At 41.0% G+C, this 42,319-nt stretch carries 33 protein-coding genes (1 of these 33 running past the window's edge); 18 read left to right on the top strand and 15 right to left on the bottom strand.

What is annotated here, in order from left to right:
* Positions 1 to 164: 164 nt before the first annotated feature.
* Positions 165 to 533 (bottom strand): DUF983 domain-containing protein, encoded by a 369-nt coding sequence (locus tag ACK4HU_RS14845; protein WP_409808036.1) that lies wholly within the window; start codon positions 531 to 533, stop codon positions 165 to 167.
* Between the two features lie 123 nt (positions 534 to 656).
* On the opposite strand from ACK4HU_RS14845, the gene ACK4HU_RS14840 reads away from it, so the two are divergent.
* Positions 657 to 1,058 (top strand): hypothetical protein, encoded by a 402-nt coding sequence (locus ACK4HU_RS14840; RefSeq protein ID WP_409808034.1) that lies wholly within the window; start codon positions 657 to 659, stop codon positions 1,056 to 1,058.
* Positions 1,059 to 1,102: 44 nt separating this feature from the next.
* Complete coding sequence (locus ACK4HU_RS14835; protein WP_409808032.1) at positions 1,103 to 1,987, top strand: HAEPLYID family protein; 885 nt, start codon at positions 1,103 to 1,105, stop codon at positions 1,985 to 1,987.
* Positions 1,988 to 2,029: 42 nt separating this feature from the next.
* On the opposite strand, the gene ACK4HU_RS14830 is transcribed toward ACK4HU_RS14835, so the two are convergent.
* Complete coding sequence (locus ACK4HU_RS14830) at positions 2,030 to 2,233, bottom strand: hypothetical protein (protein ID WP_409808030.1); 204 nt, start codon at positions 2,231 to 2,233, stop codon at positions 2,030 to 2,032.
* Positions 2,234 to 2,235: 2 nt separating this feature from the next.
* Complete coding sequence (locus ACK4HU_RS14825; RefSeq protein WP_409808028.1) at positions 2,236 to 2,763, bottom strand: DUF4920 domain-containing protein; 528 nt, start codon at positions 2,761 to 2,763, stop codon at positions 2,236 to 2,238.
* Positions 2,764 to 2,987: 224 nt separating this feature from the next.
* On the opposite strand from ACK4HU_RS14825, the gene serA reads away from it, so the two are divergent.
* The gene (serA, locus tag ACK4HU_RS14820) at positions 2,988 to 4,880 is read left to right on the top strand and encodes a phosphoglycerate dehydrogenase (RefSeq protein WP_409808026.1); all 1,893 of its coding nucleotides are present in this window, start codon (positions 2,988 to 2,990) and stop codon (positions 4,878 to 4,880) included.
* Between the two features lie 316 nt (positions 4,881 to 5,196).
* Here the strand turns inward: serA and ACK4HU_RS14815 are convergent, their stop codons facing one another.
* On the bottom strand, positions 5,197 to 5,859 hold the full coding sequence (locus ACK4HU_RS14815; RefSeq protein ID WP_409808024.1) for a metal-dependent transcriptional regulator: 663 nt from the start codon (positions 5,857 to 5,859) through the stop codon (positions 5,197 to 5,199).
* A 199-nt stretch (positions 5,860 to 6,058) separates the two neighbouring features.
* Between ACK4HU_RS14815 and ACK4HU_RS14810 the strand changes: the two genes are divergently transcribed.
* A complete protein-coding gene (locus ACK4HU_RS14810) occupies positions 6,059 to 8,335 on the top strand; it encodes a TonB-dependent receptor (protein WP_409808023.1) in 2,277 nt (758 codons plus the stop codon).
* A 323-nt stretch (positions 8,336 to 8,658) separates the two neighbouring features.
* Here ACK4HU_RS14810 and ACK4HU_RS14805 read toward each other — a convergent pair whose 3' ends face one another.
* The 3 genes from ACK4HU_RS14805 to sdaAB are packed head-to-tail and all read right to left on the bottom strand — an operon-like array spanning position 8,659 to position 12,048.
* Complete coding sequence (locus ACK4HU_RS14805; protein WP_409808021.1) at positions 8,659 to 9,975, bottom strand: efflux RND transporter periplasmic adaptor subunit; 1,317 nt, start codon at positions 9,973 to 9,975, stop codon at positions 8,659 to 8,661.
* Positions 9,976 to 9,978: 3 nt separating this feature from the next.
* Positions 9,979 to 11,334 carry a TolC family protein gene (locus ACK4HU_RS14800; protein WP_409808019.1) on the bottom strand — a complete coding sequence of 452 codons (1,356 nt, stop codon included), beginning with the start codon at positions 11,332 to 11,334 and terminating at the stop codon, positions 9,979 to 9,981.
* Positions 11,335 to 11,370: 36 nt separating this feature from the next.
* Positions 11,371 to 12,048 (bottom strand): L-serine ammonia-lyase, iron-sulfur-dependent subunit beta, encoded by a 678-nt coding sequence (sdaAB, locus tag ACK4HU_RS14795; RefSeq protein ID WP_409808017.1) that lies wholly within the window; start codon positions 12,046 to 12,048, stop codon positions 11,371 to 11,373.
* Between the two features lie 165 nt (positions 12,049 to 12,213).
* Between sdaAB and ACK4HU_RS14790 the strand changes: the two genes are divergently transcribed.
* The 6 genes from ACK4HU_RS14790 (at position 12,214) to ACK4HU_RS14765 (ending at position 21,738) form a co-directional block, all read left to right on the top strand.
* Complete coding sequence (locus ACK4HU_RS14790) at positions 12,214 to 13,017, top strand: aminotransferase class IV (RefSeq protein ID WP_409808016.1); 804 nt, start codon at positions 12,214 to 12,216, stop codon at positions 13,015 to 13,017.
* A 125-nt stretch (positions 13,018 to 13,142) separates the two neighbouring features.
* Positions 13,143 to 14,786, top strand: a complete 1,644-nt coding sequence (locus ACK4HU_RS14785; RefSeq protein ID WP_409808014.1) for a sodium/sugar symporter — start codon at positions 13,143 to 13,145, stop codon at positions 14,784 to 14,786.
* Between the two features lie 10 nt (positions 14,787 to 14,796).
* Positions 14,797 to 16,305: a xylulokinase gene (locus ACK4HU_RS14780; RefSeq protein WP_409808012.1), complete on the top strand. Its 1,509-nt coding sequence runs from the start codon at positions 14,797 to 14,799 to the stop codon at positions 16,303 to 16,305.
* A gap of 34 nt (positions 16,306 to 16,339) precedes the next feature.
* Complete coding sequence (gene xylA / locus ACK4HU_RS14775; RefSeq protein ID WP_409808010.1) at positions 16,340 to 17,653, top strand: xylose isomerase; 1,314 nt, start codon at positions 16,340 to 16,342, stop codon at positions 17,651 to 17,653.
* Between the two features lie 317 nt (positions 17,654 to 17,970).
* A complete protein-coding gene (locus tag ACK4HU_RS14770) occupies positions 17,971 to 19,728 on the top strand; it encodes a glycoside hydrolase family 9 protein (RefSeq protein ID WP_409808009.1) in 1,758 nt (585 codons plus the stop codon).
* Between the two features lie 195 nt (positions 19,729 to 19,923).
* A complete protein-coding gene (locus ACK4HU_RS14765; RefSeq protein WP_409808007.1) occupies positions 19,924 to 21,738 on the top strand; it encodes a sialate O-acetylesterase in 1,815 nt (604 codons plus the stop codon).
* Positions 21,739 to 21,893: 155 nt separating this feature from the next.
* Here ACK4HU_RS14765 and ACK4HU_RS14760 read toward each other — a convergent pair whose 3' ends face one another.
* The 3 genes from ACK4HU_RS14760 to ACK4HU_RS14750 form a co-directional block, all read right to left on the bottom strand.
* Complete coding sequence (locus tag ACK4HU_RS14760) at positions 21,894 to 24,239, bottom strand: TonB-dependent receptor (RefSeq protein ID WP_409808006.1); 2,346 nt, start codon at positions 24,237 to 24,239, stop codon at positions 21,894 to 21,896.
* A 79-nt stretch (positions 24,240 to 24,318) separates the two neighbouring features.
* On the bottom strand, positions 24,319 to 24,924 hold the full coding sequence (locus tag ACK4HU_RS14755) for a hypothetical protein (protein WP_409808004.1): 606 nt from the start codon (positions 24,922 to 24,924) through the stop codon (positions 24,319 to 24,321).
* Between the two features lie 267 nt (positions 24,925 to 25,191).
* Positions 25,192 to 26,451, bottom strand: a complete 1,260-nt coding sequence (locus tag ACK4HU_RS14750; protein WP_409808003.1) for a hypothetical protein — start codon at positions 26,449 to 26,451, stop codon at positions 25,192 to 25,194.
* Between the two features lie 304 nt (positions 26,452 to 26,755).
* On the opposite strand from ACK4HU_RS14750, the gene ACK4HU_RS14745 reads away from it, so the two are divergent.
* Positions 26,756 to 27,763: a YhcG family protein gene (locus ACK4HU_RS14745; RefSeq protein WP_409808002.1), complete on the top strand. Its 1,008-nt coding sequence runs from the start codon at positions 26,756 to 26,758 to the stop codon at positions 27,761 to 27,763.
* 88 nt (positions 27,764 to 27,851) lie between these two features.
* Here the strand turns inward: ACK4HU_RS14745 and ACK4HU_RS14740 are convergent, their stop codons facing one another.
* The 5 genes from ACK4HU_RS14740 to ACK4HU_RS14720 form a co-directional block, all read right to left on the bottom strand.
* The gene (locus tag ACK4HU_RS14740; protein WP_409808000.1) at positions 27,852 to 29,612 is read right to left on the bottom strand and encodes a hypothetical protein; all 1,761 of its coding nucleotides are present in this window, start codon (positions 29,610 to 29,612) and stop codon (positions 27,852 to 27,854) included.
* Positions 29,569 to 30,540 (bottom strand): FecR family protein, encoded by a 972-nt coding sequence (locus ACK4HU_RS14735; RefSeq protein ID WP_409807999.1) that lies wholly within the window; start codon positions 30,538 to 30,540, stop codon positions 29,569 to 29,571. The genes ACK4HU_RS14740 and ACK4HU_RS14735 overlap by 44 nt, the downstream gene beginning before the upstream one ends.
* The gene (locus tag ACK4HU_RS14730) at positions 30,537 to 31,118 is read right to left on the bottom strand and encodes an RNA polymerase sigma-70 factor (RefSeq protein WP_409807997.1); all 582 of its coding nucleotides are present in this window, start codon (positions 31,116 to 31,118) and stop codon (positions 30,537 to 30,539) included. Before ACK4HU_RS14730 ends, ACK4HU_RS14735 begins: the two co-directional genes overlap by 4 nt.
* 351 nt (positions 31,119 to 31,469) lie before the next feature.
* A complete protein-coding gene (locus ACK4HU_RS14725; RefSeq protein WP_409807996.1) occupies positions 31,470 to 32,537 on the bottom strand; it encodes an alpha/beta hydrolase in 1,068 nt (355 codons plus the stop codon).
* A gap of 5 nt (positions 32,538 to 32,542) precedes the next feature.
* Entirely contained in the window at positions 32,543 to 33,157 is a 615-nt protein-coding gene (locus tag ACK4HU_RS14720) for a hypothetical protein (protein WP_409807994.1), read from the bottom strand.
* Positions 33,158 to 33,286: 129 nt separating this feature from the next.
* On the opposite strand from ACK4HU_RS14720, the gene ACK4HU_RS14715 reads away from it, so the two are divergent.
* The 7 genes from ACK4HU_RS14715 to ACK4HU_RS14685 form a co-directional block, all read left to right on the top strand.
* The gene (locus ACK4HU_RS14715) at positions 33,287 to 33,859 is read left to right on the top strand and encodes a hypothetical protein (RefSeq protein ID WP_409807992.1); all 573 of its coding nucleotides are present in this window, start codon (positions 33,287 to 33,289) and stop codon (positions 33,857 to 33,859) included.
* Between the two features lie 381 nt (positions 33,860 to 34,240).
* Positions 34,241 to 34,831 (top strand): hypothetical protein, encoded by a 591-nt coding sequence (locus ACK4HU_RS14710; protein WP_409807991.1) that lies wholly within the window; start codon positions 34,241 to 34,243, stop codon positions 34,829 to 34,831.
* A gap of 184 nt (positions 34,832 to 35,015) precedes the next feature.
* Entirely contained in the window at positions 35,016 to 36,173 is a 1,158-nt protein-coding gene (locus ACK4HU_RS14705; protein ID WP_409807989.1) for an acyl-CoA dehydrogenase family protein, read from the top strand.
* A gap of 76 nt (positions 36,174 to 36,249) precedes the next feature.
* Positions 36,250 to 37,941 (top strand): AMP-binding protein, encoded by a 1,692-nt coding sequence (locus ACK4HU_RS14700; RefSeq protein WP_409807987.1) that lies wholly within the window; start codon positions 36,250 to 36,252, stop codon positions 37,939 to 37,941.
* A 359-nt stretch (positions 37,942 to 38,300) separates the two neighbouring features.
* Entirely contained in the window at positions 38,301 to 39,680 is a 1,380-nt protein-coding gene (locus ACK4HU_RS14695) for an MATE family efflux transporter (protein WP_409807985.1), read from the top strand.
* A gap of 362 nt (positions 39,681 to 40,042) precedes the next feature.
* Complete coding sequence (locus ACK4HU_RS14690; protein ID WP_409807983.1) at positions 40,043 to 42,001, top strand: hypothetical protein; 1,959 nt, start codon at positions 40,043 to 40,045, stop codon at positions 41,999 to 42,001.
* A gap of 9 nt (positions 42,002 to 42,010) precedes the next feature.
* A protein-coding gene (locus tag ACK4HU_RS14685) for a DUF2490 domain-containing protein (RefSeq protein ID WP_409807981.1) crosses the window boundary here: on the top strand, positions 42,011 to 42,319 show its 5' end (the start). The gene runs 522 nt beyond the window's last position; only the first 309 of its 831 coding nucleotides appear in the window; its start codon is at positions 42,011 to 42,013; the stop codon falls past the right edge of the window.

Below are 42,319 nucleotides of genomic sequence, written 5' to 3'. Positions count from 1 at the left end.
ACTAACGGACACCGAGCGAAGCCGAGGTGAAACTAAATAGAATTTGGCTACTGGCAGAATTGCGTATATCCATAAAATGAAAAGCTAAATCCAATTGTAAGACCGCACTCTGATCCTTTAATACAAATATCTAAATGTTATTAATAAACCGATATAACTGCGATTTAACCACGATATTTCAATTTACCCAATCCGTACAAATACAGAACTTTGGAATATCTCAACATTGCAGGAAGCAACACCATGTTCAATATGAGTACGGTAGTCAAGTACATCCATAGCTTGGGTACTTCTATTAATACATTGATGGCTGTCAAAGTAGCAATCACCAAGGCAACTGAAAATGCATAACTGATGTACATCGCCCCATAATAAAAATCGGGTTCGGGGTTAAGGTTGGCTCCACATTTTGGACAGGTTTGGTTGATTTCTGATAATTTCCGATAACTCAAAACACCTACTGAGAAAAGTTTTCCTTCCCGACATTTTGGGCATCTACAACCAGCGATTGCCAGCCCGATATTTTTTGACATGATCCTTTTTTTAGCTAATGTAATTTTTAATTACAAAGTAGTTTGTGATCAAAGTTACTTCTTCCTTTTGGAGCATTAAGAATTTTTAAAAAACTCAGTCGCATTCTTTTCGTAATTTCGGGCATGAAAAGAAAGGAAACCAAATCTTTGATCAGCAACCTCAGGAATAGTGGTTGGTCAAAATTTTGCCTTTTTTTGCTTGTCGGTAATTTCATAAACCTTTCTGCAAATTTTTACGAAGGAAATATCGTCCCCACCGATAAGATCAGCATGGACGACCCTATTGACACATTGACAGAGCTGATTTATGAATGGGTGATGGATGGAGATGGTGATATTTTTCCCGATAATGGAACTGAACAAGATGATAACTCGGTCAAGAAAATTAAACTAGCCCTCCTCGAAATCCCAGGGTTCAAATTGTCTTCTGTTTTGATTATTGAATCCACAGTAGATTTCTCAACAGATGAAAATTTAATTTCAGGTTATTTTTCTTCTGACTCTCCCCCACCCGATTATTGCTGATTTTTTAAAATTTTATTTTATAACAGCTACCAAGACATTCTAAAATGAAAAAATTACTACTCCTAGTCCTGTTTGGGCTGGGTACTTTATGTGCATTTGCACAGGATCAATCAGATACACTAAAAATTCAGCGTCAACTACTTGATAGTTTATTTATTGAAGAAGTAGAAAAACCTGAAAAAAATCAAAAACCGAAGGTGTTTCATGCCGAACCGCTATACATTGATCTGATCCGTGATTTGGGAGCGAGAAAGGGTGAAAAAGAGTGGAATGTAGGCTTTGGCATGCAGGACAAGCGCAATTACGACGAATTCGAAGCTTTAATAGAATATGAGTGGGCCCCGATTGATCGATTAGGCTTGGAAGTTGAATTGCCAGTGAGCCTTTATTCCTTCCGAAATGGAAATAAAAATGGCAATGTGCCTTCAAATAAAATCGAATCCATCAAAGTCGCAGCACAATACACTTTTCTGGTTTCTGAAAAGCGAAATACTTCCTTGGCTTTAGGATATATCCATGAATTTGAATTAGTGGAGTTTGATCGACTTGGAGAAGTCGATGCCTTCAAGGGAAATTTATTCAATCCGTTTCTTATTGCAGCCAAACGCTGGGGGAGCAATTATCACACGCTAATCTACACTGGACCAAGAATCGAAAAAGCATATGGTGGACAAGCCAATATTGGATATGAAGTGAATTACAATTTGCATTACATGGTCACGGGAACTAGGAACTTCATCGGGTTGGAACTCAATCAAGAAATACATAACGGAAAGTCATTTGCCACCCTGAGACCTCAGATGCGAGTTGGTCTTGCCGAAAACCTGATGATTGGAATTGTATCTGCAATACCAATAGGTCAACCCGATGCCGGGTTGGGATCATTTGTTCGCCTTATCTACGAACCGGGTTTCAAAACCTTCCATTAAAAATTGAGGGAAATAAAAAAGGGGCTTTCGATGCCCCTTTTTTTATCTGAATTCCTCTAAATCATAATCTTTACCCTTGCCCCATTGCAGGAGTTCGTAAATCGTATAAAATTCCAGAGTATCGAGATCTTTGATTTTGAAATTGTCCCCGGCTAGCCGATCCATTATTTCTATGGTTCGGATTTCACCTTGATTGACAAATCGGTAAATTCTTCCTACCCGAAGATTATCCAAAGCTATTGGCATCTTTAGGCTTTATCTTTAATGACAACTCCAGTAGCTTCAAAAGTGATTTCCCGCTTTGGTGCAGTGATAGCGTCCACTTCTTCTTTTGATTTCCCCTGATCTTCTGCGAAATGCTTAAGTGTCTCTACATCTGTTTCAGTCAACGTAGCAACACCTTCTAGAATAATCGGAAATCCCTGAGAATTGGTAGGGATAAAAAAGCCGTAATCTTTAAACGTCACTCGCATAGGCTCACCGTTTGCCAAATCCATTGTAAACCAGCAACCTTTTTTAGTGCATACTTCTTTGATTTCGCCGGCAACTTTTCCAGAAAATGTACCGGAAGTTTCTACCACAGAAATCATTTCAGATGTACCCACAATGCTAACCTCCTCCAGATTTGTACCATAAGAACCTGGAACTATCTCAGCCTCACCTACTGGCTCAGCTTTATCGGCAGTTTCAACTTGCACTTTTACTGATTCTGCAGGCTTTTGGCAGGAAAAAAGTGACACGATTAAAGCGGTAGACAATAAGGTTGATTTTTTCATAGTTTTTTGAAATTATTCCCAAAAATAGCCCAAATGCCCCGTTGAGAAAACCGCTTTTGTAGAAATCTGTAAAATTATTTTTAACCAAAGAATCAATTGGTTCCTCTTGAGTTTTTAGAATTTTCAAACACAACAAAAGAATAGAAACATTTTTTTCAATAAATCTTCCGATTCTTTAGCATTACTGTAATTTTGCTCAAGTTTAGAAATACGACCCTGCCCCCATGCCTCAAACCAAAAAGTTTATAATTGATTTTGACAGTACTTTTACCCAAGTCGAAGCCTTGGACATTCTCGGAGAAATCAGCCTGATCAACGATCCAGAAAAAGCAAAAAAGCTGCAATCCATAAAAGACATCACAGATAAAGGAATGGAAGGTTCCATTACTTTCCGTGAAAGTTTGGAGCTCCGATTGGAAATTCTCAAAGCAAGCAAAACACAAATAACCGGTCTGATTGCTGCTTTGAGACAAAAGGTTTCTAAATCCTTTGAGAGAAATAAGGAGTGGTTTCAGAACAATGCCGCGGATGTATACATCATTTCCAACGGTTTTAAGGATTTTATCATCCCTATTGTATCCGAGTATGGAATTTTGGAAGAAAATGTCTTCGCAAATGAATTCATCTTTGACGATTCTGGGAATATTGTGGACTTCAATCGGGAAAATCCACTTTCCAAAAACAATGGAAAGGCAGAAACGATCAAAAATGTAAATTTGGAAGGAGACATCTATGTCATCGGCGATGGCTACACCGATTATGAGATTAAAGCCTCTGGTCTTGCCAACAAGTTTTATGCTTTTACAGAGAATGTCTCCCGGCCCAAAGTGGTCAGCCAGGCTGATCACATCGCCCCTAGTTTTGACGAAATCCTTTACATCAACAAATTGAATACAAAATTTTCTTACCCAAAAAGCCGAATCAAAGTTCTCCTTCTTGAAAATGTGCATCCCATCGGAATCCATATTTTACAAGAAGAAGGCTATGAAGTCGAAGTTATTTCCAGTGCATTGAGCGAGGAAGAACTTAGCGAAAAAATCAAAACCGTCTCTATCCTAGGCATCCGATCCAAAACCAATGTGACCAAAAAGGTTTTGGAAAATGCCAATCGATTGTTAGCCGTTGGCGCATTCTGCATTGGCACTAACCAAATCGATCTGGAAACCTGTCAGGAAAAGGGGATCGCAGTCTTCAACGCGCCATTCTCCAATACTCGCTCAGTTGTCGAAATGGCAATCGCAGAGATTATTTTCCTGATGAGAGGATTTCAGGATAAATCTGTGGGAATGCATCAGGGCAAATGGGATAAATCAGCTACGGGTTCATTTGAGATCAGAGGCAAAAAACTGGGGATTGTCGGTTACGGAAATATCGGGGCTCAACTTTCTGTTTTGGCAGAAAACATGGGTATGAATGTCTTTTATTACGATGTCATTGAAAAGCTCGCTTTGGGAAATGCTACCAAAGTAGATTCTTTGGATGAATTGCTTTCGACGTGTGATATGGTATCGCTTCATGTGGATGGCCGAAAAGAAAATAATTGCATCATTGATCGGGAAAAAATAGGCAAAATGAAACCAGGAGCGATTTTGGTCAATTTAAGTCGAGGTCATGTTGTCGAAATTCCAGCTTTACGAGACGCTATACTTTCCGGTCATTTAGGAGGATGCGCTGTAGATGTGTTTCCTGAAGAACCAAAAAACAACAAGGAATCATTTGAGTCTGAACTAAAAGGCTTACCAAATACCATCTTAACTCCGCACATCGGAGGAAGTACTTTGGAAGCACAGGAAAATATTGCGCGATTTGTTCCGGGAAAAATAATGGAGTACATCAACACAGGCAACACTTACAATTCTGTAAATTTCCCGAATATCCAATTGCCATTCTTGAAGAATGCGCACCGACTGATTCACATTCACCACAATGAGCCAGGGGTCTTGGCAAAAATCAATCAGGTACTTGCCAGCTTCAACATCAACATCGTGGGTCAATACCTCAAGACAAATGAAAAGATCGGCTATGTGATCACGGATATCGATAAGGTCTATGAAGCAGAGGCGATTGAAACACTGAAGACTATTCCGGGAACTATCCGATTTAGGACGCTGTATTGATTTAAAGATTAAGCCCTTAAACACCAAAAGCCCCAAAAATTCGGGGCTTTTGGTGTTTTATATGATTATCCGCTACTTTGCCAGTAAATCAAAATGGCCTCGACTTCCCTCGGCCACCGGATTTCAGGTTATTAAAGGGAGGGGAGGTATATGCGGCGCAGCCGCATATACCTCCCCTCCCCTAAAAGCAAAACTAACGGACACCGAGCAGCTTGCCCGCCGCGGAGGGAAGTCGAGGTGAAACTTAATAAAATTTGGCTACTAGCAGAATTTCGGATATACACATTATTCAATTAATTAGTACTAGCATTGAATATTATTCCAAAACCCTCACCAACAATCGCTCCGACACTTTTTCACTCAAAGTCTCTTGGGGGTGATTTTTATAGCTCACGACTAAGCTGAGGTCATAGGCTTCCCGAGATAGCACTTTCAATTCTGTTCCCAAGGCTAATTTTCGACTGTTTAAAAACTCCAAAAACTCAGTGGATGAATTGGTCAATGCAGTGAGTTGAACTGTTTGACCTGGTTTACAGGAGGAGAGCGGAGTGTAAGAGAATTCCTTTATTCTGCCCTGGTTGTCAGGAATAGGTGAACCGTGGGGGTCAATGGTCGGGTGTCCAAGCATTTCATCCATTCGCTCAAAAAATTTCGGTGCATGGATATGTTCGATTTGCTCGGCCACTTCATGGACTTCCTCCCAACCAAAACCCATTTTTTTCACCAAAAACATCTCAGTCAAGCGATGCTTACGAATAATCAATGCAGCTTCTTTTTGACCTTTTGGAGTTAGTGCCACTGGTTTGTACTTCTCATAGATGACCCAATCACTCTTTTGGAGACTTTTGACCATGCTGTTTGCAGTGGGCATGCTAACCTTTAAACTCTGAGCCAAATCTGAAATACTGACCTCACCTTGATTATTTGAAATATTGTAAAGTGCCTTAAGGTAATTTTCTTCTGTAGTGGAAGCCATCATTGAATTTTTAAACCATTCGAAGGTAATAATTCGTATGTGATAAAAACAAATTTGTTAGAATGATCTAACATTTTATCTTTGCATATCTAACTTTAAAAATTGAAGGATGAATTCTTACTTTTTGCCTCGCCAAAAGGCATCGTCGATAATTCAAAACTTTTTGTGGGAAATTTCCCATAAATGCAATAATGTTGCATCTATGAAAAGTTCGACTCTAAACACACTCATTTTATTTTTACTCCTAAGCCAATCAGCCTTTGCACAGCAAAAAATAAAAGGAACCATTTTGGATTCTAAAGGCCCATTAGAATTCGCCAATGTATTGATCAAAGAGAAAGGTGTGGGTGCTGTAACTGACAAGTTTGGAATTTTCGAGATTGGAAACTTAGACCCTGGCCAATATACTGTTCAGGTATCCCTATTGGGGTACGGCACGCAGACAAGACGAATTTCGATACCGTATCTTAGTCAGGATTTGGTTTTTAACCTCCAGCAATTGGATGGATCACTGGATGAAGTAGTCGTCAGTGGCACGATGCAGGAAGTATCCAAATTGGATAGTCCAGTGCCGGTAGAGGTATATAAAGCTGCTTTTTTCCGATCAAATCCCACTCCATCACTTTTTGAATCTCTTCAAAATGTTAATGGAGTCCGGCCTCAGATCAACTGTAATGTCTGCAACACCGGAGACATTCACATCAACGGTTTGGAAGGTCCTTATACCATGATCCTGATTGACGGAATGCCGATAGTCTCCGGCTTGGCGACTGTTTATGGTTTGACAGGTATTCCCCAAGCCTTGATCGACAGAATCGAAGTGGTAAAAGGCCCTGCCTCAACGCTGTATGGTTCGGAAGCTGTGGGTGGCTTGATCAATGTGATCACCAAACGACCTGAAGTAGCTCCTTTGGTATCTGTAGATGCATTTGCCAGCGGTTGGGGAGAAGTCAATACCGATCTTGGCATCAAGAGCACAGTAAGCAAATCTATTCAGTCCCTCAGTGGAGTCAATGTCTTTTGGTACGACAATCCCATCGACAACAATGGCGATGGATTTACGGATTTGACTTTGCAAAAGCGTATCTCACTTTTCCAGAAGGTTGAAATCCAGCGAAAAGGGGGGCGTGCCTTTAATCTCGCTGGTCGGTATGTCAATGAAAATCGCTGGGGTGGACAAATGAATTGGACTCAGTCAGATAGGGGTGGAGATCAGGTCTATGGTGAAAGCTCTGATACAAGGCGTTGGGAAGCATTTGGCACCTATCAATTACCGGTAAAAGAATTGGTGAATTTTCAGTTTTCAGCCAATGGACATAAGCAAGACTCTTACTATGGAACCACCATTTTCCTTGCTGATCAGACTATTGCTTTTGGTCAATTGACTTGGGTCAAGGAAGTTGGGAAACATAATTTCTTGCTTGGTTCTGCTTATCGTTACACGCATTACGATGACAATACCACGGCGACTTCAATCGAAGGTGGCAACAAGAATTTCCCAGCTGAGATTCATCTTCCAGGAGTATTTCTTCAGGATGAAATTCGATTCAATTCCAATCAGAGTCTTTTGGCAGGGCTGCGATATGACTACAACAGTGTGCACGGAAATATTCTTTCACCAAGGCTAAATTACAAGCTGGTTTCTGAGGATAAGAGTATGGTATTTCGATTTTCTGTAGGAAATGGTTTCCGTGTTGCTAATGTGTTTACGGAAGATCACGCGGCTTTGACAGGTGCGCGTGAAGTTGTTTTCCTGGAGGAGTTGGCACCCGAGCGAAGTTGGAATACCAACTTGAACTTGGTGAAAAAGATCTATTCAGATCGAGGAAACTACTTCGGTTTGGACGGTTCGGTATTCTACACGCATTTCACCAATAGGATTGTGCCGGATTATGAAACAAATCCCAATCAAATCATCTACGCCAATTTGGATGGAACAGCAGTTTCCAGAGGTGTTTCCTTAAACTTGGACGCAGTTTGGAATAATGGCTTCAAAATCCTCGCTGGCGCAACTCTGATGGATGTGAGTTTGGACGAAGAAGGGGAGAGGGTTCGTCAATTATTTTCCGAGCGGTTTTCGGGAGTTTGGACGATCGGCTACGAATTTCAGCAGCTTGGTTTGACTATTGATTACACCGGAAATGTGTATAGCCCGATGCGCTTGCCACTTTTGGGTGAGTTGGACGATCGACCGGAATATTCTCCGTGGTGGAGCATCCAAAATATCCAATTGACCAAGTCATTTGGTACAAAATGGCAAGTCTATGGCGGGGTGAAAAACTTGCTGAATTTCACACCTCCAGCCAACAGTATCGCTCGGGCTTTTGATCCGTTTGATCGGGGAGTGGAGTTTGATCAAGGTGGAAATATTATTCCTACTGCCTCCAATCCGAATGCACTTACTTTTGATCCTAATTATGCTTTTGCTCCCAATCAGGGGATAAGAGGGTTTTTTGGAGTGAGGTTTACCCTTAATTAGAGATTCTGAGCTACTGGGAAACCATTTCCATAAATAGGAATGTGACTTTAGCCCATTCCTCCAAGAATTATTGTCCAGCTTCAGGAGAAGCAGGTCAGCCTAAAAAATTGAACAATATGATTGTGTAAAATCCCCCTTGCCCCCTTTGTTAGGCATTTTCTTCCTTTCCTGAAAATTGTATTCAAAGGGGGAGTTGTGGAGAGGTGAATTGGAATTTCGATTTCAAAGTCCAGCTTCTGGAGAAGCAGGACAACATGCGCTTTAGACAAAACAAAAAAGCCCGTGCTGAGGATTCAACACGGGCTTTTTCTCGATTAGCATAATTACTTCGAAGCAGTGGCAGGTTTAGCTCCTCCACCCATCTTTTTTACCGGATCACCTTCTTTCAACTCTTTGCTGACAGTGAAATAAGGTCCCGAAATAATTTCGTCTCCTTCTTTCAATCCCTCAAGGATTTCGATGTTCTCATAATCTGAAATCCCGGTTTTCACAGTTCTGAGTTTGGCAACTCCATTTTCACTCACGAATACCAATTCTCTGTTTTTGGTGTTACCGCCGACCAAAGTATCCATTTGGGTTTCTCTCGTTGTTACTGCGGCAAGAGGGATTGCAAGAGCACCTGCCTTATAGGTAGTAATGATTTCTACCGAAGCAGTCATCCCTGGTCTGAAAGGATATTTATTTCCTGCGCGGACCAACTCTTCATAGGAACTATTGAGTATTCTGATCTTCACTTTAAATTCTGTCACTGCATCGGAGGAGTTTTTGGAATTTGCTGTATTAGCGATGCTTGTTACAATTCCCTTGAATTTTTTATTCAAGTTGGAATAAGAATCCACATCAATAAGCGTGGTATCTCCAAGGCTGAGTCGAACGATATCATTTTCGTTGACATCCACTCTGACTTCCATTCTGGAAAGGTCGGCGATGGTCATCATCTGTGTACCGGCCATTTGCTGAGTACCTACCACTCGTTCGCCTTTCTCCACAAGTAAACTGGAAACAATACCCGAAACCGGAGAATTGACATTGGTCAAGCGTAGGTTTTCGGAAGCTTCATTTACAGTAGCTTGGGAACTTTTAATGATGAATTCAGAGGCCACAACATTTTGTTTTGCAGCTTCCAGATCCTTCTCAGCAGAAATGTAATTGGCTCGCGCAGTTTCAAAATCTGCATCAGAGATTACCTTTTGCTCATAGAGAGCCTTTTGTCTGTTGAAATTAAGTTCTGCTTGTGTAAACTGAGCCTCAGAGCGTTGAAGGGCTGCTCTTGTTTGCGCAAGGTTTGCCATTTGCTGATTTAGATTGGCTCGTGTTCTTTCTAAAGCAGACACAAAATTGTCGGGGCGAATTTTTACCAGAAGTCTTCCCATTTCCACTGAGTCACCTTCGGCAACTGTGAGTTCGATAATTTCACCAGCGACATCGGGAGAAAGTTTTACTTCAATTTCAGGCTGAATTTCCCCTGATGCACTTACCTTCTCGATAATGGTCGTTTTCTTAGCTGTGGAAAATTCCACTTCTTTTTCTTTGACGCCACCAATCCAACCGGCGGATCTACCGATTATGGCAATTAGGATGATTAGGCCTACTGCTCCCAGCAGGTAATACAAGAGTTTATTGGACTTTTTAGTAGCCATGGTTTAGTTTAAGTTGATGGGATTGCCGAAATAAAAGTCAAGGACTTTCACTCTGAAGATGTAAGAATATTTGGCGTTGATAAGATTTGCTTGGGAATTGAAAAGATTATTTTGAGCGACTTGAAAATCAACTGAATTAATAGCTCCAAGTCCAAATTGTTGTTGTGCCATTCTAAAAGTTTCTTCCAGACTTTTCACTTGAATCAAAGAAGCTTCATAAGATTGTTCTGCCGCTAATGCCTGAGTGTAGGCGGTTTCAATTTGTTGTCTAAGCGTATTTTTGGCTTCTTCTTCAGCAACTTCTGCAAGCCGCTTTTGAACTCTTGCACGCTGAAGATTTGCTTTATTACTGAAGTTTGAGAATATCGGAATAGTCAATTGAAGATTTCCAGATTGAGATAAGTTATTTTCTATTTGAGTAGGGAAAGGAATTATTTCTGTAGTACCCGCAAGGAAAGCTTGATCAACGTAGTTTGAGAAAATCGCAACGTTAGCACCTATGCTTGGGTAAAAAGCTCCTTTAGCGACTTTCACTGAATATTCAGCACTTTCTACGTTTGCTTGCGCAGCCTTTATTTGAGGTAAAATATTTACAGCAATCTCATAGATTTCAGAGGGATCATCTGATGCCAATACAGCTTGGCTAACCTCAAATTCTGGTTCAATCACATCAAAATCATTTGTGAAAGGAATTACCATTGCCTGTGCAAGGGCAAGTTTGGCAAGTCTCAATCCATTTCGAGCATTGATCAAATTGACTTGATTAGTGGCATTTTGAGATTGAAGGTCAAGCTGATTGGAAATAGGAAGGGATCCTGCATCCACAAGTGACTTGATTCTGGAGAATTGATCTGTGGTAGTTTTTAATTGGTTTTCAGCAATTTTTACCTGCTCTCTATTGAATACGACATCAATAAAAAGATTAATCACATTTAAGGTGATGTCATTTTGAGCTGCTGCAAGAGTATATTGTCCAGATTCCAGATTTTTTCTGGCTTGAGCAATTGTATTGTTTATCTGAAAGCCGTTGAAAATGGGCATATTGGAGTTTACCTGCGTGTTGATATTTCCGATTCGACGGGTTTCAAATAAGTTAGTCACGGGGTTAATGGATCGACCCCAACGATACCCTGAACTACCGAAAGCAATAAGGCTTGGCAATCGACGCCCTTGGTTGGTTAGCAAATCCGCCTCGATAGTGCCCTGATTCAGCTCCGTTCTCCTTAGGGTCAAGTTATTCTCCAGCGCTATGTCTACGCAGGTCTGAAGGTCATAGACTTGTGAGGAATTTCCCCCTTGTGCAATAGAAAAGGAACTAACGCAGATTGAAAGAATAACTCCTAGAAAAATTTTCTTCATACTTGGTTGGTTTAGTTTGAGTTAATTTAAAATTGATTATAAATCTATGTGTGGAATATAGATTAGTTCTGATATCCAAGGAAGTGATGTGAGATACTGAGTAGTAATCTCTCTGATTTCTGAATCCATTTCGATGACGTGGCAAGCTACATCGTTTTTTCCTTTCCTGGAAACAGACATGGTCGCAATATTAGTTTTCTCCTGAGCAATTACTCCTGAAATAAAGGCAATTGCCCCGGAAATATCACTTGCTTTGATTATTAGCGTGTGATTTGAAGCTGAAAAGTTAGCTGTGAAGCCATCCAGTTCCGCAATATTGATCACGCCACCGCCTAAGCTTTCACCCACTACTTCTATTAGTTGCTCCCCTTTTTTGAGATTGAGCTTAATGGTATTCGGATGGTGTATGGAAGAATTTCCGATGGATTTGAATTTGTACTTCAATCCCTTCTCTTCCGCGATTTCCAAGGCGTTTTTGATTCTTGGATCATCAGTTTTGAAATCCATCAGGCCTCCCAAGATCGCCCTATCGCTTCCGTGTCCTTCGTAAGTCCGTGCAAAAGAATTGTAAAAAGTAATATTGGCTTCATCGGGTGTACCTCCCAAAATTCGAATTGCGGCACGGGCGATTCGGACTACTCCAGCAGTATGAGAGGAGGATGGTCCGATCATCACAGGACCAATCATATCAAATACACTGCTTTTGTTTGCCATGGGTACAAATTTACCAATTTTAGTGCTAACACTTTCTCAAGCTCAAGTTTAAGGGATTTTTCCATTTCTTTCGGCATTTCTTGACTTTAAACGTGGTTTTGTTTGCTACTTTTAACAATGTCTATGTTGAACAAACTTTATTTCTGATCGAATCCGAACACTTTTATGAGCGAAACTGATACAGTCTATGTTTATTCAACAGATCGACAAGTCTGGGAAAAGGCTAATGAATTCCCAATTCCCAATCGTGCCATGAATTATGGAGATGGAATATTTGAAACTCTGGTTTTTGATGGAGAAAAAATCAGATTTTTTGATTTTCATTTGGAAAGGCTTCTGAAAGGAATGGAAGTCCTAAGGCTTCAAACCGACAAATCGGCCTTTGAAAAATTTGAGTCTTGGTTTATTGACAATTATAGCGGACAGAAGCTGAGAATCAGATGGACGCATTTTCGAGCAGGATTAGGCAAATACATGCCCGAAACCAATGACACAGTCCAAATTCTTCAAATCCAAAAATTTATTCAACCTCCGACAATAAAAGTGCAGACATCATTTGCCGAAACCATTTCACTGTTCCCTTATCCGTGGAGTCGGTTTAAAACCCTCAATTCACTTCCCTATATAATGGCAGCACAGGAGCGAGTCGATCGGAAACTTGATGAATTGATTCTTCTCGATCATACAGGCAAAGTAGCCGAAGCCAGCATTTCCAATATTTTCTGGAGAAAAGGTAAAAAAGTATTTACTCCGGCATTGGAATGTGGTGGAATCGATGGGATTGGTCGAAGGGCTATCATATCAAAAATTCCCCGACTCATTACAGAAGGTGTTTTTGGTCCAAATGACCTCTTAAGGGCTGATCAGGTATGGGTATCTAATGTGACTGGCATTAGTTATTTGGAAAAAATCGATTCTTTAGAATTTTCTACTGAATTATGGGAGCCTATTTCTGAAATTTTTGAATAAATAAGATCAAGCATATTTTTTTGTGCAGACGTTTGCATCAAACTCTTATATTTATCGACCTTAATTTGTAAAATTTAAACTATAAGAACCCAACTTTACCTAAAACCTCCAACCAACCTATCTCCATGCTATTAGAACCGATTGATTTGATAGTCTTCTTTGGCTATTGTTTCCTTATTATAGGAATGGGCATTTTTGTCTCCAGAGAGAAAAAAGGCCACATCAAAAACTCTTCAGATTATTTCTTAGCCTCAAAAGCACTCCCTTGGTGGGCAGTTGGAGCATCTCTTATTGCCTCCAACATATCAGCGGAGCAGTTTATCGGCATGTCAGGTTCAGGCTTTGCCCTTGGACTTGCGATCTCTACCTACGAGTGGATGGCCGCAGCGACACTGCTTGTAGTTGCGATTTTCTTTTTACCGATCTACATGAAAAAGGGAATCTACACGATGCCTGGATTCTTATTGGATCGATATGATACACGAGTCCGTACTACGATGGCTGTCTTTTGGTTGCTGTTATATGTATTTGTGAACCTAACTTCTGTATTGTACCTCGGAGCACTCAGTTTGAATACCATTCTGAATGTGCCGATGGTGTATGGAATCATTGGTTTGGCACTTTTTGCAATGATCTATTCCATTTATGGTGGGCTTAAAGCTGTGGCCTGGACGGATGTGGTTCAGGTAGTTTTCTTAATCGCCGGTGGTTTGGCTACGACTTATATCGCTTTGCAGATGGTCGGTAGTGGCGATGCATGGGATGGTATTGGGATTCTGAGACAAGAGGTTCCTGGACATTTTTCCATGATTCTAAGCAAAGGTGAAATGATGATTCCGGATGGAAAAGGTGGTACTCGTGATGCATACGGGGACCTTCCGGGGCTTTCTGTTTTGATCGGCGGTATGTGGATCACCAACCTGAGTTATTGGGGCTTCAATCAATACATCACACAGCGCGCTTTGGCAGCAAAGAGTCTGGATGAAGCTCAAAAAGGGATGATTTTCGCCGGATTCTTAAAGCTTCTGATGCCCTTGATCGTGGTAGTGCCTGGAATCGCAGCTTTGGTAATTGTAACTAATGGAATAGATACTGGTTTCATTGAGTCCATGAAAGATCCGGTGACCGGAATAATCAAATCGGATCGTGCTTATCCGACCTTGCTTCAAATTTTGCCTACGGGTCTGAAAGGTTTAGCTTTTGCAGCCTTGACAGCAGCGATTGTGTCTTCACTCGCTTCGATGGCTAATAGTACATCTACCATCTTTACGATGGATATCTACACCAAGTATTTTGGGAAAAATGCCTCAGAAACCAATCAGGTAAGAGTAGGACGAATCACTGCCGCAGTTGCTTTTGTCATAGCAGCCATTGTTGCCCCTGCCTTGGGTCAGTTGGATCAGGCATTCCAGTTTATACAGGAATATACAGGATTCATCAGCCCTGGAGTATTTGCGATTTTCTTCTTTGGAGTATTCTGGAAAAAGACCACATCCAACGCAGCCCTTGTGGGTGCAGCGCTAAGTATTCCGCTTTCAGTTGTTCTCAAAATCATGCTACCTGATTTGCCATTCCTTGATCGAATGGGTGTGGTATTTTTAGTCTTAGCGGCACTGATGATCATTATCAGTTTGGTAGAAGGCAAAGGAAAAGATCATCCGAAGAGCATCGATATCAACGCAGAGCTATTTAGTACAAGTACAGGATTTAAAATTGGTGCTATTCTGATCGCCGGTATCATCGCGGGACTTTACACCATCTTCTGGTAAAAAAAATATTATGAGAAAATTACTTTTAGGCTTAGACATCGGAAGTTCTTCGGTGAAGGCCTCTTTACTTGATGCAAGTACGGGCAAGTCAATTGCATCCAAAGCTTTTCCCGAGGAGGAAATGTCTATCAATGCACCAGAAACAGGCTGGGCGGAACAGGACCCGGAAATGTGGTGGAAGTATGTCAAAGAAACAATTGCCTTTGTAAGCCAAAAAGCTACCGTAAAAAAAGGAGAACTTAAAGGAATCGGAATTGCCTATCAAATGCACGGGTTGGTCTGTGTGGACAAGGATCATAAGGTCCTGCGACCATCGATTATCTGGTGCGACAGTCGTGCAGTCGAAATTGGAGAAAAAGCCTTTAAGGGACTTGGAAAGGATTATTGCCTTCCGCATTTATTGAATTCTCCCGGGAATTTCACAGCATCAAAACTCAGATGGGTGATTGAAAATCAACCTGAAATAGCGGCAAAAATCCACAAGATCATGCTTCCGGGTGACTTCATCGCGATGAAATTAAGCGGTGAAATCCTAACGTCTGAAACGGGTCTTTCTGAAGGGATTTTCTGGGATTTCAAAAAAGACGGATTGAGCGAAAAGCTCTTGAAGCAAATGGAAATTCCAAAGGAATGGATTCCTGAGGCAGTTCCTTCTTTTTCTGTTCAAGGAATAGTGAGCACTGCAGCATCCAAGGAAACTGGGCTTGAATCCGGAATTCCGATTTCATATCGTGCTGGAGATCAGCCTAACAATGCTTTTTCACTTCAAGTATTGAAGCCAGGGGAACTAGCCACCACAGCAGGTACTTCCGGTACCGTCTATGGGGTGTGTGATACACCACTTTACGATCCTCACTCCAGGGTCAACACTTTTGTCCATGTCAACCATTCGAAGAAAAGTCCTTCGTATGGTGTATTACTTTGTGTAAATGGCACTGGGATTCTTAACTCATGGCTGAAGAAAGTCATGGGAGGAAAGTGGATTTCCTATGAAGAAATGAATGCGATCGGAAATGGAGCGCCGATTGGCTCCGAAGGTTTAACATTCATTCCCTTTGGAAATGGAGTGGAGCGAATCATGCAGAATAAAGCTGTGGGAGCGCATCTGCTTGGCCTTGATTTATTGAAGCATGACCGAAAGCATGTAGTACGGGCTGCACAGGAAGGAATCGTCTCTTCTCTGACTTTTGGATTCAGAATCATGAAAGAAATGGGGATGAATCTCCAAACCGTAAAAGCTGGAAAAGCGAATATGTTCTTGAGTCCACTGTTCAGAAAGACCTTTGTTCAAATGAATAATGTAAATCTTGAACTCTATGATACGGATGGAGCACAAGGGGCAGCAAGAGGCGCGGGAATCGGTGCGGGTATATTTTCATCCGAATCTGAGGCTTTTGAAGGATTGAGTTTATTGGAAACTTTGGAACCCAATCCGAATTTCAACCAACCTTATCTAGATGCATATTCCAATTGGGAAAGAAAACTTACTGAATTACTTAAGTCCGGCCTAGCCGGTTAAATCAATACCTATTAACCTAAATAACCCAGATAATATGGCTAAGACCTATTTTCCAACTATTGACAAAATCCCCTTTGAGGGAAAAGGAAGTGACAATCCCATGGCATTCCAATTTTATGATGCAAACCGCATCATTGCCGGTAAAACCATGAAAGAGCATTTCAAGTTTTCCATTGCTTATTGGCATTCCTTCTGCGGCACCGGAGGCGATCCTTTTGGACCTGGCACAATTGTTCATCCTTGGGATGCCAATCCGGATCCAATTCAGCGGGCAAAAGATAAAATGGATGCAGCATTTGAATTCACTTCCAAAATCGGAGCAGAATACTATTGTTTCCATGACATAGATTTGATTGATGAGGGTCCGACTTTGGCGGATTACGAAAAGCGAATTCAGATCATCACCGATTATGCATTGGAGCATCAAAAAGCATCAGGGATCAAGTTGCTTTGGGGAACAGCCAATGTTTTCAGCAATCCTCGCTATATGAATGGAGCATCTACCAATCCTAATTTCGACGTGTTGGCATGTGCCGGGACTCAGGTGAAAAATGCGTTGGACGCAACCATCAAATTGAGCGGAGAGAATTACGTTTTCTGGGGTGGTAGAGAAGGTTACATGTCTTTACTAAATACGGACATGAAGCGCGAAACGGAACATTTGGCCAAATTCCTAACTCTCGCAAGAGATTATGCACGAAAGAATGGTTTCAAAGGCACTTTCTTCATCGAGCCAAAACCGATGGAGCCTACCAAGCATCAATATGATTACGATGCGGCCACAGTAATCGGGTTCCTGCGACAGTACGGATTGGACAAAGATTTCAAATTGAACCTCGAAGTGAATCACGCCACACTTGCAGGACACACGTTCCAACATGAGTTACAAGTGGCTGCAGATGCGGATATGCTGGGAAGTATCGATGCCAACAGAGGGGACTACCAAAATGGCTGGGATACCGATCAATTTGCACTCAATCTTCAAGAACTGACCGAATCCATGCTTGTGATTTTGACCTCAGGCGGAATCAAAGGAGGAGGAGTGAATTTTGATGCCAAAATCCGTAGAAACTCTACCGATCCTGAAGATTTGTTTTTGGCGCATATCGGTTCAATGGATGCCTTTGCGAGAGGGATGTTGATCGCAAGTGATATCCTTGAGAAATCTGATTACCTGGAAAGAAGAAAGAATCGCTATGCGAGTTTTGATTCCGGAAAAGGAAAAGCGTTTGAGGAAGGAAAACTAACATTAGAAGACTTGAGAAATTATGCCTTTGAAGTAGGAGAGCCAACACAAATTAGCGGAAAACAGGAATATTTCGAGAATTTGATTAATCGTTTTATTTAATTTTATGGATATACCCTTTTCTGCTAGTAGGCGAATTTTCCACAGGTTAAGGGCTGGAAGACCGCAGACCCCTGACTACCGGCAGGCAGGGAAGACGGAAGAGGGCTGAAATATTAGAATTTGACCTAATTTCCTTAAATGTCCTTGATCTACCGGCAATGACGCGGATAATCAGATATAATTTTAATCAACCTAAAATTTTTAAATCCGGCTAAGGTTTCCTTGGTCGGATTTTTTTATGAAATGTAAATGGGAATTCTCATTATTTTCCCGATCTAGTAAGCAAACCCCTTCATTCAATATCCCTCAGCACTATCATGCTAATAAAGTCACTACTCGCTTTTATTGCTGGTTCAATTTGGAATGGTTGTGCCACGGATCAAAATTCAAATTCTCTGGAGTTGAATGAATCGATTAGACTGAATCAGCTTGGTTATCTACCAGAGCAAAATAAGGTGGCGATTGTACTTTCAGAAGAATCGGTGGACTCTTTTTTCATTTATGATATCGAGAATGAAAAGGTCGTCTTCGAGGGAAAAGGACAGAAAAATGAAACAAAAACGCTTTCTGGAAAAGCATCTTGGAAGCTTGATTTTTCAGCTTTTTCTACCAAAGGAGAATATGAAATTGGAATTCCTGAGTTGGGAAAATCTTATCCCTTTATCATCCATCCACAAGTGTATGAGAAATTGGGAAAAGCTTCCTTAAAGGCATTTTATTTTCAGCGTGCATCGATTGATTTACCTGAGGAATACGGCGGAATTTGGGCAAGAAAAGGAGGTCATCCGGATGATAAGGTTGCGATCCATCCTTCAGCAGCAAGCAAAACACGGCCGGAGGGCACAATTTTGTCATCGCCCAAAGGTTGGTATGATGCCGGGGATTACAATAAATACATTGTCAACAGCGGGATTACGATGGGCACGCTGATGTCCTTGTATGAAGTTTACCCCGAGTACTTTTCTAAGCAAAATCTGTCAATTCCAGAATCGAGCAACGCTTTGCCTGATATTTTGGATGAAGTATTATGGAATCTGGACTGGATGCTCACGATGCAAGATCCTGCGGATGGTGGGGTTTACCACAAACTGACAACAGCCAAATTTGAAGGAATGGTAGAGCCACACCTGGCCACAAATCAAAGATATTTGGTCAGTAAGGGTACTGCAGCAGCATTGGATTTTGCGGCAGTGATGGCGCAGGCTGCCCGAATTTTCAAACCTTTTGCCCCGGAAAATGCAGTGGTTTATCTCAAAGCAGCCGAGAAAGCCTGGAATTGGGCCAAGCAAAACCCGGAGGTTTATTACCGCCAAAACGACTTGAATGAAGCTTTTGAACCTGATATTGTTACTGGCGCCTATGGAGATCAAAACCTGAGCGACGAGTGGATTTGGGCTGCGTCCGAATTGTATATCAGCACGCATAATCTGGAATATTGGAAGATTTTGGAATCGGCTAATCAAGATTACCTACTTCCATCTTGGTCTCAGGTGAAGTGGATGGGTTTCTATTCCTTACTTCGAAATGAAAATTCACTCACTCAAATCCCACAGGAATGGTTGTCGATGCTGAAAATTAACTTGATTACTGCTGCTGATTCCTACCATCAAGCCGGACAGGTTCAACCTTATTTGTCACCAATGGGAGCAAATCCCAAGGATTTTATTTGGGGGAGTAATGCTGTTGCTTCCAATCAGGGGATTTTGCTTTTGGAAGCATTTAAGCTTTCTGGTAAAGCGGATTACCTCCATAGTGCAAAGGCAAACTTGGATTATATTTTGGGAAGAAATGCAACTGGATTTAGCTACGTCACAGGCTTCGGAAGCAAAACTCCAATGCATCCGCATCATCGACTAGCAACCTCAAGATTTGATTTGCCTCCTTTACCCGGATTCATGGTAGGTGGTCCAAATCCATCTCAGCAAGACAAATGCGACTATCCAAGCGATGTGCCTGATGAATCATTTACCGACTTGGCTTGTAGCTATGCTTCTAACGAAATCGCCATCAATTGGAGTGCTCCATTTGCATTTTTGGTGAATGCAATTCAGGCAATTGAGACAAGTGGTAAATAATTTGGCTTTTTTGGATTGGACCATTTCTAAATGGTGCTGAGAAGTCAATTTTTTTCTGGAAATTCCACCTCCAAACAGCCAAATACCCTTTTGAAAAATCACCTTCTTATTCTGCTCCTTTTTCCTTTGTTTTTCGCTTGTGGTTTCGACAAGCCAAACTCTGAAGTTCAGTTTCCAAAGTTAATCTCGGAGGGAATGGTCCTTCAGCGCCAAGCTCCAATCAAGATTTGGGGGAGGGGAATTCCTGATGAAAAAATCCGAGCAAGTTTGGCCGGAGCTGTGGGAAGTGCAAAAGTGTTGCCTGATAGCACCTGGGTTGTACTTTTACCTCCATTGTTAGCAGGTGGTCCTTTTGAGCTTCAAGTCAATCTTCAGACAATTAAGGATGTTTATATTGGAGATGTTTGGGTTGCCGGCGGTCAGTCAAATATGGAATGGCCGTTAAAGCAAGGAGTGATAGGAGCCGAGGAGGAGATTGCCAATGCCAATTTCCCAAAGATTCGATTTTTCAAAGTGAAGAAAGATTACAGTGCTGTGGAGAAAAAAGATGTCTCAGCCGGTGAATGGAAAGTAGCAAACGCTGAAAATCTCCCAAATTTCTCGGCAGTGGCCTGGTTTTTTGCAAAGCGAAATCACCTCGAACAAAAAGTGCCTGTAGGAATCATCGAATCTAATTGGGGTGGAACGCCGGCTGAAGGTTGGACTGAGGCCAAGGTTTTAGCGGATATCGAAGACAGATCCTACACCGCTGAATCCAAAAAAGTGATTGTTGATTCCACCAAATGGAAGGATATACTTGCCGAAAATGAAAAACGAAGGGAGTTAAGGGATCAGATGGTAATTCGCCCGGATTCACTTCTTGCAGGGGAGGTATCGTCTACCAACTATAGTGATGGTAATTGGAGCTCGATCAATTTACCCTCAGCCAATCCACTTGAGCACATCGCATGGGTTAGGAAAAAATTCAATTTAACAGCCATAGGTGAGGCGACGCTCACATTTCCCTCCATTGATCAGATGGCTTATATCTATGTCAATGGGGTTCAGGTGCATTACAAAAACTGGGGCGAACCTGTGCCGGAGTTGAAAATTCCAGCAGATATTCTAAAGAAAGGCCAAAATGTACTGACAATTCGTGCCATTAATACTTGGAACAACAAGCCGGTGATTGGGAGTAAAGATCAGATGTACATCACCCAAAATGGCAAAAAAATCAATCTGGAAGGGACCTGGACCTATTCAAATAATTATGTCGAGCCGAGGTTGCCTATCGTCGAGTCACACAATTGGAGGCCAGGTTTTATGTTCAATGCCATGATTGCCCCGCTGACCAATTATGCGATCAAAGGAGTGATTTGGTATCAGGGAGAAAGTAATGCTGGAAGACATAAGGAATATAAAGAACTATTCACTGCGATGATAACCAATTGGAGGATTAGATGGGGAATCGGTGATTTTCCTTTTCTCTATGCTCAGTTGGCAAATTATATGGAGCGCAAAGAACTTCAGCCGGAAAGTAACTGGGCATTTTTGCGAGAATCTCAGCGGGAGGCTTTAGAACTGCCATTTACAGGCATGGCCACCATCATCGATATCGGGGAGGAGAAAGATATTCACCCACGAAATAAAAAAGATGTCGGAGATCGACTTTGGCTTCAAGCCAGGAAAATAGCCTTTGGGGAGAAACTCGTCGCCTCGGGTCCGGTATTTCAAGAAGTTAAGCAGGAGGGCAATGCGCTAATTGTGACTTTTGCTGAAGTAGGAAAGGGTCTAAAACTGACTGCAGGAGATTCAGTAAAAGGGTTTATTCTGGGGGATGAGAAAGGTAAATTTGAAATTGCTTCAGGAATTATTTCAGCAGAAAATCAAGTAAAACTTACCATTCCGGAAGGATTGGTTCCGGTGGGAATTCGCTACGCTTGGGCCGATAATCCTGAAGTGAATTTGGTGAATGAGTTGAATCTTCCTGCCGTTCCTTTTAAAGAGGAATTGTTAAAGCAGGAAGACTAGAGATAGATTTCATCTGTTTATAATTTGTCTTTAATGGTCAGATGGAATGCCCTTTGATAATCATCCCCCTGTGTGATCCCGTACTTACGGGATCATGTGCATTTCAGGTAAATACTTCAATAAAGCGGAAACATTTTGATAATGATAAAACCTTATCAGAATTCAATTCGATAACTGATCAGTGGAATCATTGGAGTTTGGTAGGCAGTTTCAATAACACCTTTTGCAGGCTCGAAATAAGTTCCAAAGATGTTTTGGCGGTTGGTTACATTCTGTATATCCAAGGCCAAAGTACTAGTGGCTTTGAGTCTGTTCCATTTGAGACTTACCCGTAGATCAGTTCTGAAATAAGCAGGATTTTGGCCTTCAAAGGCCCTTTCCTCGTCATAAACTGTTTCGTTTTTCTCAATTGATTCCTCTAGATTTACTGGAGTTGTCCGCAATCCACCACCATAAATGCTTCTGATATTAAAGCCAAGCATGCGATTTTTCTTCAGTGAATATTCCTTACCAGCTGTGAATGTCAGATTTGCATTTCCATTGTACAAGGTATTTCGCCACTTGTTTTCCTGTGTTTTGTAAAGCGAATTGTATAGAGAGGCTGACAGCAGGAAATAAAGGTTTTTATGCGTGAATTGTTCCAGGGTAAACTCAGTCCCGTAGTTTTTCCCAAATCCTTCATTGACCAATGGATCTGTCATAAAGCTCCACTGTTGATTGATGATGGAGTAGGTTTGATCAGTTCCCGGCTTGATCGGGATATCAAACAAGTGCTGGTAATAGCCCTCAATTTTCATTCGAAGAAAAGGGTTCAGTTGGCGATCATATCCCATTACCAAATGATGTGATTTGCTCAGTCCAAGGTTTTCATTAGGCTTAATGATCCTACCGTTTTCCTCATATTCTGCAAAGTAAGTACCGAGAGGTTGTACTTGGCTGTGAAGCCCGTAACCTAAGCTGATTCGCTGTTTTTCATCCAATTCATAAGAAGCGCTAAACCTAGGCTCGACAGCCTTGGAATTGTTAAGAAGCAGTTGAAGGTAATGCATCCCAACATTGAAAGTCAGCCGCTCAGTTGCTTTGAAATTGAGTTGGGAAAATGCCTGGATGCTCTGTGTGTTGCCATTGGAATTGATCAGAGTTTTCATTCGATTCATCTCCTTATCAAACCCGTTTTCACGAAGGTTATAATAGAGTTGATTGATATAAATACCGCTTCTCAGATTGGATCGTGCAGAAAGTTTGGTGTTTAGGACGCTGTTAAACGTAATTTTTGAATTGCTGAAATTTTCGTAAGACCATTCCTGATCACTATATTCTTTGTCAAGGCGATTCATTTGATCACCAATGGCATGTCCAGATGCTAAAATTGTATTCTGGAGGAAATTGTTTTTGTTGATCATGTAGGAATGCTTTACACCGATTGCTCCACTATTGGAAAAATACCTCGAACTGTAGCGATCAAACTCAGTAGTCCAATTCAGAGAGTCCTTCTCTGCATCCTTGTTTTGATCACTCAAGCCACCGAACCCAAAAATCGTGAAGCTGCTTTTTTTCCCGGCAGGGAGAAATATATTCATGGATAGATCCTGAAAATTAGTCACAAAATCCCCCAGCGGAACCCCAAGTTTGGATAAGATCGACAGCGTAGAATACCGGTAATTGATCAAATAGGAGCCTTTGTAATTTTTAGCAATTGGCCCTTCCGCAGCGATATCGGTTCCCAAAAAGCCCGCCTGAAAGGTGAATTCACGTTTTTCATTATTCCCTTTCCTCAAACTCAAGTCAAAAACTCCTGACATGGCATTGCCATATTCCGCAGGAAAGGCTCCCGTGATAAAATCCGAATTTGCCAGCAACTGAGAACTCAGAATGGATATACCGCCTCCTGAACTTCCGGGATTTACAAAATGGTTTGGATTTGGAATGTCGATTCCTTCCATTCTCCAAAGCAATCCATTGGGGCTGTTACCTCGAATAGAAATATTATTATTGCCGTCATCGGTGCTGACAACGCCTGAGAATGATTGGGCCATTCGACCGGGATCATTAACGGCAGCGGCAAATTTGCGGGTTTCCTCCACTGAGAATGTCCGTCCACTCACCGTCACCATGTCATTTACAGTCCGGTCTTTTTCAGTAGCAACTACCACTACCTCATCCATCTGACCAAACTCTTCCTCAACTGAAATGGACAACACGACTTCCTTGCCGGAATTGACCAAGACATTGGGTAGGATGATGTCTTTATATCCGACAAAAGTGACTCTCAGTGTATGAGAACCCACCGGGACTAATAGGATTTTGAAATCTCCATCGAGATCCGTGGTTGCTCCCATCAGAGGATTTGTATTGAGAATCATCACTGTGGCGCCGGGCATCGGAGCTTTTGTAACTTGATCGACTACTTTTCCCCTCACGGTCTGGGTCAAAGTCTGAGCGTGTAAGGGATTTAGTGTGAAGCAAAAAATTATTGCGAAAATTTTTGTTAATGAATTCATGGCGTTGGTTTAGCTTTTTGATGTTTTTGGATAATCACTTATTATCGATTACAAAAAGTTTTTCTTCTGTCCTCGGGTATTATCGACCCCATTTTCCCCCTCCTACAAAATAGCCTAGGGTAAAGCCGAAGTATTCATTGATTGCCTGGCCAATCACATCTCCGCTTACATTTTGTAAATCACTCTTTGGTAGAAAATTGTATTCAGCACCAATCCGAAATTTCCCCAGTTCAACACCGGCTCTTATCATCGGGGCCCAAGCGAAATTCGCCTTTAGACCTCGCACCTCGTCTTTATCGAAATCGAAACCAGCCACATCTATATTACTCAGCGCGTAGTATCCAAATCCTGCTCCGATATAGGGTGCGACTTTGCCATTTCCGTAGTTGAAGTAGTAATTGCCAGTGCCTGAAACTGAAGTATTTGCAGAAAGCACGCCATCATAATCATTCGGAATTTCATAATAGGTAACATCCTTTGCAAGACCGGCCACACCCATTCTGAGACCAAGAGCAAGGTTTCTAGTGACTAGAACCTGAGGCTCAAAGTTGACTAAGGCACCGATGCCGCCATCTTTTGGAGCAGCTATACCGAGATCCATTTGAAATCTAAATCTGCCTTCCTCTTGGCTATAGGCAAGGTGAATTACTTGTAAAAGGAGAAGAATTGTGATAAGCTTTTTCATCTTTATTTTAATTGGTTTAGTTTTTTCTGAGGCAATGTTGCCTTTGGATTAGTTTTCGGATTAAAGACAAGTCAGGGGAGAGGTACCCCTATTCCGACTGTGATAATTTTTTCGGTTTGATATAAAAGGGATGAGGCTGGAGATTGATTTTCGAGTTACGAATTACGATTTACGAGGCTTAGGACAGGGTCAAGGCTTTGGATGTTATGGAACCTTGCAACTTTTGGACTTTTCAACCTTAAAACTTCCCCAACTTTCCAATCATCCTTAAAAAAATCGGAAACCTGCTCTAAATCCCAACCAAAACTGACTTCCTAAGTCCTCAGGATGGTAGCGGTCACTATGAACAGAAGTTTTGGTGTAGGTGAAAAGGTCTGGATGGAAGGAATATGAAGTGTCATAAACCCGGAAATTCAAGGTCGGTCCGGCAAAGATTGCCAGTCCTTTTGCAGCTTGGAATTCACCCCCGACATAAAGGCGATTGACCAGATTGAGCGCTTCCACTCTTCCTCGATTAAGCTGTTCGGAGCTCACTTCGATATTGAGGAAAGTTTTCTTTCCCAGTCTTGGAGAGGTTCCTACTCCGTATCCAAAAGACCAGGTCACTTGATTATCCCACTCAGGCCTGATTCCAGCAAAAACGATATTATAAAACTCACGCTTTCCAGTTCTGAATGCTAGGTTAAATGGCATGATCTCATTTACACTGATTTCTGCAGTATGATATCCCGATTTCACAAAACTTAAAAACCCGACTGGAATGCCACTGATGCTGTCTGAAAAATTTATCAATCCCAATTGGAATCCGTTGACCTTTCTAGCGTAGTTAACAAGCCCTGATTGAGAACCTTTGACGGTTTTACCAGCGAAATTTAAAACTCCTGCGATCTGTGAACCTTTCAGATCTTCAGCGGTAAAGTTCATCACTCCGGCAAGCTGTACGCCTTCTACTTTTTTCGGAGAAAAATTTGCGACACCAGCCATTTGAACCCCATCTACTGAACCTGTGGTGAAATTGGCCAATCCTGCCAACTGGACTCCTTTTACGGAGTCCAAATTGGAGTTGAAAAGACCTGCCAGTTGTACTCCTTCTACTTTTCCGCCGATTTGGTTAAACCAACCAGCCATCTGCACACCTCGCATATCGCCACGGTTGATATTGAAAAGGCCCGCCATTTCCAGTTTGTTAGTACCGGCAGAATAGCCTCCGAGCCAATTGAAGGAATAGTCATTGACGACATTTCCTGAGTTTGTACCATTGGTTCCTACAAAAGGGACAAAGGAAAACTGAAAGGAGGCGGTTGTCGTGTCCTTTAAGTTTTTGCCAAAAGGATCAAATTGGATGGTTTTAATTTTTTGATCTAAAGAATGAAGAGCGTTGGGTTTTTCCGAGGTTTTGAGGCTGTCGGTTTGACTGAAAGGAGCTTCATCTAGGGTCTTATCGCTCCCTGTCTGAAAGTTCATTGCCTCCAATGGATTGAAGGAGGAAAGCAGGATGATGGCGAAAATTTGCGTTATCTTTTTCATGGTTTGGATTAGTTTCGCTCATAAGACAAGCGAAAGGTTTCCAACCCCTATTTCATTGAGAAAAAAATTTAGAAGAATTAAAAAGTCGGGGATAATTCTCTGACAGTTTGCTTCAAATTTTCAGAAATGTAGTTTTTATACTGACATTGAACTCGGGCTTTACTACATAAAATTGTATTTTAGAAATACTGTTTTGAGAAAAAGTCTTCAACAAAACAAAGGCTCAACAATCAAATCCTTAAGCCTATCGAACCAACTAGTCGGAGGGTTTTTAAATTTTGCTTATAGATATAACAGAAAAGTTATGGAGCTCAAAAAAGAACTAATCAACCAAATACAAAGTATAATTTCCTCGGCAAGGGAACGGGCTATTCGCTCTGTAGACACGGAGCGGGTGCTGATGTATTGGCAAATCGGAAAAGTTATTTTTGAGGAGGAGCAGGAAGGTAAGGAAAGGGCAGGCTATGGAGACTTCCTCATAAAATCATTATCCAAAATGCTACAGCCGCAATTTGGCAGTGGGTTTTCAGTAAGGCAGTTGGAACGATATAGGCAATTCTACCGAAAGTTTCCAATTACGTCCGCACTGCGGACGCAATTCAGTTGGACACATTACAAACTGCTTATTAGCGCCGAAAGCCCAGAAAAAAGGGAGTTTTATATTGCAGAAGCAACCAAAAATAATTGGACAGGACGACAACTGGAAAGACAAATCAACAGTCAATTATTTGAAAGATTGTTGATGAGTAATGATGTTCAGAAAGTATTGGCAGTAGCGAGGGAAGAAAAAGTGCCTAGCGAGGCAAGAGAAATCATCAAAGATCCTATGGTGCTGGAATTTCTGGGATTGAGACGGGAAACAGCATACTACGAAAAAGATTTAGAGACCGCAATCATTACCCATTTGCAGGATTTTCTGTTAGAAATAGGAAATGGTTTTTCTTTTGTCGCCAGGCAAAAGCGCATCCACATCGAAGGCGATGAATTTTCAATAGACCTTGTTTTTTACAACCGCCTTTTACAGTGTTTTGTATTGGTAGAAATAAAAACCTCCAAACTGACGCATCAGGATATTGGGCAGTTGCAGATGTATGTCAACTATTACGATCGCTTCGAAAAACAGGAAATTGAAAACCCCACAATAGGAATCTTGCTCTGTGCAGATAAAAACGATGCTGTGGTAAGGATCACTTTGCCCGAAAACAATAAATCCATCGTAGCGAGCAAATACCAATTGTATTTGCCTACCGAGCAACAACTGATCGCAGAAGTGCAAAAGGAAATTGAGAAAATGGATCAGAGGGAAAAGTAAGCAAGGTTTAAACTGCGATTTGTAATCTGATAGCAAACCGGCAAAACTTTGCAACCTTCCAACTTTCCCACCTTTCAACCCTACACTTCTAAAAAAACCTAACTCCCCCTCTGAATCCAATCCAAAACTGACTGGCAAAATTATCGATTGGAATTGTCTTTTCAGATCGAATTTTCGGACTGGCGTAAGTGAATAATTCCGGATGATCAGTGTAGGAACTATCGTAAACTCGCCAGTTTAAAGTGGGGCCCGCGTAAATTCCAAATCCTTTAGATATCTGGTAGTCAAAACCTAAGTAGGCTCGATTGATCACGTTAAGAGCTAAGACATTTCCTTTGTTCATTTGTTCAGCACTTAACTCGATATTGAGAAAAGTCTTTTTCCCCAATCTAGGAGATGTTCCTACTCCATATCCAAATGCCCAAGTTGTAGAATCGGCTTGTTCAGGTCGGACGCCGGCAAATAGCATATTGTAAAAAGATCTTGTACCGCTTCGCAGAGAAATGTTGATTGGTAGCATTTCATTGGCGCCGATTTCGACTTTGTGATAGCCCTTTCGCACAAAGGAAATCAAACCGAATGGAACTCCTGATATGCTATCTGAATAGTTAAACAACCCGATTTGTGTACCAAATACATTTCGACCAATATTCAAAACACTACTAATTTGTGCTCCCTGCACATCCCGATTGGTGAAGTTGGCTACACCTGCTAGCTGAGTTCCTTGAAGGTTAGCCGTGGTGATGTTGAGCACACCTGCCATTTGCAAGCCTTTTACTTCCCCGGTTGTAAAATTGCCTACGCTGGCAATCTGAGCACCATCAACAGAATCAAGGTTCGCATTTATAACACCCGCCATTTGGAGTCCCTTGACTTTACCACCTACTTGATTGAACACGCCTGCGAGTTGGACGGATTTCACATCACCTTTATTAATATTGAACAATCCGCCCAGTTCGGCCTTGGTTGTGCCTCCGGAAAATCCGCCCAATATATTGATTGAATAATCGTTGATGACGCTTCCTGATATCTTCCTATTGGTACCGATGAAAGGAAGAAAGGAAATCTGAAAATCCCGATGGATGGTATCTTTCACATTTTCAAGATTGGTGAAGCCAACAGACTTTTTGGTCCATGCCCAAAAAGTCTTCGCTGAGTTTGATAGGTTTTTTCCAAACTCGTCAAATTTCACATCATCAGCTTTCAAGAAAATTCTTTGGAAAGAGGATTTCTCCTCCACCAAAAGTGTGTCCGAAAAGTCCTTTTTATTTACAATTAATTCAAAATTTTCCTCTGCTGGATTTTTCACCTCAAACTGGAAGTAACCATACTGATTTGTAGTAGAAGATTTCAATGAAATCGGCTCATAAACGGTTGCATCACGAATCCCTTGACCTGCCTCATCCACTATATAGCCACTGACCACAACATCTTTGGGAGAGGGAGGTTTTCGCGTTAGAATCACATAAACGCCTTTTTCTTTAATCTGAACTTCTCCTTCAAAAATCACCTCCAATACTTCCCTGAGAGGCCGGTCTTTAAAACTTTTAGAAATAGTCCTACTGACATCCAGCGCAGAAGAACTGTATGAAAACACACATCTTGCTTCCTGGGAAAGTCTCCTTAGGACGCCGTCAATCCGCTCATTTTTCGCAGAAAATGTGACTTTCCTTTCTAAAACTGGAATATCCTGTGCATTCGCTGGGGGGATTAGCCAAGTACAAAATAAGTATGAACAACATAAAAGAATCCCGACTTTTCTCCAGATAGGAGCCCTAGGAAATAGATTGGTTATTGACCAAAGTTTAAAAACATCCTTCACCACTGATCCGGATTTGATTTGAATCATAAGTAATATCCAGTGACATGGTTTCTCCGATGATAGAGAGGATAGTTTCCAATTCCTCATTTTCAAAATCCACAGTCAATTTACATTGGCCAATGTTACCATCGAGATTTATCTTCCTGCCATATATTTGACTCAATTGATCAATTACAAGCTGAAGTTCCTGCTCATAAAATGAGAAATTCCGGGTTTTGTAAGCCGTGACATTTGGATCTGCTTCCGCTTTGAAAAATGTATTCGTTGATTTGTCATAGATTCCTTTTTCGCCAGCCTGAAGGATTATGCCTTCTTGACTTTGCGAGTAAAATTTCACTATTCCTTCTTGCACAGTAACTTCCACGGTTTCGCTTTTGGGAAAGGCTTTCACATTAAAAATTGTCCCGATATCCTGGATTAATAGATTTGCAGTTTGCACCCTCCATTCCACTTTTTTGGACTCCGGAATATTGATTAAAACCTCTCCTGAAACATGTATTACACCAGTTTTTTTCCGCTCATTGTACTCCACTTTGACAGTGGAGTTTTGGTTAAGGGAAACCTCAGTCTGATCGGGGAGGGTTTGAGTCAAAACTTGGTTTTCACTTACAAACTGAAACTCTTCAGATTTGGAGTATTGTCGGTAAAAGAGGAATGAAAAAGCCAAAACTAATAACAAACTTGCTGCGATTCCCCAGGCAGGAATCAAGAGTCGGGTTCTTTCGTTTTTTTTAGAAATTTCACTTTTAACTTTATCCCATGCTTTTTCTCCATCAAAATCTTGCTGATCTGGTAATTGAGCATTTTCATAAATAAATACTGAGTCATCCAAATACTTTTGGTTTTCTGGAGAAAGGGAACACCATTCGTTCAATTCTCGGATTTCTACTTCCGAAGCTTCCCCGACGATGAATTTGGCTATCAAGTCTTCAATATTTTCCGCTTCCCACTTCATAAATCCAACAAGTTTCTCATTAAAATTGCCAATAGGGGCAAATATTCTTTCAACTGGACACGCATGATTTTCAGTGCTTTACCCATTTGGTTTTCTACAGTTTTCACAGACAAGTTCAACTGATTTGCGATTTCCTGATATTTTAATTCCTCAAAACGACTCATCCTAAATATTAATCTGCACTGATCTGGAAGTGTCTGAATTGCTTCTCGAATTTTTTCTTCGAGTTCCACATGGATTGCCAAGTGATCTGCGGGTTGGGATTGAGCCTCACCTTTAAGGATTTCATTGGCAAAATACTTTTGCTTCACCTGCTCGTGTTTCAATTCGTTCAAGCATGAATTTCGGATTGCACGGTACAAGTAGGATTTCAGGGAAGTCTCGATGGAAATAGTTTTTCGCTTTTCCCAAAGCCCGATGAATGCAGCTTGCACGATCTCTTCAGCCCCGGCAGGATCCTTTAAGTAGCTATTGGCATATCGGCAAAGCGGCTGATAGTAAGTTTTGAAAAGCATTTCAAAGGCTGGAGTTTGGCCAGATTGTATCGCTAAAAAAACCAGTTGATCAGACTCCTGCATGGTTAAGATTATGCTTTCGATGCAAGATAGGATTTTGGTTTCTTTTTAATTTGTATTCGACTTTAGGTTTAGGCATAAAATAGGCTAAGTCCTTGTATTGCTGCGATATTCACTATTGTTATCAGGAGAAAACAGCAAGTTTAAGCGGAGTTTGTCAGGCTCAATCGAACAAAGACCACAAGATAATTGGCAGTGAATATTTCAGGTTTAAAAATAAGACAATTCAAAACCTATTTACCCCTATGGACGCTTCAACATTATTTCAAAAGAAACTCATCTTTTTAATTGGGAACGTGAAGGATTACGGATACACAAATTCAGTAATAGCAAAAAGTTGAGGAATGAAAAATACTACCGATTTCCCTCCATCACTCCCTTCGTTTGGATCAGTTCATCGATTTGGTTTTGGTAGGCTGACTTGGCTGGAACTTTTGCCACTTTTTCAAGAAAATCAATCGTAGAAAACAAAACGCCCTCCCAATCCTTAGAGGTAATTTCGGAGGAAATGACATGATCCCCGGCTTTTGGAAATGCCTGCTCTTTTTTCAATTCCGCAGCTGTGCCAAGTTGGCTATACATTTCCAGCATTTTTGGTACTGACACTACAAAATCCTGTTCTTCGGCGCTCTTATAATAATAGCCTAAGAAAAGAGGTTGTTTGATTTTTGCAAAAGTCTCGGGTTTCATTTCACTATAAACCAAAGTGGCTAGACTTTCATAGCCATTGATATGATAGTCTTCGGACCAATAGGCTTTCTTTTCTCCTTCTCGATTTTGATGAATGACTTTGTTATCCATCATGGTTTTTTCCATGATAAACTTGGTCCATGGCTTGAAAAATCCTTCCAATCGCTCACCACCATCCCGAATCGCTGGTGAATAGACGACCACAGCTTTGATCTCAGGCTGCTGACTGGCTAATAACAAGGTCAATGCTCCACCCATAGATGTGCCAACGACGATTACAGAATCACCCAAGCTTTTGCCGATCTGATAGGCTTCACCAGCCGCATCTGCGAGTTTTTGTGCAGTCATGTATTCCATTCCATTTTCTCGCTTAATTCCATGCTCAGGTAGTCGGGTTACGAACAGGTTTGCTCCAAAGTGGCTTGCCAAAAAACGATGAACCGGATCTCCTTCCATGGGACTCGCTCCAAATCCATGGATGTAGACGATTGAATAGGGAGTTTTGGCCTTATTGCTGCTGTCTGCCCATTGGATGTAAGCCTCATTTCCTGATTTTAGTCCGATGACGGTGTCCTCCCGTGTTCTGACGTATTTGCTAAGTTCGGATAGCCTTGAAGGAACCTCAGGAAATTGAATGACTAAATCTTGTCTTTTTGCTTTTGGGCCAAGCATGTAAACAATGACCAAGACCATTGCTGTGGCAAATAAGCCCAGGAAGATTTTGCGAAGCATGATAATTAGTTGGTTTTGAGAAAGGGTGAGGTAGAGTCAACAAAGGTTTGCGTTCCGTTTTTTAAAAAAAGGAAAGTTCGGGTCTTTAGCTGGGAATAATTTGGTGGTGTCAGGTTTAATCTTGACCCGAAGTACACGGATATATTTTCAAATTGCCGGAGTTGGGAAAGTGGTTTTTCCTCAGGAGTGATGAGTAAATAAGAAATATCAGTACCGATTGGCAAGCCAGCAAAAGGCGCGGTAAGAATTACGGTGATATTTGAGATATTTCTCACATTATAAATCTGAATACAGCTTAATGCAAAAGCTTGTCCGGGCAGCGAACCTGAATTTTGATTTTCTTTTACTTTAATTTCAAGTTCAAAATTAAATCTGAATTCTGAAAAATTGACTGTATCTGAGGCTGATGCGTAGCGTTGTTGTTTATATGGGCTAAAGAATACTTGTTTGATGCCCGTTGCATCCGCTTCTTTAGGTCTTGGACATCCTTCTAAATATTCTGAATCCTCGCTGTCAATACAGGCAGAGGTTATTAAAATCAAAAGATATCCCAAGCAAAGCCCAAGGGTCAAGCCAAACTTTTTAATTCCTAATTTCCTGAAAAGTTCAATCCAAAACATAGTTTAAAAATAAACATTCTATCGATAGAAACAGAGATTTGACTGAAGTTGATTAATTCTTAATAATCAGTGTAGCACTTTTGTCTTTTCTGTCCGTCATAACACTAAGATTTCAATTAAATTTACATCATGCAAAAAGTAATCACAGTTCTCCTTTTATTTTCCTTGTCGTTCGCATTGAAAGCTCAAGACGCACTTCCTACACGTTCAATTTTCTTGGAACTTGGAGGAGCAGGGCTTCCATACAGTTTCAATTACGATTTCCGATTTGATAAGGAGCGGATGGACTCTTGGGGAATGCGAGTCGGTGCCGGAGGCTATTCTATTGAAAATAGTTCCTTTTTTTCATTACCCGTAATGGTGAATAAGCTTTACGGTAATGGACCACATTATTTCGAAATGGGGATGGGGATGACGTTCTTCACATATAAAGAGAATAGATTTGATAATTCGTATTGTAGTAGTTGGTATTACGACTCCAATGGAAATTATGTCTGTAATTCTTATGTCAATTATGAAAACAACTACTCTTTTATTCTCCCAGTCGACGGATCACCCAGTGTAATGGGGACATTGAATATTGGTTATCGGCGAGTTCCTGTAGATGGAGGTTTTACCTGGAGAGTTAACTTGACTCCAATCTTCAACAACAATGGATTTTGGCCACTATTCGCTGGAGTTGGTTTTGGATATGCGTTTTAAGATTTGACTTTTATCAAAAATACTGTGTCCCAGCGGACAAAGCCTGTTCGAAAGCGTACAGGTTTTTTGTTTTCAAATAATTTATTTTCAACCACTTAGAAATTTTTTAAAATTAATTTTCCTTAACAAGCCACAATAAGGTGTAACCTGAGTTTTTGACTAAAACAGCAAAATCTGTCCGATCATGTGACAGAAAAACACGAAAATCCCAGAATCGACCAAGTTTAAATTATCGAATTGTGTCCTTGAGGATGTTTTGAAAAAGAAATTGAATAAAAAATGCCTGATTTTTCATGCCCGATTTGAAGCCATTCAAGTGTGCCAAAATGGGTTGGTATGTACTTCGCATAAGGAGAAGCACAACACTAAACCAACACATTTATGAAAACCTTATTCACATTAGCACTTGCAGGCGCATTATCTTTTAGCAGCCTTGCGTCATCAGCAGCCGAAGATTTGATGGCACTATCAAACGTAAAGGCAAACTTCAAAAAAGTAAACGTCCTTCTTAAAGGGGGAGTGGGAGAAGCAAAAGTTACGCTATATGACATGTCTGGAAAAAGACTCCACCAGAAAAAAGTAAAGGTCGGTGAAGGAGATATAATCCTTCCATACAATCTTAGTGGTCTTCCTTGCGGAGAATACCAAGTAAAGATCTCGACAGATGAAGAAGAAGTGGTTTATACAGTGGCCACTTTTGATAAACCACAACCTGCGGAGGAACTTCCATTGATGGCATATGGTAAAATCATGGATGACAACACCCTCGGTCTGGTAGTTATTGGTCTAGACGAGCCTGGAGTAAAAGTGGAGATTTTTTCAAAGGACACAAACAAGTCTATCCATCGTGAAGAAATTACTGAGGCAGAGGGATTTAGAAAAAACTATAAACTGAAAGGTGTTTCCCCTGAAGATGTTTATATTTATCTAAAGGACTCAAAAGGTAGAACGAAGTCGATCTACTTTGAATAATCAAAACCAACCTGTTGTAGAAAAGCTCCGGATCGAAAGATTCGGAGCTTTTATTTTTTCTACATATCAAAAATTCAAAGTGAAAAATCAACACTATTTCAACTTTGACAGTTTTGTCTGATGGATGGAAAATACAAACTCGCCAAATTTCCTAATTTTGCTCATATAAAAACTAAACCCAAATATGTTCGGACTATACAGATCACTTTTTAATCAGGAGCACGACCTTTTTCGAGAAAGTGTCAAGGCTTTCATTGCGAAAGAAATTTCTCCCTTCAATGCAGAGTGGGAAAAGCAGAAGATGGTGTCTCGGGATGCTTGGCTAAAGCTAGGTGAAAATGGCTTTTTGGGAATTCAAGCTCCCGAAAACTTAGGAGGCATGAATATCAAGGATTTCAGGTACAATGCCATCCTGATTGAGGAGCTTGGCTTGAGTGGTTGCTCAGGACCGGCAATTGGATTTCCACTCCATTCGGATATTGTGATGCCTTATATTCTGCACTACGGTACCGAGGAGGCCAAAATGAAATACGTGCCTAAAATGGTTACGGGTGAATATATCGGTGCCATTGCCATGACTGAACCCGGTGCAGGATCAGATCTTCAGGGAATGCGAACTACCGCAGTGGATCACGGAGACTTTTACCTAGTCAATGGATCCAAGACATTTATCACCAATGGATTTTTGTCAGATGTGGTGGTAATAGCCGTTAAAACTGATCCCGGGAAAGGTGCCAAAGGAATCAGCCTTTTCGTGATTGATAAAGACATGCCTGGATTTACCAAAGGTGTTCCTTTTGAAAAAGTTGGCCTTCATGCCCAAGACACTTGCGAACTCTTCTTCGAAGATGTCAAAGTTCCAAAGGAAAATCTCCTTGGAAAAGTAGGTGAGGGGTTTAAATATTTGATGACTGAACTTGCACAGGAGCGATTGGTAGTAGCGCTAGCGGCAGTTGCATTAGGAGAATATATGCTTCAGGCTACGATCGACTACGTCAAACAGCGTAAAGCATTTGGTAAGCATATTTCGGATTTTCAAAATACCCGATTCAAACTGGCAGAAATGACGGCCGCTTTGGAACAGGGTAGGATCTATTGTGATTATTTGGTTTTGCTTCATAACGATGGAAAACTCGATCCTGCAATGGCATCTGCCGCCAAGTATAATATGACTGAGCTTCAATGCAAAGTGGCTGATGAATGCGTCCAACTACATGGTGGATATGGTTACATGTGGGAGTATGGGGTGGCAAGGGCTTATGCGGATGCCCGCGTACAACGGATCTATGCAGGAACCAATGAAATCATGAAAGAATTGATTGCTAGAAAAATTCTTCAGTAGAAAGAAAAATTTTGGCTAAGGCCAAATATTTTAAGTTATTGTATTCAGGACTTATTTACCCAAAAAAACCTCTGATATGACTAATCATCCATGGCATAAGCATTATCCTGCAGCAGTTGAAAAAGAAGTAAACTATGAAGCTTACTCCAGCATTGTTGATCTCTTTGATGAAAGTGTCAAAAAATTTGGTTCGGCAGTAGCTTTTGAATGCATGGGGAAAACCATGTCATTCTCGGAATTGGATAAGCTAAGTGCACAGTTTGCCAATTATTTGACACAAGGATTGAAATTGGAAAAGGGGTCAAGAGTTGCGATCCAAATGCCCAATATCCTTCAATATCCTGTTGCCATGTTTGGAGCCCTTCGTGCAGGAATGGTCGTTGTCAATACCAATCCGCTTTACACACCATCAGAGATGAAGCACCAATTCAATGATTCTGGGGCAGATGTGATTGTGATCGTAGAGAATTTTGCCTCAAATCTGGAGAAAATCAGATCTGAAATTCAGGCGAAACATATCATTACCACTGAATTGGGTGATCTCTTGGGCGGTTTGAAAGGCTTCATTGTTAATGTGGTCGTAAAGCATGTCAAAAAGATGGTTCCTGCTTTTTCAATTCCGGGATCTGTTTCTTTTAAATCAACACTTGCAAAAGGTGGTTCATATACTTTTAAGCCGGTGAAGATGAGTTTAGCTGAACCCGCCTTTCTTCAATATACAGGAGGAACAACAGGAGTGAGTAAAGGAGCGGAGTTGACCCATGGAAATATTGTGGCCAACATGCAGCAAATTTCAGCTTGGATGAAACCAAAATTGAAAGAGCGGGAAGAAATTGTAATCACGGCTTTGCCGCTTTATCATATTTTTGCCCTGACTGTGAATTGCCTTGCAATGTTTAAAATTGGTGCTCATAATGTTTTGATTACCAATCCAAGAGACATGAAGGGTTTCATTGGTGATTTAGCTAAAAAGAAGTTCACTGTGATCACAGGTGTGAATACTTTATTCAATGGTTTGCTTAATCAAGAAGCTTTCAAGGCACTTGACTTTTCGGCTTTGAAAATTGCAGTAGGCGGAGGAATGGCAGTGCAAAAAGCAACGGCTGAAAAGTGGAAATCAGTTACCGGAGTTCCCTTGGCAGAAGGTTATGGATTAACGGAAACTTCTCCTGTAGCCTCATGTAATGGAATCGATGGGAGCCAGCGAATCGGAACAATCGGTGTTCCACTGCCCAATACGGAAATTATGATCGCTGATGACGCAGGTAATCCATTACCAGTTGGAGAGCGTGGAGAAATATACATCAAAGGTCCTCAAGTAATGAAAGGATACTGGAATAGACCTGAGGAAACCGCCAATGTAATGCACGGAGAATGGTTTAAATCAGGCGACATCGGTGTCATGGATAGTGATGGTTTCTTTAAAATCGTAGATCGAAAGAAAGAAATGATCTTGGTATCAGGCTTCAATGTCTATCCAAATGAAGTGGAAGATGTAATCGCATCCTGCCCGGGAGTCTTGGAAGTAGGAGTAATTGGAATGCCGGACCCAAAGTCAACCGAAAAGGTGGTTGCATATGTGGTCAAAAAAGAAGACGAAGTATCGGCTGAAAAGATCATTGGACACTGCAAAAATTCGCTGACGAATTACAAGGTACCAAAGGAAGTATATTTCATTGATGAGCTTCCAAAGTCCAATGTGGGAAAAATTCTACGTCGGAAGATAAAAGAAGCACACATGGAGAAATTGGGAATCAAGCAGGAATAGTCGTCTTAAAAATTTTATATGAATATCCGCAATTCTGCCACTAGCCTAATTTTATAAAGTTGCACCTCGACTTCGCTCGGTGTCCGTGCGCTTTGTTTTTGGGGGAGGGGAGGAATATGCGGCGCAGCCGCATATTCCTCCCCTCCTTTAATTAACCTGAAATCCGGTGGCCGAGCGAAGTCGAGGCCATTTTGATCTACTGGCAAAGAAGCGGATAATCAGAAAATTATAAAATCATACTCTTAAAAAAAACCGCAAATCGCGGTTTTTTTTGTTTTTTTGTGCTCAAATAATTTTGAAAATGAAGTCCCAGGATCGCTCAACACGATAAATTTTCCAATCCTCCTTTTTTCAATCCAATGACCTGGCAACTCATCAAAGACGCAATTCTCGGAAAAGAGCAGGATTTTACCAGTCTTCCATTGAAGACAGCAATCTTTGTTTTGGCGATTCCCATGATCTTGGAGATGATGATGGAGTCAGCATTTGCGGTGGTCGATATTTTCTTTGTCGCTAAGCTTGGTGAGCATGCCATAGCCACGGTTGGTCTGACCGAATCCGTCATTGTTTTGACTTATGCAATCGGTTTTGGTATAAGTATGGCTGGTACAGCTTTGATCGCAAGACGTTTTGGAGAAAAAGAATACGAAGAAGCCGGTACAGCTACATTCCAACTCTTGCTCGTTGGATTGATTATTTCAATTTTTCTCGGTGTTGGGGGGTGGTTTTTTGCCGAAGACTTACTTCGTGTAATGGGTGCCGAAGAAGCCGTGGTGCAGTCTGGGAAGAACTATGCAAGAATCGTTTTTGCAGGAAATACAGCAATCATGATGCTTTTCTTGATCAATGGTGCTTTCCGCGGAGCGGGTCAAGCTCACTTGGCTATGCGATCACTTTGGATAGCTAATGGGCTTAATATCATTTTGGATCCGCTATTGATTTTCGGGATTGGATCGTGGTCTGGCTTTGGGTTGGACGGGGCGGCGATTGCCACGACCCTTGGAAGAAGCATTGGAGTTATTTATCAGTTTTACCATCTTTTCAATGGCAAGCATAAGCTGAAAATCCTTCGACGAAACCTCTTGGTAAAATGGGAAACCATTAAAAAGATCATTGACCTTTCCCTAGGAGGAATGGGACAGTTTCTAATTGATTCCATTTCATGGGTCGCATTGACCCGAATGAATGCAGAGTTTGGTTCAGCGGCTTTGGCAGGGTATACGATTGCTTTTCGAGTGTTAATATTTACCATCTTACCCGCATGGGGACTATCCGGTGCTGCGGCTACTTTGGTAGGACAAAATCTTGGTGCGAAGGAAGTCGATCGTGCCGAAAAAGCGGTTTGGCTGACTACGCGCTACAATGTGATTTTCATGGCTTCCGTGACCGGTATCTATTTGCTATTCAATCAGCAGCTTGCAGGGTTTTTCACAGATATTCCTGAGGTACGTGATATAGCTGCGCAGGGGCTTTGGGTGATATCGATAGGTTATGTGTTTTTTGCTGTTGGGATGGTCCTGACTCAGGCATTCAATGGTGCAGGTGATACCAAAACTCCGGCATGGATTAATACAGGGGTACTATTGGCTATGGAAGTACCATTGGCCTACTTTCTTGCTTTTCCGATGGGCTTGAAATACCTGGGGATATTCATTGCTATTGCATTCTGCCATTCCTTTCATGCTTTGGTTTCGCTCTATTTTTTCAAAAGAGGGAAGTGGAAGACCATGGAGGTATGATAGAGAGTAAAGTGAATTAGTGATTGCTCAGAGTTAATTTTAACCAATAATTGGGATAGGAAAAACAATCTAGAGAGGGAAAGGGAATTTTAATTCTTTTTCGCAAATTATACTAAATTCACTTTTCGTTGATCTTTTGAAAATGAAAACGCTATATTTTTGCGAATAATTTTGAAGAATCAGTTTTAAATGCATTACTAATAACAACCAAATTTTATTTGGTCAATTTTTTAATTTAAATTTGGGATATGAAATCAAGCATGACCCAAAGCGACGCACAGAGGTATGGTTATAATTCATGCGAAGATTCCACCTGCCTGCCGGCAGGCAGGTATGGCCTTTAAAAATCAAATTATAACCACATGAAAAGCTTTGTTTTGTCAGTCGCTCTTCTCCTGATTAGTCAATTGGTGACAGCTCAAGACCTCAAATCTTATCGAGGAGCCTATAAGTTTAATGGTATCGAAGGTGATGCAGTCTTCAACTATCAGCTCAATCCTTCTAATGAGTCAATTTTACAAGGTGAATTCAAATTTGAATCTTCTACCAAGGGTTCGTATTCAGAAAATAATTTTGAACGGAAGGCTGTAACTGGGAGGTTTGAACTTAACAAAAAGGTAGGCCAATGGACATATTTAGATGAACATCACCAAGTCACTCTGGATGAAGTCGTTGATTTTAAGGTAATTTCCAGATTAGTAAGTCAACAAGTAAAGATTTTAGCCAACTACCAATCTGGATTGCCACATGGGAAATGGACCATTGAAGAAAATAACTTCGAAGAGGGTAAGTTGAAAAAAGCTGCACAGTCGGATGCGATATTTTTCAATCAGGGAAATCTAGTGCAAGACTTGCAGTATAAGACTTTCAAAGGTGATAATACTGAATTTTTTCGGGCAAAATTATCCGAAGGAGGAATTATTCATGGAGAGTTGACCATGGTATATGAGTCCGAAGGAAAATTGATCAGTGAAATCAGAAATTATGAACGCGGGTTTTTGCTTGGTTTGGTTAAGAGAGATATCCAAAATGACGAACTGATCGAAGAAGTTATTTTCTATGATACCATTGATAAACTCAAAAAGCTTGAAAACGGAACCCAAAATGGGTTTAGAATAGCTGACGAAATGTTTGAGATGATGTACAGAGATGGATTCCTTGACGACGGGTATGAGTATTTGGCCCAAATGGCAGGGAATCAATTTCTGGAAAGTTTTCTAATGAAGCTGCTTAAAAACGATGACTCCTATATCAATCCCGAAGGAGAACTAATTCGAAGCCCTATCCATACCAAACGGTTTGTATATGAGTTAAGCCGTGCAGATCAGAAGTCTATCGAGGAAATGCCTTCTCAGTATCGCGATAACATCAAGAAAATTTCTGAATATCTGGGAGAAAGTACGCTTAACCTTTTAAAAAATCAGGGAGACTCAACCGTATTGGCCTACAAATACCTTCAATTGCAGGCCGAAAAACTGGAGCAATTAAAAAATCTTTTTAGTCAAATCGAGTCTAAAAGAATTCAATTTTTAGATCTCGAATCTTTGTACAGAAATTATTTCGCCTGGATAGGAAAGCCTGATACTATTCAGGCAGTTTACAAAGAGCAAGAAATTTCTCAGGTGGTTTCTTATTCTTCGGCAGAGGCGAGTACGAGGCTTATCCAAAGGCTACAGGAATTTTTGAAAGATCAGAGAAATGAACTGGATAAGCGTTTCGCTTTATTCGACATTGCGCTGAGAGTAGAACGAAACAGTAGTGAACTTCTGAAAATGAGTCAGGAGATCGAAGCTCGCACCGAAAAAGTCAGAACACTTTATGCAGATGAGGCAGTTCAAGAATCCAAATCAGCATCAATTATTGGAAGCATTTCAGAAAATATCCTAATCAATCAACTGAGAGCACTTCGTACTCAGTTTGCCACGGGTAATGAATTTGTCCAAAAACAAGCAGATGCAGAAATGATACTCAATTTATTGACAACGACTGAAGATTTGCTTCCTTCGATCAAGTCTTTGAATAATGATTTTGATAAAATGGATTCGCTTTATCAGGAGGAAATATTTAATCCTTTCACCTACACAAGATATAACCAACGAGTACAAGAGAGGCTATTCAATAGCTATGAGCTCATTTATGATTATTATATCGATGAAATCAAGAATTCAAAGGATTATAATAAACTTAATTCCTTGATACAAAAAGCCCAAAACCTTAACAAAAAAATGATAGAACTTAGAGGTCAGGATACCCGAAGACTCGAGCAAAGGCTAAACAGGGAAAAATCACCGCTAAAACTGGAGGCGCTGTTAGGCCTGTAATCGATTGGTATGAAGAAGGATATGGGAAGGATTTTTAAAACAGGAATCTTGATACTTGCGGGGATGTTTTTTATGCAAAATTTGACGGAAGCCCAACAGGTCACTATTCCAGCAGAAAAAACCAATTTACCGGCAACGACTGAATCCTGGAATGGACTTTACCTCAAGTTCCGTCTCTCAGATCGCTGGTGGTGGTATCAGGAAAATCATTACAGAAGGAGAAATAGCATTGACAATCGTTCTGATTTTGTAGGAAGAATGAGTCAGTTCTACAACCGATTCGGGATGGTTTATATGTTTACCGATAATTTTGAAGTG

It is taken from the genome of Algoriphagus sp. (genome assembly GCF_046296635.1).
GTDB lineage: Bacteria > Bacteroidota > Bacteroidia > Cytophagales > Cyclobacteriaceae > Algoriphagus.
This window is presented reverse-complemented; position numbering and strand designations above follow the sequence as displayed.

What these genes read in the sequence shown, in the direction of transcription:
- ACK4HU_RS14770 (WP_409808009.1), top strand. Translation starts at nt 17,971, where the DNA reads ATGCTAATAAAGTCACTACTCGCTTTTATTGCTGGTTCAATTTGGAAT.
- ACK4HU_RS14835 (WP_409808032.1), top strand. Translation starts at nt 1,103, where the DNA reads ATGAAAAAATTACTACTCCTAGTCCTGTTTGGGCTGGGTACTTTATGT.
- ACK4HU_RS14700 (WP_409807987.1), top strand. Translation starts at nt 36,250, where the DNA reads ATGACTAATCATCCATGGCATAAGCATTATCCTGCAGCAGTTGAAAAA.
- ACK4HU_RS14735 (WP_409807999.1), bottom strand. Translation starts at nt 30,540, where the DNA reads ATGAAGTGGGAAGCGGAAAATATTGAAGACTTGATAGCCAAATTCATC.
- ACK4HU_RS14750 (WP_409808003.1), bottom strand. Translation starts at nt 26,451, where the DNA reads ATGAAAAAGATAACGCAAATTTTCGCCATCATCCTGCTTTCCTCCTTC.
- ACK4HU_RS14745 (WP_409808002.1), top strand. Translation starts at nt 26,756, where the DNA reads ATGGAGCTCAAAAAAGAACTAATCAACCAAATACAAAGTATAATTTCC.
- serA (WP_409808026.1), top strand. Translation starts at nt 2,988, where the DNA reads ATGCCTCAAACCAAAAAGTTTATAATTGATTTTGACAGTACTTTTACC.
- ACK4HU_RS14785 (WP_409808014.1), top strand. Translation starts at nt 13,143, where the DNA reads ATGCTATTAGAACCGATTGATTTGATAGTCTTCTTTGGCTATTGTTTC.
- ACK4HU_RS14720 (WP_409807994.1), bottom strand. Translation starts at nt 33,157, where the DNA reads ATGTTTTGGATTGAACTTTTCAGGAAATTAGGAATTAAAAAGTTTGGC.
- ACK4HU_RS14825 (WP_409808028.1), bottom strand. Translation starts at nt 2,763, where the DNA reads ATGAAAAAATCAACCTTATTGTCTACCGCTTTAATCGTGTCACTTTTT.
- ACK4HU_RS14790 (WP_409808016.1), top strand. Translation starts at nt 12,214, where the DNA reads ATGAGCGAAACTGATACAGTCTATGTTTATTCAACAGATCGACAAGTC.
- ACK4HU_RS14755 (WP_409808004.1), bottom strand. Translation starts at nt 24,924, where the DNA reads ATGAAAAAGCTTATCACAATTCTTCTCCTTTTACAAGTAATTCACCTT.
- ACK4HU_RS14730 (WP_409807997.1), bottom strand. Translation starts at nt 31,118, where the DNA reads ATGCAGGAGTCTGATCAACTGGTTTTTTTAGCGATACAATCTGGCCAA.
- ACK4HU_RS14690 (WP_409807983.1), top strand. Translation starts at nt 40,043, where the DNA reads ATGAAAAGCTTTGTTTTGTCAGTCGCTCTTCTCCTGATTAGTCAATTG.
- ACK4HU_RS14705 (WP_409807989.1), top strand. Translation starts at nt 35,016, where the DNA reads ATGTTCGGACTATACAGATCACTTTTTAATCAGGAGCACGACCTTTTT.
- ACK4HU_RS14810 (WP_409808023.1), top strand. Translation starts at nt 6,059, where the DNA reads ATGAAAAGTTCGACTCTAAACACACTCATTTTATTTTTACTCCTAAGC.
- ACK4HU_RS14725 (WP_409807996.1), bottom strand. Translation starts at nt 32,537, where the DNA reads ATGCTTCGCAAAATCTTCCTGGGCTTATTTGCCACAGCAATGGTCTTG.
- ACK4HU_RS14840 (WP_409808034.1), top strand. Translation starts at nt 657, where the DNA reads ATGAAAAGAAAGGAAACCAAATCTTTGATCAGCAACCTCAGGAATAGT.
- ACK4HU_RS14780 (WP_409808012.1), top strand. Translation starts at nt 14,797, where the DNA reads ATGAGAAAATTACTTTTAGGCTTAGACATCGGAAGTTCTTCGGTGAAG.
- sdaAB (WP_409808017.1), bottom strand. Translation starts at nt 12,048, where the DNA reads ATGGCAAACAAAAGCAGTGTATTTGATATGATTGGTCCTGTGATGATC.
- ACK4HU_RS14715 (WP_409807992.1), top strand. Translation starts at nt 33,287, where the DNA reads ATGCAAAAAGTAATCACAGTTCTCCTTTTATTTTCCTTGTCGTTCGCA.
- ACK4HU_RS14740 (WP_409808000.1), bottom strand. Translation starts at nt 29,612, where the DNA reads ATGATTCAAATCAAATCCGGATCAGTGGTGAAGGATGTTTTTAAACTT.
- ACK4HU_RS14765 (WP_409808007.1), top strand. Translation starts at nt 19,924, where the DNA reads ATGGTCCTTCAGCGCCAAGCTCCAATCAAGATTTGGGGGAGGGGAATT.
- ACK4HU_RS14760 (WP_409808006.1), bottom strand. Translation starts at nt 24,239, where the DNA reads ATGAATTCATTAACAAAAATTTTCGCAATAATTTTTTGCTTCACACTA.
- ACK4HU_RS14710 (WP_409807991.1), top strand. Translation starts at nt 34,241, where the DNA reads ATGAAAACCTTATTCACATTAGCACTTGCAGGCGCATTATCTTTTAGC.
- ACK4HU_RS14805 (WP_409808021.1), bottom strand. Translation starts at nt 9,975, where the DNA reads ATGGCTACTAAAAAGTCCAATAAACTCTTGTATTACCTGCTGGGAGCA.
- ACK4HU_RS14800 (WP_409808019.1), bottom strand. Translation starts at nt 11,334, where the DNA reads ATGAAGAAAATTTTTCTAGGAGTTATTCTTTCAATCTGCGTTAGTTCC.
- ACK4HU_RS14845 (WP_409808036.1), bottom strand. Translation starts at nt 533, where the DNA reads ATGTCAAAAAATATCGGGCTGGCAATCGCTGGTTGTAGATGCCCAAAA.
- ACK4HU_RS14695 (WP_409807985.1), top strand. Translation starts at nt 38,301, where the DNA reads ATGACCTGGCAACTCATCAAAGACGCAATTCTCGGAAAAGAGCAGGAT.
- ACK4HU_RS14830 (WP_409808030.1), bottom strand. Translation starts at nt 2,233, where the DNA reads ATGCCAATAGCTTTGGATAATCTTCGGGTAGGAAGAATTTACCGATTT.
- ACK4HU_RS14815 (WP_409808024.1), bottom strand. Translation starts at nt 5,859, where the DNA reads ATGATGGCTTCCACTACAGAAGAAAATTACCTTAAGGCACTTTACAAT.
- xylA (WP_409808010.1), top strand. Translation starts at nt 16,340, where the DNA reads ATGGCTAAGACCTATTTTCCAACTATTGACAAAATCCCCTTTGAGGGA.